The organism is Pseudomonas sp. D8002, from assembly GCF_013385695.1.
Classification (GTDB): Bacteria; Pseudomonadota; Gammaproteobacteria; order Pseudomonadales; family Pseudomonadaceae; genus Aquipseudomonas.
The window spans coordinates 1-57,671 of record NZ_JACAPM010000047.1; the positions used below are offsets into that span (position 1 = coordinate 1).

49 protein-coding genes, 1 tRNA gene and 1 pseudogene (1 of these 51 running past the window's edge) are annotated in these 57,671 nt (G+C 58.1%); 19 read left to right on the plus strand and 32 right to left on the minus strand.

Translation table 11 applies throughout. The annotated features are described in order from the left end of the window. Window positions 1-102 precede the first annotated feature (102 nt). From HX807_RS25595 to HX807_RS25610, 4 genes are all read right to left on the minus strand, one after another. The gene (locus HX807_RS25595) at window positions 103-504 is read right to left on the minus strand and encodes a biopolymer transporter ExbD (RefSeq protein WP_017478080.1); all 402 of its coding nucleotides are present in this window, start codon (window positions 502-504) and stop codon (window positions 103-105) included. 1 nt (window position 505) lies between these two features. Continuing rightward, window positions 506-1,231: a MotA/TolQ/ExbB proton channel family protein gene (locus HX807_RS25600; RefSeq protein ID WP_085984637.1), complete on the minus strand. Its 726-nt coding sequence runs from the start codon at window positions 1,229-1,231 to the stop codon at window positions 506-508. 50 nt (window positions 1,232-1,281) lie between these two features. Beyond that, entirely contained in the window at window positions 1,282-2,091 is an 810-nt protein-coding gene (locus HX807_RS25605) for an energy transducer TonB (protein WP_177009311.1), read from the minus strand. A gap of 240 nt (window positions 2,092-2,331) precedes the next feature. Further along, a complete protein-coding gene (locus HX807_RS25610) occupies window positions 2,332-3,183 on the minus strand; it encodes a LysR family transcriptional regulator (protein WP_008433713.1) in 852 nt (283 codons plus the stop codon). Between the two features lie 105 nt (window positions 3,184-3,288). Between HX807_RS25610 and HX807_RS25615 the strand changes: the two genes are divergently transcribed. From HX807_RS25615 to HX807_RS25640, 6 genes are all read left to right on the plus strand, one after another. Beyond that, window positions 3,289-3,750: a nucleoside deaminase gene (locus HX807_RS25615; RefSeq protein ID WP_177051488.1), complete on the plus strand. Its 462-nt coding sequence runs from the start codon at window positions 3,289-3,291 to the stop codon at window positions 3,748-3,750. Continuing rightward, window positions 3,737-4,936, plus strand: a complete 1,200-nt coding sequence (locus HX807_RS25620) for a CynX/NimT family MFS transporter (RefSeq protein ID WP_177051490.1) — start codon at window positions 3,737-3,739, stop codon at window positions 4,934-4,936. The genes HX807_RS25615 and HX807_RS25620 overlap by 14 nt, the downstream gene beginning before the upstream one ends. Before the next feature lie 74 nt (window positions 4,937-5,010). Then, window positions 5,011-5,943: a LysR family transcriptional regulator gene (locus tag HX807_RS25625; protein WP_177051492.1), complete on the plus strand. Its 933-nt coding sequence runs from the start codon at window positions 5,011-5,013 to the stop codon at window positions 5,941-5,943. Between the two features lie 130 nt (window positions 5,944-6,073). Continuing rightward, on the plus strand, window positions 6,074-7,246 hold the full coding sequence (locus HX807_RS25630) for an L-dopachrome tautomerase-related protein (RefSeq protein WP_177051494.1): 1,173 nt from the start codon (window positions 6,074-6,076) through the stop codon (window positions 7,244-7,246). 12 nt (window positions 7,247-7,258) lie between these two features. Continuing rightward, a complete protein-coding gene (locus HX807_RS25635) occupies window positions 7,259-8,140 on the plus strand; it encodes a LysR family transcriptional regulator (protein ID WP_008433706.1) in 882 nt (293 codons plus the stop codon). 292 nt (window positions 8,141-8,432) lie between these two features. Continuing rightward, on the plus strand, window positions 8,433-8,744 hold the full coding sequence (locus HX807_RS25640) for a putative quinol monooxygenase (protein ID WP_003218128.1): 312 nt from the start codon (window positions 8,433-8,435) through the stop codon (window positions 8,742-8,744). Window positions 8,745-8,782: 38 nt separating this feature from the next. Here HX807_RS25640 and HX807_RS25645 read toward each other — a convergent pair whose 3' ends face one another. Beyond that, entirely contained in the window at window positions 8,783-9,862 is a 1,080-nt protein-coding gene (locus HX807_RS25645) for a fatty acid desaturase (protein WP_023659329.1), read from the minus strand. Window positions 9,863-9,963: 101 nt separating this feature from the next. On the opposite strand from HX807_RS25645, the gene HX807_RS25650 reads away from it, so the two are divergent. Next, the gene (locus HX807_RS25650; protein ID WP_087693638.1) at window positions 9,964-10,968 is read left to right on the plus strand and encodes an AraC family transcriptional regulator; all 1,005 of its coding nucleotides are present in this window, start codon (window positions 9,964-9,966) and stop codon (window positions 10,966-10,968) included. 145 nt (window positions 10,969-11,113) lie between these two features. Here HX807_RS25650 and HX807_RS25655 read toward each other — a convergent pair whose 3' ends face one another. Both HX807_RS25655 and HX807_RS25660 read right to left on the minus strand, forming a co-directional pair. Further along, entirely contained in the window at window positions 11,114-11,479 is a 366-nt protein-coding gene (locus HX807_RS25655; protein WP_003218132.1) for a response regulator, read from the minus strand. 38 nt (window positions 11,480-11,517) lie between these two features. Further along, entirely contained in the window at window positions 11,518-12,204 is a 687-nt protein-coding gene (locus HX807_RS25660; RefSeq protein ID WP_177051496.1) for a Crp/Fnr family transcriptional regulator, read from the minus strand. An 83-nt stretch (window positions 12,205-12,287) separates the two neighbouring features. On the opposite strand from HX807_RS25660, the gene HX807_RS25665 reads away from it, so the two are divergent. Further along, window positions 12,288-12,812 (plus strand): DUF962 domain-containing protein, encoded by a 525-nt coding sequence (locus HX807_RS25665; RefSeq protein ID WP_003218136.1) that lies wholly within the window; start codon window positions 12,288-12,290, stop codon window positions 12,810-12,812. A gap of 126 nt (window positions 12,813-12,938) precedes the next feature. Here HX807_RS25665 and HX807_RS25670 read toward each other — a convergent pair whose 3' ends face one another. The 6 genes from HX807_RS25670 to dibA all read right to left on the minus strand — a co-directional run bounded on the left by HX807_RS25670 (window position 12,939) and on the right by dibA (window position 19,293). Then, a complete protein-coding gene (locus tag HX807_RS25670) occupies window positions 12,939-13,919 on the minus strand; it encodes a sulfate/molybdate ABC transporter ATP-binding protein (protein WP_003218138.1) in 981 nt (326 codons plus the stop codon). A 3-nt stretch (window positions 13,920-13,922) separates the two neighbouring features. Further along, window positions 13,923-14,795 carry a sulfate ABC transporter permease subunit CysW gene (cysW, locus tag HX807_RS25675; RefSeq protein WP_003218139.1) on the minus strand — a complete coding sequence of 291 codons (873 nt, stop codon included), beginning with the start codon at window positions 14,793-14,795 and terminating at the stop codon, window positions 13,923-13,925. 13 nt (window positions 14,796-14,808) lie between these two features. Further along, the gene (gene cysT / locus HX807_RS25680) at window positions 14,809-15,627 is read right to left on the minus strand and encodes a sulfate ABC transporter permease subunit CysT (protein WP_003218141.1); all 819 of its coding nucleotides are present in this window, start codon (window positions 15,625-15,627) and stop codon (window positions 14,809-14,811) included. Window positions 15,628-15,790: 163 nt separating this feature from the next. Continuing rightward, window positions 15,791-16,801 carry a sulfate ABC transporter substrate-binding protein gene (locus HX807_RS25685; protein WP_003218143.1) on the minus strand — a complete coding sequence of 337 codons (1,011 nt, stop codon included), beginning with the start codon at window positions 16,799-16,801 and terminating at the stop codon, window positions 15,791-15,793. 76 nt (window positions 16,802-16,877) lie between these two features. Beyond that, window positions 16,878-17,060, minus strand: a complete 183-nt coding sequence (gene oscA / locus HX807_RS25690) for a sulfur starvation response protein OscA (protein WP_003170956.1) — start codon at window positions 17,058-17,060, stop codon at window positions 16,878-16,880. A 322-nt stretch (window positions 17,061-17,382) separates the two neighbouring features. Beyond that, window positions 17,383-19,293: a phosphodiesterase DibA gene (gene dibA, locus HX807_RS25695; RefSeq protein WP_008433689.1), complete on the minus strand. Its 1,911-nt coding sequence runs from the start codon at window positions 19,291-19,293 to the stop codon at window positions 17,383-17,385. 166 nt (window positions 19,294-19,459) lie between these two features. Between dibA and desA the strand changes: the two genes are divergently transcribed. Both desA and HX807_RS25705 read left to right on the plus strand, forming a co-directional pair. After that, window positions 19,460-20,644 (plus strand): delta-9 fatty acid desaturase DesA, encoded by a 1,185-nt coding sequence (gene desA / locus HX807_RS25700; RefSeq protein WP_087693634.1) that lies wholly within the window; start codon window positions 19,460-19,462, stop codon window positions 20,642-20,644. 427 nt (window positions 20,645-21,071) lie between these two features. Then, entirely contained in the window at window positions 21,072-22,070 is a 999-nt protein-coding gene (locus tag HX807_RS25705; RefSeq protein ID WP_003218149.1) for a sensor domain-containing diguanylate cyclase, read from the plus strand. A gap of 120 nt (window positions 22,071-22,190) precedes the next feature. On the opposite strand, the gene HX807_RS25710 is transcribed toward HX807_RS25705, so the two are convergent. The 3 genes from HX807_RS25710 to gabD all read right to left on the minus strand — a co-directional run bounded on the left by HX807_RS25710 (window position 22,191) and on the right by gabD (window position 26,438). Further along, window positions 22,191-23,399, minus strand: a complete 1,209-nt coding sequence (locus HX807_RS25710; RefSeq protein WP_003218151.1) for an HDOD domain-containing protein — start codon at window positions 23,397-23,399, stop codon at window positions 22,191-22,193. A gap of 137 nt (window positions 23,400-23,536) precedes the next feature. Continuing rightward, a complete protein-coding gene (gabT, locus tag HX807_RS25715; RefSeq protein ID WP_087693631.1) occupies window positions 23,537-24,814 on the minus strand; it encodes a 4-aminobutyrate--2-oxoglutarate transaminase in 1,278 nt (425 codons plus the stop codon). 181 nt (window positions 24,815-24,995) lie between these two features. After that, the gene (gabD, locus tag HX807_RS25720) at window positions 24,996-26,438 is read right to left on the minus strand and encodes an NADP-dependent succinate-semialdehyde dehydrogenase (protein WP_003218155.1); all 1,443 of its coding nucleotides are present in this window, start codon (window positions 26,436-26,438) and stop codon (window positions 24,996-24,998) included. Between the two features lie 395 nt (window positions 26,439-26,833). Here gabD and HX807_RS25725 point away from each other — a divergent pair. The 8 genes and pseudogenes from HX807_RS25725 (at window position 26,834) to HX807_RS25755 (ending at window position 33,676) form a co-directional block, all read left to right on the plus strand. Further along, window positions 26,834-26,910: transfer RNA gene (locus tag HX807_RS25725), tRNA-Arg, on the plus strand. A gap of 137 nt (window positions 26,911-27,047) precedes the next feature. Beyond that, window positions 27,048-27,290, plus strand: a pseudogene (locus HX807_RS31795) (DUF927 domain-containing protein); the annotation flags it as partial. A gap of 122 nt (window positions 27,291-27,412) precedes the next feature. Beyond that, window positions 27,413-27,970 (plus strand): DUF927 domain-containing protein, encoded by a 558-nt coding sequence (locus HX807_RS31800; RefSeq protein WP_256349587.1) that lies wholly within the window; start codon window positions 27,413-27,415, stop codon window positions 27,968-27,970. Window positions 27,971-28,084: 114 nt separating this feature from the next. Further along, window positions 28,085-28,705 (plus strand): hypothetical protein, encoded by a 621-nt coding sequence (locus HX807_RS31550; protein ID WP_218174111.1) that lies wholly within the window; start codon window positions 28,085-28,087, stop codon window positions 28,703-28,705. 98 nt (window positions 28,706-28,803) lie between these two features. Continuing rightward, the gene (locus HX807_RS25740) at window positions 28,804-29,646 is read left to right on the plus strand and encodes a chromosome segregation protein SMC (RefSeq protein WP_177051498.1); all 843 of its coding nucleotides are present in this window, start codon (window positions 28,804-28,806) and stop codon (window positions 29,644-29,646) included. A gap of 63 nt (window positions 29,647-29,709) precedes the next feature. Beyond that, window positions 29,710-29,919 carry a hypothetical protein gene (locus HX807_RS25745; protein WP_256349588.1) on the plus strand — a complete coding sequence of 70 codons (210 nt, stop codon included), beginning with the start codon at window positions 29,710-29,712 and terminating at the stop codon, window positions 29,917-29,919. A gap of 300 nt (window positions 29,920-30,219) precedes the next feature. After that, window positions 30,220-32,418: a hypothetical protein gene (locus HX807_RS25750; RefSeq protein WP_218174112.1), complete on the plus strand. Its 2,199-nt coding sequence runs from the start codon at window positions 30,220-30,222 to the stop codon at window positions 32,416-32,418. Window positions 32,419-32,746: 328 nt separating this feature from the next. Next, complete coding sequence (locus tag HX807_RS25755; protein WP_177051500.1) at window positions 32,747-33,676, plus strand: RES family NAD+ phosphorylase; 930 nt, start codon at window positions 32,747-32,749, stop codon at window positions 33,674-33,676. Between the two features lie 138 nt (window positions 33,677-33,814). Here the strand turns inward: HX807_RS25755 and HX807_RS25760 are convergent, their stop codons facing one another. From HX807_RS25760 to HX807_RS25800, 9 genes are all read right to left on the minus strand, one after another. Beyond that, entirely contained in the window at window positions 33,815-34,282 is a 468-nt protein-coding gene (locus HX807_RS25760) for a hypothetical protein (RefSeq protein WP_217628726.1), read from the minus strand. A 258-nt stretch (window positions 34,283-34,540) separates the two neighbouring features. Then, window positions 34,541-35,803: a hypothetical protein gene (locus HX807_RS25765; RefSeq protein WP_177051501.1), complete on the minus strand. Its 1,263-nt coding sequence runs from the start codon at window positions 35,801-35,803 to the stop codon at window positions 34,541-34,543. 3 nt (window positions 35,804-35,806) lie between these two features. Further along, window positions 35,807-36,940 carry a nucleoid-associated protein gene (locus HX807_RS25770; protein ID WP_069672869.1) on the minus strand — a complete coding sequence of 378 codons (1,134 nt, stop codon included), beginning with the start codon at window positions 36,938-36,940 and terminating at the stop codon, window positions 35,807-35,809. Between the two features lie 1,609 nt (window positions 36,941-38,549). Next, complete coding sequence (locus tag HX807_RS25775; RefSeq protein WP_102367868.1) at window positions 38,550-39,149, minus strand: hypothetical protein; 600 nt, start codon at window positions 39,147-39,149, stop codon at window positions 38,550-38,552. Next, on the minus strand, window positions 39,146-39,706 hold the full coding sequence (locus tag HX807_RS25780) for an RNA polymerase sigma factor (protein WP_003218160.1): 561 nt from the start codon (window positions 39,704-39,706) through the stop codon (window positions 39,146-39,148). Before HX807_RS25780 ends, HX807_RS25775 begins: the two co-directional genes overlap by 4 nt. 26 nt (window positions 39,707-39,732) lie before the next feature. Then, the gene (locus tag HX807_RS25785) at window positions 39,733-41,394 is read right to left on the minus strand and encodes a VWA domain-containing protein (RefSeq protein ID WP_177051502.1); all 1,662 of its coding nucleotides are present in this window, start codon (window positions 41,392-41,394) and stop codon (window positions 39,733-39,735) included. Between the two features lie 74 nt (window positions 41,395-41,468). Beyond that, window positions 41,469-42,062, minus strand: coding sequence for a hypothetical protein (locus HX807_RS25790; RefSeq protein WP_008433680.1), 594 nt, complete (start codon window positions 42,060-42,062; stop codon window positions 41,469-41,471). Between the two features lie 88 nt (window positions 42,063-42,150). Next, entirely contained in the window at window positions 42,151-44,739 is a 2,589-nt protein-coding gene (locus tag HX807_RS25795) for an autotransporter domain-containing protein (protein WP_177051511.1), read from the minus strand. 349 nt (window positions 44,740-45,088) lie between these two features. Further along, on the minus strand, window positions 45,089-45,781 hold the full coding sequence (locus tag HX807_RS25800; protein WP_102367864.1) for a hypothetical protein: 693 nt from the start codon (window positions 45,779-45,781) through the stop codon (window positions 45,089-45,091). A 390-nt stretch (window positions 45,782-46,171) separates the two neighbouring features. Between HX807_RS25800 and HX807_RS25805 the strand changes: the two genes are divergently transcribed. Next, window positions 46,172-46,429, plus strand: a complete 258-nt coding sequence (locus tag HX807_RS25805; RefSeq protein WP_008433674.1) for a hypothetical protein — start codon at window positions 46,172-46,174, stop codon at window positions 46,427-46,429. Window positions 46,430-46,479: 50 nt separating this feature from the next. On the opposite strand, the gene HX807_RS25810 is transcribed toward HX807_RS25805, so the two are convergent. The 7 genes from HX807_RS25810 to HX807_RS25840 all read right to left on the minus strand — a co-directional run. Beyond that, on the minus strand, window positions 46,480-46,869 hold the full coding sequence (locus HX807_RS25810) for a hypothetical protein (RefSeq protein WP_008433672.1): 390 nt from the start codon (window positions 46,867-46,869) through the stop codon (window positions 46,480-46,482). Window positions 46,870-47,013: 144 nt separating this feature from the next. Next, complete coding sequence (locus tag HX807_RS25815) at window positions 47,014-47,502, minus strand: Imm6 family immunity protein (protein WP_008433671.1); 489 nt, start codon at window positions 47,500-47,502, stop codon at window positions 47,014-47,016. Window positions 47,503-47,860: 358 nt separating this feature from the next. Next, window positions 47,861-48,586, minus strand: a complete 726-nt coding sequence (locus tag HX807_RS25820) for a hypothetical protein (RefSeq protein WP_008433670.1) — start codon at window positions 48,584-48,586, stop codon at window positions 47,861-47,863. Between the two features lie 4 nt (window positions 48,587-48,590). After that, window positions 48,591-48,752, minus strand: coding sequence for a hypothetical protein (locus HX807_RS25825; RefSeq protein WP_008433669.1), 162 nt, complete (start codon window positions 48,750-48,752; stop codon window positions 48,591-48,593). A 136-nt stretch (window positions 48,753-48,888) separates the two neighbouring features. Beyond that, complete coding sequence (locus HX807_RS25830; protein WP_256579544.1) at window positions 48,889-49,125, minus strand: methyltransferase domain-containing protein; 237 nt, start codon at window positions 49,123-49,125, stop codon at window positions 48,889-48,891. 135 nt (window positions 49,126-49,260) lie between these two features. Then, complete coding sequence (locus HX807_RS25835; protein ID WP_177051513.1) at window positions 49,261-49,719, minus strand: SMI1/KNR4 family protein; 459 nt, start codon at window positions 49,717-49,719, stop codon at window positions 49,261-49,263. 6 nt (window positions 49,720-49,725) lie between these two features. After that, a protein-coding gene (locus HX807_RS25840; protein ID WP_102367863.1) for a DUF637 domain-containing protein crosses the window boundary here: on the minus strand, window positions 49,726-57,671 show its 3' portion. It continues 439 nt past the right edge of the window; only the last 7,946 of its 8,385 coding nucleotides appear in the window; its start codon lies beyond the right edge, outside the window — the gene reads right to left on this strand; the stop codon is at window positions 49,726-49,728.

Here is a 57,671-nt window from a genome sequence, read left to right on the forward strand (position 1 = left end):
ACCTAAATAACGGATATGTACCCAGCCCCCCAAAATCACAGCCCAAAAAAAAGGCCGCACCCTGCCAAGGAGACGGCCAAAAAATTGTCGAGGCATTTGAAACTAACGTGCAGTAATCACCGACAGCTTGGTAATCCCCGCGCGCTCGATAGACGCCATGGCTCGCGCCACTTCGCCGTAGTTCACTCCATCATCAGCCTGCAGTTGCACCCGCACCTCCGGGTCCTTGGCCTTGGCCGACTGCAAGTTGAATTCCAGCAAATCCGGCTGGATTTCATCCTTGTTGATAAACAGTTTGCCGGCCGCATCAATGCTCACCACCAGCGGGTCCTTCTGCTCCACCGGGGCCACGGCCTCGGTCTTGGGCAAGTTGATCGGAATCGCATTGGTCAACAACGGCGCCGTGACGATAAACACCACCAGCAGCACCAGCATCACGTCCACCAGCGGCGTAACGTTGATCTCGCTCAGCACCTCATCACTGTCTTGCGTGGAGAAGGCCATCTCAGGACGCCTCCTTCACTTTTTGCGCGCCACCCTGGGCACCGGCCTTGCTCAGCGTCGGGTGCAGCAGCACGCGGAAGGAGTTCTTCTGCGCCAGGCTGTAGAAGTCGTGGGCGAAGTCGTCCAGGTCAGCAGCCGTGAGCTTCAGGCGACGCAGGAAGTAGTTGTAGACCAGCACCGCCGGCACCGCGACGGCAATACCCACACCCGTGGCAACCAGTGCCGCACCGATCGGCCCGGCCACGGTTTCAAGGCTGGCGGAACCGGCGGCGCTGATGCCTTTCAGGGCTTCCATGATCCCCCACACAGTGCCGAACAGACCGATAAACGGCGAGGTGCTGCCGATACTCGCAACCACGGCCAGGCCGGTCTCCAGGGAGCGACGCTCACGCACGATCTGTTGGCGCAAAGCGCGTTCAAGACGGTCCTGATGGTTGATCGCCTGGCTCAGGTCAGCAGCGTGTGGCGCTTCACCGACCTGGATCGCGGCGTAACCAGCCTGGGCCACACGAGCGGCGGCGCCGGGTTTGGTTTCAGCGAGTTCAGCGGCCGAGTCCAGGCTGGATGCCGCCCAGAACTGTTTGTGGAACTTGCGATCCTGGGACTTGAGGCGGCCGAACTGGACGCCCTTGAGCAGGGCCAGGCCCCAGGTAGCGACCGAAAAGACCACCAGCAGCCAGATCACCGCGCTTTCGATGGATTCAGTTGGAGATGCTAATGCCATGATGTTTTCCCTCTGTGCAGGTCGCGATGTGTCCAACACACCGCATCCAATAATTAATGAATCTTGAAATCGATCGGTACGCTGACCCAGCCGTCCTGGGCCACATCACCCTGCTTGGCCGGTACAAAACTCCAGCGCTTCACGGCAGCCAGTGCGGCTTCGTCGAGTTGCTGGCGACCACTGCTTTTCTGAATCTGGATCTCACCCGGCTTGCCGGTGGCCAATACATGCACCCGCAACAGCACCGTGCCTTCCCAACCCCGGCGCTGGGCCAGTGACGGGTATTCCGGCGCCGGGTTCTTCAGGTACGCGGCGTTGGCCGAGGCCGGTGTGACCGGCGCGGGCGCAGGCGGTGCCGGCGGTGCTGGAGCCGGTGGCGCGGGTACAGGCGGCGCGGGCGGCTGCTCGGCTACCGGTTTCGGTGCGGGCTTGGGCACAGGCTTCGGCACCGGCTTGGGTTTCGGAATCTTTTTCGGCGCCGGCTTGGCGGCCAATTCATCAACCACCGGCGGCGGTGGCTCGACAACCGGTGGCGGCGGCGGTGGCGGTACAGGCGGCGGCTCCACAACCGGCGGAGCCGGCTGGGAAAATTCGATCGTCATCGGCGGGATTTCCGGCGGCACAATCGGCAGCACCGGGGTTGGCTTCTGGCTGACCCAATAGATCACCGCGCCATGCAAGGCCAGCGCGAGAATCCCCAACAGGATCGCTTCACGCCGACTCAACACACCCTTCGGGGTTTTCTGCGTACGCAACTGCCCCAACGGCGCGCGATGCGGCCGGCCAAGGTCGACCAACTCACCACCCGGTGCGTGGCGCCACTGCGCCTCTTGTGCACTGGCGGCGGTCTGGACATTGCCCATTGATTAACTCCCCTGCGGTCTTAAGCAAAAAAACCGACGGGCCTGCCTTGGCGGCCGTCGAGGGCTGAATCATCGGGGGCAGACGCTTATCTCTTAAAGTAATCTTTAAAGTTATAGATAGATCTAAATTGAATAACCGAAACATCCGGATACGCCGAAGCCACGTCCTGCGCGGCCTGGCGCCGAGGGGAAAAATCTCAATGCTTTTGAGGCATACAAAATATTCACTGAAGGCATGGCTCAGCGTGGATTACCGGCACACAAATCCTGCAATTGGCGTAGCAACGCCTGCCCGGCCGCACCAAGGCCGTTACGGCCATACAGCGCCAGCCGCACGCCCTGCACCGCAGGCAAACCGCTGTCCGCGCCCAACACCACGTGCCCGGGCTGCACCACCCGCACCGGCAACAGGCTGATCCCCAGCCCCGCCGCCACCGCCGAACACACGCTGGCCAAGCTGGCGCTGGAATAACCGATGCGCCAGCGCCAGCCGCCCACCTCCAGGTGATGCAGCATTTCATTGCGGTACAGGCCGCCAGCGGGAAACGCCACCAACGGCAGCGGATCACGTCCCAGGGACGGCGAACTGCGGCTGTCGACCCAACACAACGGCTCCGGCCAGGACACCAGGCAGTCATCGCTGTCACCCATTTGCTTGACCAGCAGCACGTCGAATTCACCGCCGCGATAATCCCGCAACAATTCCGGCCCCAAGCCGCTGGTGACCTCCAGGCGCACCCGCGGATAAGCCTGCACAAACGCCGACAGCAGCGGCATCAGGCGCTCGGCCGCAAAATCCTCGGGCACCGCCAGGCGCAACACGCCATCGCTCTGCTGATTGATCAGCACGTCGGCCGCCTCTTCGTGCAGCGCCAGGATGCGCCGCGCATACGCCAGCAAGCGTTCACCCTCCACCGTGGCCACCACGCGGCGCTGATCCCGGTCGAGCACCTGGCTGCCCAGTGCATCTTCCAGGCGGCGGATCTGTTGGCTGACCGTGGACTGGGTCAAGTGCAGCCGCTCGGCCGCGCGGGTGAAATTGCCGCAATCGACGACGGCAACAAAGCTGCGCAACAACACAGGATCGAACATGGGCTCACCATTCCATTTGCCACTGATTGGCATGTTTATATTTAATTTCAGAATACCCCTGCGGCTGCCCATACTTCACGCCTCATTGCGCACGAGGGGTTTTCCATGACTGACGATCAACAGCATCTGCATCACGCCGTGCAACTGGCCAAGGCCAACGTAGCCGCTGGTGGCCGCCCGTTTGGTGCCGTGCTGGTGCGCGACGGCGAGGTGCTGGTGGAGGCCGTCAACGAAATCCACCTGAGCCAGGACCCCACCGCCCACGCCGAGATGCTCGCCATCCGTGCCGCCAGCCAACAATTCGGCCCGCGCCTCGACGGTTGTGTGATCTACGCCAGCGGCCAGCCCTGCCCGATGTGCCTGAGTGCGATGCACCTGTGCGGCATATCCCGCGTGGTGTTCGCTGCCAGCAACGACGTGGCGGCGCCCTTTGGTTTGTCCACAGCAGCGATCTACCAGCAACTGGCGCTGCCGCTGGCGGAGCAAAAATTGCCCGTACAGCACCTGCCGCAGGCAGCGATGCAAGCCCTCTACCGCGAGTGGCAGGCCCTGCATGACGCTGAATAATTCATTCGCAGGCAAGCTCGCCGGTTGGGGTTTGTTGGTAGTACTGGGCCTGAACCTGCGACCGATCCTCAGTTCCATCAGCCCGTTGCTGGGGGAAATCCGTCTGGCCACCGGCCTGAGTTTCCAGAGCAGCGCCCTGCTCACCAGCCTGCCGGTGATTTGCATGGGCCTGGTGGCGTTGGTAGGTGTGCGCCTGGAGGCAAGGCTGGGGGAGCGTCGCGGAATCGCCCTGGGCTTGATGATGATTCTGCTGGCGTGCCTCGCGCGCTGGCTGTTTGGCCAGGCGCCGGCGCTGCTGGCCACGGCATTGTTCGGCGGTGCGGGTGTGGCGCTGATCCAGGCGCTGGTGCCGGCGATGATCAAGCGCCAGTTTCACCAGCGCGTGCCGTTGGCGATGGGGGTTTACTCGGCTTCGCTGATGGGCGGCGGTGGCTTGGCCGCCCTGCTCAGCCCGTTGGTGGCGGGGCATTTCCAGCAGTGGCAGGCGGGGCTCGGGATCTGGCTGCTACCGGCCCTGGGCGCACTATTGTTGTGGGCGTGGCTGCCATTGGGTGCGGCGAAAAACCCGCAGGTGACGGCGCCGTTCCAGGGCCTGCGCAACCGTCGGGCGTGGTTGCTGGCGCTGTATTTCGGCCTGGTGAATTGCGGCTACATGAGCATGGTCGCGTGGCTGCCGGCCTACTATCAGCAGTTGGGTTGGGGCGTACTGCCCAGTGGTTCGCTGCTGGCGTTCATGACGATCTTCCAGGTAATCGCCGCGCTGCTGATGCCGGCACTGGCGCAACGTGGCATTGATCGTCGACCGTTACTGAGCATCAGCCTGCTGGCCCAGACCGTGGGCTATATCGGCCTGCTGACGGCGCCGCTGGAGTTCCCCCACGTGTGGGTGGCGTTGATCGGTTTCGGCCTGGGAGCGTGTTTCGCCCTGAGCCTGTTGTTGACCCTGGATCACCGCCGCGACCCTCGGGAGGCCGGCCAACTGGCGGCGTTCGTCCAGGGCGTGGGCTTTTTGATCAACGCCGTATCACCGTGGCTGACCGGCTGGCTGCGGGAATTGACTGGCAGTTTCGTAAGCGCGTGGATGGTGCTGACGCTGACGGTGGTGGCGATGCTGATACTCACCCGGGTGTTCAGCCCGGCCACCTACCGCACAGGCTCTATGGATATGCAATTTGAATCTAGATAAAACAATGAACATTCTTTTGCGGAATAAGCGAGGCGATTAGAATCGCGGTTTCCTTCAGGACGCCGGAAAACTCCATGGACCTTCGCCAACTGCGCTACTTCATTGCTCTGAACGAGTACCGCAGTTTTGTGCGCGCCGCCGACGCCATGGGCATTACCCAGCCGGCGTTCAGCCGCAGCATCCAAAGCCTGGAACAGGAGTTTGGCTGTGTGCTGGTGGACCGCGCCCACAAAGACCTGCGCCCCACTCCCGAGGGCCAGGTGGTGTTGCAACATGCCTTGTCGCTCGTTCAGGGGGCGGCGCGGCTGAGCCACGAAGTCACCCGCATGACCAAGCTCGACGCCGGCGAATTGCGCTTTGGCTGCGATGCCGTGGCGGCGGTGAACCTGGTGCCTGGAGCGATCGCACGGTTTGTCGGCGCTCATCCACGAGTACGCAGCAGTTTGCATGTGGATAACTGGGAAAAACTCGGACGCAGTTTGAGTCGCGAAGAGATCGAATTCTTCATCGCCGATGTGCGCCACTTCGAGGCCGATCCGAATTTCCAGACCCAGGCCCTGACACCCCGGCGCAATGTATTTTTCTGCCGCGCCGGGCACCCGTTACTGGCCAAGGACAGCCTCTCGACCAACGACCTGTTTGACTACCCGCTGGCCACACCGCTGATCGCTCCCGGGGTACGCAAGCTACTGGCCAACCTGAGCGGGCGTGTCGACTTTTCTCCCGCTATCGAACTGGAGCAGTTTGCGGCGCTGGCGGCCATCGTGCACCAGTCCAATGCGATTGGCCTGGGTGCCGAGGATGCGTTTGCCGAAGACTTTGCCCGTGGCGCACTGACGGTGTTGCACTGGCGCAACGTGCCTCACAGCCTCGACAGTTTGAACAACCGCTGCGGGATCATCAGCCGTACCGGGTTTCGCTTGTCGCCGGCGGCGAAGGCGATGATCGAAACCCTGATCACCGTGGATACCCCCTCTGCTGAAGCAAGCTTGCTCGCCCGCAATTAAAAAACCAGGCTTGCGCGCGACAGCCCATTCTCTTGATTTCAATGAAACTGTTATCGGCAATCAGCGGGTTTTTTCGCCTGCCGGGAACCGACACCATTGGCTCCAGAACAGAAAAACCTGGAGCCCTGCCATGTACTTGAAATACCCAATCAGTTGGACTGCCCTTGCCTTGGCAGCGGCCCTCACCGGCACCGCCGCCCAGGCTTCCATGCCGGCGAACCTGCCCGCCGATCAGAGCGTTGGCGCCATCGAGCAGGTGCACGCCTTCCAGGATGCCATGCCCACCGGCGTGAGCGTTACCGAGACCGGACGCATCTTTGTCAACTTTCCTCGCTGGGGCGACGAGGTGCCGTTTACCGTCGCAGAATTGCGCGACGGCAAAGTCGTACCCTACCCTGACCAGGCGATAAACCAGGCCAACCCCAAAGACCCGGCCAAAGGGTTTATCAGCGTACAAAGCGTGGTGGCAGACGGGCGCGGACGCCTCTGGATACTGGACACCGCGGCGCCTGGCTTCTCGCCTCCACAGCCAGGTGGTGCCAAGCTCGTCGCAGTTGAGCTCGCCACCAACAAGGTGGTCAAGACCCTCGTATTCCCGAAAAACGTCATGCTGCCCGGCACCTACGTCAACGACATGCGCTTTGATTTTCGCGTGGGTGACCAAGGCGTGATCTATATCACCGACTCTTCACTTACCGGCCCGGGCGCGATCATCGTCATGGACATCGCCAGTGGCACGGCCATACGCCGGCTCAGTGGTGCACCCTCGACCTCGGTCGACCCGACCTTCGTACCCACGGTCGAAGGCCAGGTCCTGAAAGTGCGGGATGCCAAAGGCGGCACCCAGCCTTTTGCCGTGGCTTCGGACGGCATCGCCCTGTCGGCTGATGGGCAGACCTTGTATTTCTGCCCGCTGTCGAGTCGGCACCTGTACGCCATCCCCACGGCACTGCTGCGTGACGAGACAGTCAGCGAAGCACGGCTCGAAATGGCGGTCAAAGACCTCGGGGAAAAAGGCGCCTCGGACGGGCTTGAAGCCGACGCCTCGGGGGCCGTGTATGCCGGCGACTACGAAAACAACAGCGTGCGCAAACGGCTGGCGAACGGGCAATGGCAGACCATCGTCCATGATCCGCGTGTGCTTTGGCCCGACACACTGTCAATCGGTCCTGATGGCTACCTGTACTTCATCGCCAATCAGCTGCACCGCCAAAGCATCTTTCACGCAGGCAAAGACTTGCGCCAGAAACCCTACAGCCTGCTGCGCGTGAAGATCGATGGCGCGCCGGCGCCCACACACTAGCGGCGCCGAAGCATGAATATTGATGCGTTGAACCTGTTCATGCGATCAACAGAGCTGGGCAATATCACCGCAGCCGGCAGGGAGCTGGGACTCGCGCCCTCGGTGGCCAGCCACAAACTGGCGAAGCTTGAAGAATACCTGGGCATGCGCCTGCTGCATCGCACCACCCGCCAGGTCAGCCTGACCGAAGACGGTGCGCTGTTTCTGCCCCATGCAATCCGGGTGCTGGCAGCCGTGGACGAGGCCTATCTGGTCGCGGTGAAAGGCAAGGACGTGGCCAAGCGGGTGTTAAGAGTATCCGCCCCCGGGTCCTTCGCGCGGATGTGCCTGATGCCGGCCATTACCCGGTTCCTGCACGCCAACCCGAAGCTGAAGATCGACCTGATACTGTCCGATCAAATGCAGGACCTGACCGAGATCGGGATTGATGTGGCAATCCGCATCGCCGCCCTGAAGGACTCATCCCTGGTGGCGCGCAAGCTCGGCTGCGACAGACGCATCCTGTGTGCGGCACCCGCCTACCTCCAGGCGCATGGCGAACCGACTTCACCTGCGGAGCTGGTCAATCATTCCTGCATCCTGCTGGGCGACGAGGACCATTGGCGTTTCGTGGGTGCCCAGTCACACAAAGTCACGGCAATCAGTGGTTCGCTCAGAGTCAATTGCGGCGAAAGCGCACGGCTTGCCGCGGAGGGTGGGCTCGGCATCGTCTCTGTTTCACAGTGGAACGTCAGGCCCTCACTGGAAAGCGGCGCATTGGTGGAAATCATGCCGTCCTGTGTCCTGGAGCAAACCCGGGATATCTGGGCGATCTACCCCAGCGCGCGGTTGATCTCATCCAAGGCTCGGGCTTTCGTCGAGTTCATGATCGCCGAGTTCCAGGGCGATTTTTAGCATAGGGAAAAAATCATGACGGTGACTCACCAAGCTGCAGGCAGAACAAATCTCGCGAGCGGTCCACGCGTCGTTCGACTAGGGGTGACAGACTTGTCGTTCCATCGGGTTACCGCTGCGGTGGTAGTGCTGGTGTTGCAACGCATGGGCCTGACCGGGCAAAGACGGCCGTTCGATTCCGAGGCCTTTTACGAATTCTGAATTCGCGGCAGGCTGGCTACAAGCGCCTGCTCACTGAGGCTAGTTTGGCGATGCAGATGTTCTGCAATCTCCCCAAACCGAGGATTCCAACATGCTCTACCTGGTTTTCAGCGGCACCATCAAAGAAGGCAAACAGGCCGAGTTCTATCGTGATGTAGCGGCCGTTTCACAAAAGCTCACCCACCAGCACGACAAGGCCGTGGTCTATCAATGGCATAAGGATGAAGAGAACCCCAACCGGTTCTTTCTCAACGAACAGTGGGAAAGCGTCGCGGACCTGCACGCGCATTTCGAAACGCTCTACAAAGCCTTCGGCCCGGCGAAACCCACCGAGCGCCTGCCGGCGAAAATCCTCGCGTACCTGGATGAAGCACAGGTGAACTTCTACCAGGCCATTCAGTAAATCGCACCCGGTCACCCCAGGGTGACCGGGACGCTTGCTCAGATCGCTGTCCTTTCCACCGGGTTGAGTTCGCTCAGCCGTCCCTCCTGGCGCGCAAACCGATTGGCCCGGGCAAACGTGCCGAAATCGTTGAAGCGCACACCCATCTCCGCCATCACCTTGTGCGCCGTTTTCACCGTCATCTGGCGGATGTAGAACGGCTCCTTGACCACAAAGTGATGAATCCCGTGGGTGCTGCCGAAGTTGAAGCAGAACGCTTGCAACGGCCACAGCCACCACGGGTTGAGCACCTGGGTTTGCTGGATCACGTTGCCCGGCTCGATGTCACCGTAGTAGTGCATGTTGGAGCTGACAAAATGCAGGCAGAAGGTGCGCAGCACGTTGGGCCCGATGATCACCACGGCGGCGATGTCGATGATGTGCATCACTGCCAGGGTGTTGGCTGACCAGTCGATTGGCGCGCCCAGCAGGCTGGCGATGCCATTCGCGGCATGGAAGCCGAGGAACACATACCACGCGCCCCAATGCAGCAGCGCCAGCGGTGCGTAGACCAGCGCCGTGCGCTTGAGAATGCCCAGCTTGTGCTTCCAGGACGGTGCGCGCAGCACCCGGATCAGTGCCGACATGATGTTGTCGCCGACCATCAGCAAACGTGCCAGGCCCCACGGTTCACCGTTGGTGATCGCGCGCTCTTCGATGTCGGTTTCGCTGCCGGAAACCTTGTGGTGATTGAGGTGGATATGGCGCCGTACCCAAGGGTTGATGGTGCTGGGCCGCGCCAGCCACACCAGGCCCATCATCAGGTTGTGGGGCAGGCGCTGCTTGCGAAAGTACATGCTGTGGATCAGGTCGTGTTCCAGTTCGTGGGTCAATGACGCGAGGAATGCGTTGAGCAGCAGGCACACCCACCACGCCATGTGCCCGGTGATATACAGCGCCGCCGAACCCAGCATGCCCACCAGGGCAAAGGCCAGGATGCCCGCGCCCAACGCATCCTGATGCAGCAGCCAGGGGTGGCGCTGGCGCAATAACAGCCCCTCGGCCAGCACCACTTCACGAATATGCGCTGAACGCTGTTGTGCGTTCATCTGCCGGGGGCTTGCAGAAGTACCGTCCATGCTTCCATCCTCTGTCTTATTGATGCGTACATCCTGCCCTATGCGATCTGGCGGGACGCTAGCCCCACACGCCAACCTGTTGACCGCAAGCGCCAATCAACATGACCGAACCCACCTCTCTCGCCAGCTGGACCCGCGCCCTGCGCAAGCAGCTCGACGCCCTGGGCCTCGACAGCGCCGCGCTGTGCGCCCAGGCCGGGCTCGACCCGCAGTTGATGGAAGATCCGAACGCGCGCTACCCGCTATCGGCCACCACGCGCCTGTGGGAACTGGCGGTACAGGCCAGCGGCGACCCGGCGATTGGCTTGCGGGTGTCGCGGTTTGTCAGCCCCACCACCTTTCACGCGCTGGGTTATGCGCTGGTGGCCAGCGGCAGCCTGCGGGAAGTGTTCGAGCGGATCGTGCGCTATCACCAGGTGGTCAGCGACGCACTGAGCCTGGAGCTTAGCCGGGAGGGCGAACGTTACCGCTTTCGCCTGCAACAGCCCGCCGGTACACCCGCACCCGCGTTTGAGGCGATTGATGCGTTCGCCGCGATTTACGTGCGCACCTGCCGCAATCGCCTGGGCCGGGAGTACGCGCCGCTGGCGGTGTACCTGCGGCGGCCCGAGCCGGCTGATCCCAAGCCGTGGCACACGGTATTTCGCGCACCGGTGTTTTTTGCCGCCGAGGAAGACCGTCTGGAATTTGCGGCACGGGACTTTGACAGCCACCTGGACGATGCCAACCCCGAGTTGGCCGAGCACAATGAAACCGTGCTCAAGCGCACCCTGGCGCAACTGCGGCCGCTGACCTGGGAACGCAAGGTGCGTTCGGCCATCGAAGCGCAGTTGCCTGACGGTGAGCCGAGCGCCGAGCGCATCGCCCAGGCGTTGCATCTGAGTTTGCGCAGCTTGCAGCGGCATCTGGCGGATGAGGGCTGCCGGTTTGATGCGCTGCTGAACGAATGCCGGGAGAACCTCGCGCTGCTGCATCTGCGGGATCCCGAGTGTTCGCTGGCGGAGATCAGTCATTTGCTGGGGTTTGCCGATACCAGCAGCTTCAACCGGGCGTTCAAGCGCTGGACCGGGATCACGCCGGGGCAGTTTCGGGATGGGTTGAGGTAGCTGGAGTTGCGGCGGCTGCGAGGGCCTCTTCGCGAGCAAGCCCGCTCCCACATTTGACCACATTCCAAAGGATGTACTCGGTCAAATGTGGGAGCGGGCTTGCTCGCGAAAGCGGTCAATCAAACACCCCAAAAGCCAGTGGCAGTCAGCGCCCCCGATCCCGCCGCAACACCTTCTTCACCCGCGCCACCAACGCCCGGGCCTCAAACGGCTTGAGCAAATAATCATCCTCATGCAATTCCAGCCCACGCAGCCGATCTTCAATCCCGTCCGGCGTGGTCAAAAACAACATCGGCGTCTCACCCTTCAACCGGATCGCCTGCTGCAGCTTCCAGGCATTCAGCCCCGGCAGCATCACATCCAGGATCACCAGGTCGTATTCGGTGCTTTCCACAAAGCGCAGGGCCGCCATGCCATTGGCCGCCACCTCCACCGTGTAGCTGGCCTCTTCAAGACTGCGGCCCATCGCCTCGGCCGCCTCTGACTCGTGTTCCACTAGCAGGACGCGCATAACACACCTCGAATAATCGTGAACGCAGGCTACCACCCTCAGGCATGCGCCGCCTCGCGCAAACGTTGCGGGTCGAGGATTTCGATCTCGCCATAGCCCAGGCGCACGATGCCCTGGCCTTGCAGGTCCTTGAGCAACGCATTGGTGGTCTGGCGCGACAGGCTCAGCATCGCGGCCAGGTCTTCCTGGGGCAGTTGCAGCACCTGCCGGGCCTGCTCGATGTCGCCATAGCCCTCGGCGATCATCAGCAGGCGGTGCGCCACCCGCACCGACGCCGGCATCAGGCTCAATTGCTCGATATTGATAAAGGTCAGGCGCAGTTTCTGGCTCATCAACAGGGCCATGTCGCGCCAGTAACGCGGAGTCTCTTCGAGGATCTGCAGCAACGCCGGTTGTGGCACCTGCAACAACGTACAAGGCCCGACCGCGCAGGCGTCGTGGGTGCGGGGCAACCCATCGAACAGGGAGATCTCGCCGAACCAGTACGGCAACTCCGCCAGGCTCAACACTGCCTCCTTGCCCTGCTCGTTCACCGCGCTGATGCGCAAGGAGCCTTCCAGCACCGCGTACAACCCACACGGCGGATCGCCGCGCTTGAACAGGTATTGCCCCGCCGTCAGCTGCCGCAACCGGGCGCTGGCCAGCAAGCTATTCTGTAGATCAGCAGGCAGATGGCTGTACCAGTGACCGGTGGCCAGCCGTGGGTGCCATTTCTCTACATCCATGCGAACTCCGAAGATTGTCGGCCAGTTGACAGTGTGTCGTGGGCCTACAGGGCATGATCAAACATCCTACAGGAGGAACAACAATGAAAAGCCTCGTCGACCATCTCAGTCAATACGCCGCCTACCACCGCGACCCGCGCAATATCGCCAGCCACTTTATCGGCATCCCGCTGATCGTCGTGGCCGTGGCCGTGCTGCTGTCACGCCCCGAATGGACGGTGGCCGGGCTGTGGCTGTCGCCCGCGGTGGTAGTGGCGCTGCTTTCGGCATGGTTCTACCTGCGCCTGGAACTGGCGCTCGGCGTGTTGATGACGGTGCTGATGGGCCTGTCGGTGTGGGCCGGGCATGTGCTGGCGGCACAAAGCACGCTGGTGTGGCTGAGCAGCGGCATCGGCATGTTCGTGGTGGGCTGGGTGATCCAGTTTGTGGGGCATTACTACGAGGGGCGCAAGCCGGCGTTTGTCGATGACGTGTCCGGGTTGATCGTGGGGCCGTTGTTCGTGGTGGCGGAGTTGGCGTTCCTGGTGGGGCTGCGGCATGACCTGAAGCGGCAGATTGAAGAGCGCTCGGGGCCCGTGGCCGTGCGGCACAAGAACGCCACGGCCTGAGCAACACTGGAGATCCAAATGTGGGAGCGGGCTTGCTCGCGAAAGCGGAGTGTCAGTCACCGGATGTACCGACTGAACCACCGCATTCGCGAGCAAGCCCGCTCCCACATGGGTTTTGCGGCGCTTTTAGGCTTTTTGCCAGACCTTGGGCTTGAAGAACAACGTCTCGCCCCGCGCCAAACCAGTCAGGCTGTCGTGGTCTTTCACCACTTCAGCCTCGATCAACTCGCTCTGGCCTTCGACCTTCAGGGTCACCCGGGTGGTCGCGCCAAGCGGGCGAATATCACGCACTTCAGCCGCGTGGTGGTCTTCCAGTTCATGGCGCGACAGCGACACTTCATGCGGGCGGAACAGCACGTGCTTGTCTTCACCCAAATGCAGGCGGTTGGAGTCCCCGAGGAAGTGATAAACAAAATCACTGGCCGGGTTTTCGTAGACTTCGCCCGGTGAGCCAATCTGCTCGATCACGCCCTTGTTCATCACCACGATGCGGTCCGCCACTTCCATGGCTTCTTCCTGGTCGTGGGTCACGAACACCGAGGTCAGGTTGATGTCTTCGTGCAGGCGCGCCAGCCAGCGGCGCAGTTCTTTACGGACCTTGGCATCGAGGGCGCCGAAAGGTTCATCCAGCAGCAGCACTTTCGGCTCTACCGCCAGGGCGCGCGCCAGGGCGATACGCTGGCGCTGGCCGCCGGAGAGTTGTTCCGGGTAGCGATCCGACAACCAGTCGAGCTGCACCATGTTCAGCAGCTCGTGGACTTTTACCGCGATCTGGCTTTCGGTGGGGCGCTGGTTTTTCGGTTTCATCCGCAGGCCGAACGCGACGTTGTCGAACACGGTCATGTGGCGGAACAGCGCGTAGTGCTGGAACACAAAGCCGACGTTGCGATCACGCACGTCGTGGCCGGAGACGTCTTCACCATGGAACACGATGTTGCCGGCATCCGGGGTTTCGAGACCGGCGATGATCCGCAGCAGGGTGGTCTTGCCGCAGCCGGACGGGCCCAGCAACGCCACCAGCTCGCCACTCTGGATGTCCAGATTGATGCTGTTCAGGGCCTTGAAGGCGTTGAAATTCTTGCTGACATTACGGACTTCGATCGACATGACTTATTCCTCACCAGCACTTTTGCGCAGGCGGTTGATACGGTTCTCGCTCCACTGCTTGAGCAGCAGGATGAAGAGCGCCAGGATCAGCAACAGGCTCGCGACGGCAAACGCGGCGACGTGGTTGTATTCGTTGTAGAGGATCTCGACGTGCAGCGGCAAGGTGTTGGTCACGCCGCGAATGTGGCCGGACACCACCGACACCGCACCGAACTCACCCATGGCCCGCGCGGTACACAGCACCACGCCGTAGATCAGGCCCCACTTGATGTTCGGCACGGTGACATGCCAGAACATCTGCCAACCATTGGCGCCCAGCAGGCGCGCGGCCTCTTCTTCCTGGGTGCCCTGCTCCTGCATCAGCGGGATCAGCTCACGCGCCACGAACGGCACGGTGACGAAGATGGTCGCCAGCACGATGCCCGGCAAGGCGAACACGATCTGGATGTCATGGTCTTGCAGCCACGGGCCAAAGAAGCCCTGGGCGCCGAACATCAACACGTAGACCAGGCCGGCGATCACCGGCGATACCGAGAACGGCAGGTCGATCAGGGTCACCAGGATACTTTTGCCACGGAACGAGTACTTGCTCACGCACCAGGCGGCGCTGACGCCGAACACGACGTTGAGCGGTACCGAAATCACCACGGCGATCACCGTGAGTTTCAGCGCCGACAGCGCGTCCGGCTCAAGGATCGCGGTGAAGAACGCACCCAGGCCATTCTTCAGGCCCTGGGACACCACGATAAACAGCGGCAGCAACAAAAACAGGAAGAACACCAGCCAGCCAAGGCTGATCAGGATGCGTCGGGACACCGCACTGCCACGACGGGCAGCGTTGGCCGAGGACGCGGCGGAAATAGACGATTGGGACATGTTCCGCGCCTCCTTATGGGTGTTCGATGCGCCGCTGCAGCAAGTTGATCAGCAGCAGCAGGACAAAGGAAACCACCAGCATCAGCACACCGATGGACGTGGCGCCGTGGTAGTCGTATTGGTCGAGCTTGACCATGATCAGCAACGGCAGGATCTCGGTTTTCATCGGCATGTTGCCAGCGATGAAGATCACCGAACCGTACTCACCGACACCTCGTGCAAACGCCAAGGCGAAGCCGGTCAACCAGGCAGGCAGCAGCGCCGGTACCAGGATGTAGCGGAACACTTGCAGGGGCTTGGCGCCGAGACAGGCGGCGGCTTCTTCGATTTCCCGGGGGATATCGGCCAACACCGGCTGCACGGTACGCACCACGAATGGCAGCGTGACGAAGGTCAGCGCGAGGGTGATGCCCAGGGGGGTGTAGGCGATCTTGAAGCCCAGGTCGGCGGCGAACTGGCCTACCAGGCCAGTGGGCGTGTACAGCGCGGTGAGTGCAATACCGGCGACGGCGGTGGGCAGGGCGAACGGCAAGTCGATCATCGCATCGATGATCTTGCGCCCGGGGAAGGTGTAGCGCACCAGTACCCATGCCAGCAGGGTACCGATCACGCCGTTGATGATCGCGGCATACAACGCAGTGCCGAAGCTCAGTTTCAACGCCGCCAGCACACGCGGTGCGGAGATGATGTTCCAGAACTGATCCCAGGTGAGTTGAGCGGCATGTACAAACATCGCCGCAAGGGGGATGAGTACGATCAGGCTGAGGTACACCACGGTGTAGCCCAGCGTCAGCCCGAAGCCGGGTATGACGGGGGAGATACGACGCGACATAAGAGTCCTTGGTTAGCGGGTAGATACCACTGTAGGAGCGAGCTTCTGTGGGAGCTGGCTTGCCTGCGATGCCGGCACCTCGGTGTATCAGTTACACCGAGGTGATGCTATCGCGGGCAAGCCCGGCTCCCACAGAAAGCTGGCTCCTACAGTTTGATTTTGCTTACTGCGCCGAGTAGATCTGGTCGAACACGCCACCGTCATTGAAGAATTTCGGTTGGGCAGTTTTCCAGCCGCCGAAGTCTTTGTCGATAGTCACCAGGTCCAGTTTCGGGAACTGCTGGGCGTATTTGGCGGCGACTTTCTCATCGCGTGGGCGGTAGAAGTTCTTCGCCGCAATCTCCTGGCCAGCCGGGCTGTACAGGTGCTTGAGGTACTCGGTGGCGATCTCGGTATTGCCCTTTTTCTCGGCGTTCTTGTCGACCACGGCCACTGGCGGCTCGGCGAGGATCGACAGCGAAGGTACAACGATGTCGAACTTGTCGGCGCCGCCGTCTTCCTTCAGGGCCAGGAAGGCTTCGTTTTCCCAGGCCAGCAACACGTCACCCTGACCGTTGTTGACGAAAGTGATGGTCGAACCGCGCGCGCCGGTGTCGAGGATCGGCACGTGCTTGAACAGCTCTTTCACGTATTCCTGGGCCTTGGCTTCGCTGCCACCGGCTTTCAGGCCGTAGGCCCAGGCGGCTAGGAAGTTCCAGCGGGCGCCGCCGGAGGTTTTCGGGTTCGGGGTGATCACCGACACGTCTTTCTTGATCAGGTCGCCCCAATCCTTGATGCCTTTAGGGTTGCCCTTGCGCACCAGGAACACGATGGTCGAGGTGTACGGGGTGCTGGCGTCCGGCAGGCGGGTTTGCCAGTTTTCCGGCAGGGTCTTGCCCAGTTTTGCGATTTCGTCGATGTCGCCGGCCAGGGCCAGGGTCACGACGTCGGCGCGCAGGCCGTCGATTACCGCGCGGCCCTGCTTGCCCGAACCACCGTGGGATTGCTGGATCTTGACGTTGTCACCCGGGTGCGACTGCTTCCAGAAGCTGGTGAATTCAGCGTTGTAGTCCTGGTAGAGCTCGCGGGTGGGGTCGTAAGACACGTTGAGCAGTTCGTAATCCTTGGCAACAGCGGAACCGGCAAACACGGCACTGGCCAGTGCTGCCAGGGCATAACGGCGAATCGACGACATAGAAGGCTCCTGAAATTCTTGGGTGTTGGCTTTTTTCTTATAGTTGCGGGTCTTGCAATCGAATCGCCGGTGTTGCTCAGCTCGGTTTGTTGCCCGGGTTCTGCAAACGGAATTTCTCTTTGCGTTCGATTTGTACTACCTGGGCGTTGTGCACAGTGATTTCCACCGCGCCAAACCGCAGATCGCGCAGGGCGCTCTGGATCTCGCGCAAAATGGCTGCTTCGTCCTGGCCGTCAACGCTACGTAGAGATGCGCTCATGGTCGTGCTCCTGAAATGAGAAGTGCCTCGCAGTGGCGGCACTGCTTGCGGCGTGAGGGCGATAGTAGATAAGCGCGGATATTCTTAAAAATACTATTTAAGAATGTTTATATAACCAGAAAGAATTTTCTGATGGGACGTGGGGTTGCGAGGGGTTTGGCGGGACGACCCATGAAATAAAGCCGTGTGGAGATCCAAATGTGGGAGCGGGCTTGCTCGCGAAGGCGGTGGGTCAGTGACAGATTTGCTGACTGCCACACCGCCTTCGCGAGCAAGCCCGCTCCCACATTTTGGCCCTGTTTGAAATCAGGACAGGCGGTGGTTAACGAATTGTCGGCGCCCTCGCCCAATCCAGCTCACTGGCCGGCATCGGCCGACCAAACCAGTACCCCTGGCCCAGGTCACAGCGCTGTTCCAATAGAAACCGCGCCTGCTCAACCTGCTCGATACCTTCGGCATGCACCTGCATGCCCATGCTCTGCGCCAACGCGATCACTACCCGCACGATCGCCGCATCGTCCTCATCCCACGGCAACCCGGCGACAAAACCCTGGTCGATCTTGAGCTTCTGCACCGGCAAGCGCTTGAGCCGCAGCAGCGATGAATAACCGGTGCCAAAGTCGTCGATGGCCAGGCGCAAGCCGAGCTCACGCAGGCGATGCATTTGCTCAAGGGCGACTTCCGGGTCTTCCATCACCGCGCTTTCGGTGACTTCCAGCTCTAAAAGCGCCGGATCCAGCCCCGTGTCGTGCAGCACCTTGGCCACTTGCTCATACAGCTCACGCCGGGCAAACAGGCGGCTGGACACATTCACCGCGAGAAACGTCAGCGGTGCGCCGTCTGCCAGCCATTGGCACATCTGGCGGCAGGCCTGGTCCATGACCCAGGCGTCGATGTCGGCAATCAGCCCGGTGCGCTCGGCAATCGGGATGAATTCCCCCGGCGGCACCAGCCCGCGCTCCGGGTGCTGCCAGCGCACCAGGGCTTCGACGCCGATCATTCGGCTGTCTTGCAGGTCGTGCACTGGCTGGTAGTAAACCCGCAGCTCCTGCTGATCCAGGGCGCGGCGCAGTTCACCGGCCATTTCCACGCGGTGCTGGGCGTGGGCGGTAAGCTCTTCGGTGTACAAGGCGTAGCCTTCGCGGCCGGCGCTCTTGGCCTTGAACAACGCGGAGTCGGCGTTGCGCAGCAGTTGCTCGGCGCTCAGCGCGTCGCTGGGGAACAGGCTGATCCCGATGCTCACGCTGATAAACAGTTGATGGCCGTCGAAGATGACCGGTTCTTTCATCGCGTCGAGAATACGTTGCGCCAGGGCGGCGGCCTGGCCCACCTGTGGACAACTTTCCGCCAGCACCGCGAACTCGTCGCCGCCCAGGCGCGCCAGGGTCACGCCGGGGCCGAACAGGCCTTGCAGGCGCTCGCCGACGGCCTTGAGCAACTGGTCGCCGACGTTATGGCCGAGGCTGTCGTTGATGATCTTGAAATGGTCGAGGTCGAGCAGCAGCAAGGCGCAGCCACGTTTATGGATCTGCGCGGAGGCCAGGGCCTGTTCGGCACGATCGGTGAACAGCAGGCGGTTGGGCAGGTCGGTCAGCGGGTCGTGATGGGCCAGGTGCGCCAACTCGCTCTCGGAGTGCTTGATGGCGCTGATATCGGAGAACACCGCGACGTAGTGGCTGATATGGCCCTGCTCATCACGGATCACCCGGATGGTCTGCCACTGTGGGTAGATTTCGCCGCTTTTACGGCGGTTCCAGATTTCACCGCTCCATTCACCGTCACGTTCCAGCGTCTCGAACATCGCCTGGTAGAAACTGGCCGAGTGGCGCCCGGACTTGAACAGGCTCGGCTGGTGCCCCAGCACGTCTTCGCACTGGTAGCCGGTGATTTCGATAAAGGCCCGGTTGACGTGAACAATCAGCCCCAGAGCATCGGTGACCAGCACCCCTTCGCGGGTGCAATCGAACACGGCGGCGGCCTGGCGCAGGCGCTCGCGGTTTTCCTTCAGTGGCTGCTGGATCAGGTTGGCCCGGGCAAAGTGTGCGCAGAGCAGGTAGATCGCCAGGGCACTGAGGCTGACCCACAGGTAACCGCGTATCTGAAGCCAGCGGCCCAGCTCCACGGGTTCATCGATAAAGTTGATCAATACCTGATGGCTGAGCTGAATCCACACAATCGAAACCAGCAGGTACATCAGCCCGGCACGCAGGGCACCTCGGTATGAAAACAGCATATGTTCAGTAATCCTTACTAAAAAACCAGATTCGCCCTACAAAGGTTACGGATTATAGAATAAGAAACATCCAGTCACTCCTATCTGAAAGGGCGGCTGGTTTTATCTGTAGGCTTAGTGATAATGCGCAAGCTGGTTTTTTCTTTATCTGAGGGCCATACAGCCTATGTGGTACAACGGTTTTCTTGACTTGTCGGCCTGGCAACTGGTGGCAGTCACTCTGTTGATGACCCACGTGACCATTGTCGGGGTCACGGTCTATCTGCACCGCTATTCAGCCCACCGCTCCCTGGAGCTCAATGCTGGCCTGAAACACTTCTTCCGCTTCTGGCTGTGGCTCACCACGGCGCAGAACACCCGCGAGTGGACCGCTATCCACCGCAAACACCACGCCAAGTGCGAAACCGTCGACGATCCCCACAGCCCGGTGATCAAGGGCCTGTCCACCGTGCTGCGCAAAGGCGCCGAGCTGTATCGCGCCGAAGCCGAGAACCCCGAGACCCTGCGCATCTACGGCAAGAACTGCCCGGAAGACTGGATCGAGCGCAAGCTCTACACCCCGTACCCGCTGCTGGGCGTGGCGATCATGGGCGTGATCGACCTGCTGCTGTTCGGCACCATCGGCATCACCATCTGGGCCATCCAGATGATGTGGATCCCGTTCTGGGCTGCCGGCGTAATCAACGGCCTGGGTCATGCCATCGGCTACCGCAACTTCGAATGCCGCGATGCGGCCACCAACCTGATTCCCTGGGGCATCATCGTGGGTGGCGAAGAGCTGCATAACAACCACCATACCTACCCCAACTCCGCCAAGCTGTCGGTGAAGAAGTGGGAGTTCGACCTGGGCTGGGCCTGGATCAAAGTGTTCAGCTTCCTGCGCCTGGCCAAGGTGCAACGGGTCGCGCCGATCGCCCACCGGGTCGAAGGCAAGGGCAGCCTGGACATGGACACCGCGATGGCGATCCTCAACAACCGCTTCCAGATCATGGCCCAGTACCGCAAGTTGGTGATTGGCCCGCTGGTCAAGCAGGAACTGGAAAAGGTCGATCACTCGGTGCGCCACCAATTCCATCGCGCCAAGCGCCTGCTGTCGCGGGAGACCAGCCTGCTGGATGACCGCCACCATGTGCGCATCCAGAGCATGCTGGAACACAGCCAGGCCTTGAAAGTGATCTACGAGAAGCGCCTGGCGCTGCAACAGATCTGGCTGAAAACCAGCACCAACGGCCACGACATGCTGGCGGCGATCAAGGAATGGGTGCACGAGGCCGAGGCCAGCGGGATTCAATCCCTGCGGGACTTTGCCCATCAGCTGAAGACCTATTCGCTGCGGCCTGCCGCGGCCTGATACGGCTGTAGCGAGCCGATTTTTTGTGGCAAGGGAGCTTGCTGTGGGGAGTGGGCTCGCTGCGGCAAGGAAGCTCGCTGTAGCAAGGGAGCTCCTGTGGCGAGGGAGCTTGCTCCCGCTGGAGTGCGCAGCGCTCCCAAGATTTTGGGGCCGCTACGCAGCCCAGCGGGAGCAAGCTCCCTCGCCACAACAAGCTCCCTCCCCATAGCAGCTCCTTCCCCATAGCAGCTCCTTCCCCACAGCAAGCCCCTCCCCCCAACAAACTCGCTCCTACATGTTTCTGGCGCCATTTCTTGGTCGCCTCTAATCGGCGCTGATAACGGAACTTCGCAGCAAATTCCCCCTCTCAATCAACACTTCGCCATCCCGGCGGCCCTTGTTGTGACCGCTGCCCAACCCCGCGGCCTGCCCAGAGAGAGTTGTGCCGATGGTCCACGAAAAGACCTTCACCGACACCCCCGTCCTCGAACACCCACGACCGGCAGCCGCCGCTACGTTGCTGGCCCTGATGCATGCCCAGGGCGAAGTGGAACGGCTGAGTGAACGCGAGCAACTGCTGAGTTCGCTGTTGGTCAGTGTGAATGCCGTGCTCTGGGCAATCGAGTGGGACACTCGCCGCGTGCTGTACGTCAGCCCGGCCTATGAGCGGGTTTTCGGACGTACGGCGGGCATGTTGTTGACCGACTATCGGGAATGGCGCAACAGCATCCACCCCGAAGACCTCGACTACGCCGAGCACAGCCTGGCCCAGGTGCTGCACAGCGGCGCCGTGGAAGACCGCGAGTACCGCATCATCACCGCCGACGGGCAGATCCGCTGGCTCAGCGACAAGTGTTACATCAACCAGCAGGCCGAGCCCGGCCAGCCGGTGATCGTGGTAGGCATAGCCGAAGACATCACCGAAAAGAAGCAGCTGGAACTCGAGCTGCACCGCCTGGCCACCACCGATGTGCTGACCCGCAGCAGCAACCGCCGGCATTTCTTCGAGTGCGCCCACCACGAGTTTGAACGCGCCTGCCTGCAAGGCACGCCCCTGGCGTTCCTGTTGCTGGACATCGATGACTTCAAGGTGGTGAACGACACCTACGGCCACCTGGAAGGCGATCAGGTGTTGCAGCGTATCGCCGAGAGCGGTCGGGGAGTTCTGCGCCGTGGCGACCTGTTCGGGCGCATTGGCGGCGAAGAATTCGCCGCCATACTGCCCGGTTGTGCCCCGGAGATGGCAATGCAGGTGGCCGAACGCCTGGGGCACGAGATTGCGCAGCTGAGTTTCAGCCACGACGGTGAGAGCTTCGCGGTCACCGTCAGCCAGGGCCTGGCCAGCCTGACCGCCGAGGACGCCAATGTGGACAGCCTGTTTGCCCGCGCTGACGCGGCCATGTACGAGGCCAAGCGCCAGGGCAAAAACCGCGTGCTCCCCGGCTGACGCCACACGATGACCTGTGGGAGCCGGGCTTGCCCGCGATGCAGGCACCTCGGCGTGTTGGTTGTACCGGGATGATGCTATCGCAGGCAAGCCAGCTCCCACACTGGCACGCATCGCCTGCTAGGTTTTGCGCATACGCGTCAATTCCGGCAAACCCACCTTGAGCAAGCGTGCCGTCTTGCCTTTCGCCAATGCCTCGACGCCTTCATGCTCGGTCAGCCGCGCCAGTTGCGCCGCCAGGTTCATCACCAGCGCTTCGCGGGAATACACCCCGCCCTCCAGCGAATAAATCGCCGCGATCAACTGGCGCAACTCCAGCGGCAGGCGCCAGCGTGTGCGCAGTGCCGAACCATAGGCCGCGCCGAAGGTGTAGAGGGACTCGCCAATCGCTTCATCATCCAGTTCGCCACCGCCCAGCAGCCAGTCTTGCAGGCACCGCAGCAAGGCCAGGTCGCCAAGGCGATGGAGGATCCCGGCGCTGTAGCAGCGCTCGTGATCCAGGTCGAGCATGCGCGCCAGGCTGCGGGCGTAGTCGGCGGTACGCTGGGACAGCTGCCAATGACGCTCGGCGTAATCCACAAGGCTCGGGTCGCTCAGTACCACGTTGTGCTTGAGGGCGAGCCCCAGGATCAGGTTCATGCTCTGCCCCGCCGCCAGCTTGTGCAGGGCCATGCCCAGGGTCTGTACCGGCGAACCGTGATGGCCGGCGCTGTTGGCGGCGGCGATCAACACGGCAGTAATCTGCGGGTCCATGCGCACCTGCTCTTCCAGGCGCTTGAGGTCCAGGCCCTCCGGCTCCAGGCTATGTTGCACCGCAGCCTGCACGTCGACCCGCAGCGGCGCGCCGTCGGAGGCTTCCCGGCGGCGCTCCAGAAACACCGGCAAGGTCATGCCCGGCGCCAGGGCCGGGACTTCGCAATACACCGTCTCACCTTCGTTCAGCAGCAAGTCCTGCAGGCGCTGGGTCAGGCTTTCCATGTTCAGGGGTTTGGTCAGGTACGCGGTCGGTGCCAGGGGCAAGGCTTCGCGCACACTGGCGCTGTCGTTGCGGGTACTCAGCAGGATAAACGGCAACAGCGGCGTACGCCGTTGCAGGCGCACGCTGCGCAGCAGGCTCAGGCCATCGACGCCGGGCAGCTCCCAATCGGCAATGATCAGGTCATAGGGTTTGTCACGCAGCAACTCGGTGGCCCGCTGGCCATCGGCACACACATCCAGCCGTGCGTCACAGCGCACATTCAGCAACACCTGCTTGAGCAGATCTCGGGACCAAGGGTCGGCCTCGGCAATCAACACACGGGGTACAGCCGGTAAATCAACAGCAGTCATCCAGCACGCTCCATCGGCAATACCAGCACCTTAGACAAAGGAGCCGCCTGCGTACAATGAACAACGGCTGAATACCGTTCATCGGGCACAAAAAAACCCGCCTAAGCGGGTTTTTTGTCGATCAGGTCAACTTTTGATCACAGCTCGGAGAAGCACTCTTCGATGATCGCCAGGCCTTTGTCCAACTGCTCGTCCGGCGAAGTCAGCGGAACCAGCACGCGCAACACGTTGCCGTAGGTGCCGCAGGACAGCAGGATCAAGCCCTTGTCACGCGCCTTGGCCACCACGGAAGCGACAGCAGCGGCGTTCGGCTTGTGGCTGTCGCCATTTTCGAACAGCTCGACCGCAATCATCGCGCCCAGGGCACGCACTTCGCCGATCACCGGGTACTTGGCCTGGATAGCTTTCAGACCGGTCACCAGGCGCTCGCCCACAGCCTTGCAGCGGTCCAGCAGGTGCTCTTCTTCGAACACTTCCATCACGGCCAGGGCCGCGGCGCAAGCGATCGGGCTGCCAGCGTAAGTGCCGCCCAGGCCACCTGGCGCAATGGCGTCCATGTATTCAGCCTTGCCGCATACACCGGCCAGCGGGAAGCCGCCTGCGATGGATTTGGCGAAGGTGGTCAGGTCGGCGGCAACGCCCATCTGTTCCATGGCGAAGAAAGTACCGGTACGGCCGGCACCGGTTTGCACTTCGTCGGCGATCAGCAGGATGCCGTGCTTGTCGCACAGTTCGCGCAGGCGCTTCATGAAGGATTTAGGCGCGACGTAGAAACCGCCTTCGCCCTGCACCGGCTCGATGATGATGGCAGCGATATCACGCGGCTCGGCATCGTTCTTGAAGATGCGTTCGATGCTGGCGATGGAGTCGTCATCGCTCACACCGTGCAGTTCGTTCGGGAACAGCGCGCGGAACACGCCGCCTGGCATCAGGCCCATGCCGGCCGAGTACGGCACGACTTTGCCGGTGAGGCCCAGGGTCATCATGGTGCGACCGTGGTAGGCGCCGGTGAACGCGATCACGCCGGCACGGCCAGTGGCGGCGCGGGCGATCTTCACGGCGTTCTCTACCGCTTCGGAACCGGTGGTGACCAGCAGGGTTTTCTTGGCGAAATCACCCGGCACCTTGGCGTTAACTTTTTCGCACAGCTCAACGTACGGCTCGTAAGCCAGTACCTGGAAGCAGGTGTGAGTCAGCTTGTTCAGCTGTTCGGTCACGGCGGCGATGATTTTTGGGTGCACGTGGCCGGTGTTCAGCACGGCGATACCGCCGGCGAAGTCGATGAACTCGCGACCTTCAACGTCGGTCACGGTGGCGTTCTTCGCCGACTCGGCGAAGATCGGGTGAATCTGGCCAACACCGCGTGGTACAGCGGCTTCGCGGCGTTTCATCAGGGATGCGTTGGTCTTGCTCATAAAGTCCTCATTCGCCACTCATCGGGTGGCGTGGTCCAAGGAATACGTGGCGGGGAGGCAACTACGGCAGCATGCGATGATCGACTGCCACAGCTTTCCCGGCCACTACGAATAACGGGTGAAACACGCAAAGGGACAGCGCTCTCGTGCCCTTTGCGTTTGCAACAATGCCTTGCCGGGCTTAGATGCCCAGGCAGAGGTATTTGATTTCCAGGTAATCCTCGATCCCGTACTTGGAGCCTTCACGGCCCAGGCCCGAAGCCTTGATGCCGCCGAACGGCGCCACTTCGTTGGAGATCAACCCGGTGTTGACGCCGACCATGCCGTATTCCAGGGCTTCAGCCACACGGAACACACGCCCCAGGTCGCGGGCATAAAAGTAGGAAGCCAGGCCGAACTCGGTGTCGTTGGACATCGCGATCACTTCGGCTTCGTCTTTGAAGCGGAACAGCGGCGCCAGTGGGCCGAAGGTTTCTTCCTTGGCCACGGCAGCATCTTTCGGCACGTTGACCAGGATGGTCGGCTCGAAGAAGTTGCCTTCCATCACCTTGCCGCCAGCCAACAGGGTCGCGCCTTTGCTCAGGGCATCAGCGATGTGCTCCTGAACCTTGGCCACGGCCTTCTCGTCGATCAGCGGGCCGGTGGTGGTACCTTCTTCCAGACCGTTGCCGATCTTCAGCTTGGCCACTGCCACTTTCAGTTTCTCGGCGAACGCGTCGTACACCGAATCCTGGATGTACAGGCGGTTGGCGCAGACGCAGGTCTGGCCGTTGTTGCGGTACTTGGAAATGATCGCGCCTTCGACGGCCTTATCCAGGTCTGCATCGTCGAACACGATAAACGGCGCGTTGCCGCCCAGTTCCAGGGAAACCTTCTTGATGTCCTTGGCGCATTCGGCCATCAGCTGGCGACCGATTTCGGTGGAGCCGGTGAAGGACAACTTACGCACGATCGGGTTGCTGGTCAGCTCGCTGCCGATATCGCCGGCGCTGCCGGAGACCACGCTGAACACGCCTTTCGGAATGCCGGCACGCTGGGCCAGTTCAGCCAGGGCGAACGCGGAGAATGGGGTTTGCGACGCAGGCTTGAGCACCATGGTGCAACCGGCAGCCAGGGCCGGGCCGGCTTTACGGGTGATCATCGCGGCCGGGAAGTTCCACGGCGTGATGGCAGCGGTAACGCCGATTGGTTGCTTGATCACGATCAGGCGCTTGTCCGGCTGGTGGCCGGGAATCACATCACCGTAGACGCGCTTGGCTTCTTCGGCGAACCACTCGATGAACGAAGCGGCGTAAACGATTTCGCCCTTGGCTTCGGCCAGCGGCTTGCCTTGTTCCAGGGTCATCAGGCGAGCCAGGTCATCCTGGTTCTCGATGATCAGCTCGAACCAGCGGCGCAGCTTGTTGGCGCGGTCCTTGGCGGTGAGTGCACGCCAGGCCGGCAGGGCCTTGTCAGCTGCTTCAATGGCGCGACGGGTTTCGGCGGCGCCCATTTTTGGCACGGTACCGAGGATTTCGCCGGTAGCGGGGTTGTTGACCTTGATCGTTTGACCGTTGTCCGCATCGACCCAAGCGCCATCAATGAAGGCTTGCTGGCGGAACAACTGGGTGTCTTTGAGCTGCATGTCGGCTTTCCTTAACAGCACCGCGCACGCGCGGAGCGAATTAGAGTTGTTGAAAGGCGCCTTGAGGGCTGCCGTCAGGGAAATCATTCACTGGGCGCAAGCACGTAAATGGCGCACGAAAGGACAAATGTGCGGTTCAGCACCCAGGCAGGAGCGTTTGAAATCTCAAACGAATCCTAGGATCAATGGGGGTGCAGGGCAATAGTCTGTTCGAAAAAAAGAACGAAAACGGCGCATTTGCTCCATTTTTCTGATCAGCGTGTTGCAGGCGAGTTCAACCGTATTGCACCGAGACGCCCGGCACAGGGCGTCAGCAGCGCGTATTCCTACCAGCGGCCGGGCGAAAAGCGGCATGGACGCCCAAGGTCGACATGGGTATGATGTCGCCCGCACAAGCATCCGTAGCTCAGCTGGATAGAGTACTGCCCTCCGAAGGCAGGGGTCGTGGGTTCGAATCCCGCCGGGTGCACCATATAGCAGTCTCGGACTGTCTCAGACAGTCTACGGAACACCCCAAGAAGCCCGCCCTGTGCGGGCTTTCTTGTTTATGGCTATCCGTCCCTGTCTACCCCTGCAACTTCCCGCCGTGTATGCCTAAGTGTATGCGCCGTGTATTCGCCTCTCGAAATCATCGCCCGCACCCGCGACGACAAGGGCCATAACTGGGGTTTGTTGGTCGAATTCGACGACCCGGACGGCGCCAAAAAACGCTGGAACATTCCGGCCCGAACGATGACTGGTGACTTCGGCAAGGACGTAATTGGGCCACTGATCGACATGGGCTTACGCCTTGCCGGAAGTCGATCGGGGCGCAATGCCCGCAACGACCTGCAGAGTTATCTCGGCGGCTTCGATAGCGTCCAGCGCGCACGTTTGATAACGCGCTTGGGTTGGCACGATAGCGCCTTCCTTTTGCCCGAACAGCAATCGGTTCACATGCCGAACACCTGCATTTTTATGAAGCCGGTGCGCAGTTGCCACCGATCAGCGAGGCGGGCTCTCTGGAGCAATCAACAGCAAATCGGCGCACTGTGCGCTGGCAACCACCGCTTGGCATTTGTCGTCTCTGTGGCGTTTGCAGGACTCTGCTCAACCTATTCGGGCATGAGTCGGGCGGCTTCCATCTCTACGGTGACAGTTCCGGAGGCAAGACTACCCACTTGCAGGTCCCTGCCTCGGTTTATGTCGGGCCGCGTCTGGTGCGTTCGTGGCGCTCGACAGATAACGTCCTGGAGTCCATCGCCGCTGCACACTCAGACGGCCTCCTAGTGCTGGATGAAATCGGCATGTGCGACCCGCGCATTATCGGCGAGACGGTCTACATGCTCGGCAATGGCACCGGCAAGGCCCGGGCGAATGATCGGCCGACAGGTGCAGGAGTGGCGCTTGCTGTTTCTCTCGACCGGCGAGAAGACGTTGGCGCAGCACATGGTGGATGCAAACAAGGAGCTGAAAGCCGGCATGGAGGTGCGCATGCTCGCCGTGCCCGCGGATGCGAGCAAAGGCCTCGGCATGTTCGATGTACTGAATAGTTTTGAGGACGGCGCCGCCCTCTCCGATGCGCTCAAGGCCCGAGTAGCCAAATATTACGGCACGCCCCTCACCGCTTTCCTACACACACTGTGTGCGCCTGGGGAAATGCTCAGGTGGACAGTGATGTGCGCCGCACGGTGGAACAGTTCATCACCCAAAACCTACCAGCCTCGGCCAGTGGTCAGGCGCAGCGTGCCGCCCTTCGCTTCGGCCACGCCGCCGCCGGAGAGTTGGCTACCGCATTTGGTGTTACCGGCTGGCCGGATGGCACAGCCACGACCGCCGCTCGGGTGTGTCTGCATGCCTGGCTGGCCGAGCGCGGCGGCGCCGGAAACTTCGAGGGCGATGCGATCTTGGCGCGGCTGCGCCAGGTCATCGAGCGGTTTGGAGAAAGCCGCTTTACCCGCTGGGAATCCGCCGCCGCCAAGCTCGATGAACACGGGCCGCGCACGATTGATTGGTTGGGCTTTCGCAAGACGCTGGAACACGGCATGGGCGACGCCCTGCACACCACCAACACCTATTACGTACTGCCTGAAGCCTGGAGGACCGAGATCTTCAAAGGCATGAACATCAGTGCGGTGAACAAGGAGTTGCTGCAACGCGGCGTGCTTGAGCCGGGTAGTGACGGCAAGGCCTACAGCTTGATCCGTCTGCCCGGGTTAGGGCCCCAGCGCTGCTACGTGGTGAAGACCGTTCCAGGAACGGACGAAGGCGAGGCCAAGGCCGCCTGACGGCGAGCCTGCTGATCGAGATAGCGCCGGCTCATTACCGGCCTTGCCAGCCATTCGACAACCATCCCTATTAACCGCAGTACCCAGAGACAATACAGATGAACACTATCCAAGAATTGAAAGACCGCCGCGACCAAATGACCCTCGAAGTGGAGAGCATTAAGGGTGACCTGGCTCCCTTCGAAGAGGCGCTGGAAAGCCCGGAGGTTATCCAGCAGGGCCGTCAACGAGCCGTGCAGGATGAAATCAACGATCACAAAAGACGCATCGACTCGCGAAATCTGGAGATCAGCAACCTGAATCAAAAAATTCATCGCCTTGAGAGATTGGCAAACCGTGAGAGCTTGGCTGCGGGATATCTCAGCGATATGGCGAACTGGAAAGCCGACGAGATGGAACTCAACGAAAAGCGCAGCAGCATCGAGACCCGGTTGCAGCAGGTCCGCCAGAGCGATCAGGAAGACATGGCAAAAGCTCGACAAGCTGAAACGGACGCGGCCACCGCTTATGCACAGGCTGTCGCCTGGGGCGATGTAGAGGGCGAAAAAGCGGCTAACGCAGAAGCTCAAAAGGCAGCAAAAAACCTCACGGCTGCGGCTGAGCATCACCGCCGCCAACAACTGCTCATCTCCGCACTGGAGCAGGAGCTGGTGACGATTGATCTGCATATCACAGAGGCACAAAAGGAACGCACCGAGATCGAGAATAAAGCGGCTCACCTGGCGAACACTGTGCTGGAAGAACAGTGGAATGAGGCCGCCAAAACACTGCTGGAGACCGGCGGCAAGCTGTGGGCCGCACGCAACCTGATTAGTCGTGACCCGGTTGCACTGATGAAGCTGGATATCCCTGAACTGGGCGAGCACTTTGGAAGCTGGACCTGGCGAGAACTCGCGGCTCGCTCACACCAACACAGCCTGCTTGACCTGTTGGCGGCCTAACTCAAACCTTCCCCGAAGCAACCGGCGAGGGTCGGCTGCTTCGGGCCAACCATCGGTCTAAATATGAATGAACCACCACAGAACAGCGCTCAGATGCCGGATTACCTAAAGACCCGAAAGCTGCATTTGAACGGAATAATTGCCGGCATGGCGGGCGTGAAAAAGCTCAACGCAAGGGCAAACACTGACACTAGAGTTGAGACGCTCACGATTGGTGCAATCAAGGCAGAGCTTGCCTTCATTGACCTTCAACTCAAAAGAAAGGGCGACTGATAAAGAGGCGGAAGCTTAAGCTGCTTCCGCTTCGCTAGATCCTCCCACTAAAAACAAGGCTTCCGATTTTTCTGACTTCGGATCTGTAGCGGCTGCGGGCTTATGACCGCTTTCGGCCAGAGGCGAACGTTGGCAAGCGACCGCTACCGGCTTGCGGACTACGAAAGTACGTGTCGATTTAGACCGCCCTTGCGCTTCTCGATCGGGTGGGTCTTGGGACTTACCTGCTTAGCTTTTTCGACTAACTTTAGGCATCATTCCCGATAAATATAAATCTGCCTCACAAAAAGGAGCTTGATGATGCACCGTAATCGACTCAACTTCGCTTTAAAAGAAACCAAATCTTCGGACTGGGCGAGATTTGAGCAATTTGCCTCAGCATTTTTAAGCTCCGAGTATCCAGCAATAAGGACAATGGCTCACCCCTCAGGCGACGAAGGAAGGGACGCGGAACTTTTTTCTCCCGAGGGAGAAACCACAGTAATGCTTCAGTATTCAGTTGCAATGGCTTGGGACCAAAAGATTAAAGGTACAGCAAAAAAGATCAAAAAAAATTTTCCGCACGTTACTGATCTTATTTATGTAACAAATCAGGAGATAGGCGCCAAGGGAGACGAAGTAAAAAAAATACTTAGAAAAGATTATAAATTAAGACTAGATATTTTCGATAAAAACTATTTTCTAGATCGTTACGAAGGAGACGATCACAGAGAGACGGTGGCTGCGTCTTTCGCAAGAGATATAGCTGATCCAATACTTGAGAAGGACCAGGTTCTTGAGAGAAAGCCACAAAAGCTAAACCCCAACGAAAGTCGTGCGGCACTGGTTTTTCTTGAAATGCAATGGGAGGATGACAGTAGAGAAAAGGGGCTGACTAAGCTGGCATTTGATGGTTTGGTTAAAATGGCTTTGCGTAATACATCATCAAACGAGCTCATGCCAAGAGAAGAGATTCACAAATCCATCATTGAAACACTTGCCAACCAGGAGCAAAAAACAGTAATTGATGAAACCAATAAGTCTCTAAATAGACTGACTAAAAAAGTAATAAATCATCACACTATAAATGGGGCAGATTCTTTTTGTTTGAAATACGAGGAATATGAGCGACTACGTGAAAAGCTAGCAGAAAACGCTATTCAGGATCGAAAGCTTAAAGAAGAAATTAAAAAAATATTGCGCGCAATTATCCCGGCATCCGTGATCTCATCTGAAGACGTCGAGTTAGCACTTTGCGATATATGCATGTTAAGTATAGAAAAGTTTCTATTAAATCGGGGGGAATCTTTTGTCCACGCCATTAATAACGGACAGATGGATAAAATTGGTTTCGAAGGACTCGTCGAATTCACTAAAATTGTGCTCAACGATTACGATAAAACCCTGAGAACTGAAGCGCTGCTAAATTTGCTCGCTGCTGCCGTTGAGAGGGTCTTGTCAAGCCCATCAGACTCCATTAACCATCACATTAAAGGGCTCGCGGACTCCTATACCATGCTGGCGTTTCTCCGTGAAACTCCAGATGTGCAAGCTGCTGTGAAAAAAATATTTAGCGAGGGTGAGATTTGGCTAGACACCTCTGCAATACTTCCATTATTCGCCGAAGAGTTGTTGGATGAGGAAGATTGGCAATTCAAAAAATTGATAAAGGCGGCTCATTCTGCCGGCTTAAAATTAAAAGTTACTTCTGGGGTCATTGAAGAAGTAGAGCGCCACATGAATCGTAGCATCGCTTGCTCTCTTAACATTGGCACAAACAATTGGAACGGCTCCTACCCATATCTTTTTTCATTCTATATTGCTAGTGGCGCGGCGCCGTCAGCATTCAACTCTTGGGTTTCAAAATTTAGAGGGGCGGCGCGCCCTGAAGATGACGTGGCTGACTATATAAATGAATTCTTCCAGATTGCAATGGATGATATATCTGAAGAAGTTGAAAGCGTGGACGCAGCGTATCGAATCGCCGTCAAGGAAGAATGGATAAGAATTCATGAGGGACGGCGTACTAATTCAAACTCTGACAACATGTTAGCTCTGCGACTTGCGGAGCATGACACCGAAAACTTTGTTGGCGTGATCTCCAGGAGACGCCAGAAAAGCGATATTGCGTTTGGCTACACCAGTTGGTGGCTAACCTTGGATCAAATGGCATTCAGCATCAGTAGTAAGGTCAACTCAAATTATGGAGGAAGGCCTCAGCCTTCTCCGGTGATGAGTGCAGATTTCTTATCAAATTATCTGTCTTTCGGTCCTACCAGAAATCGCGTATCTAAAGACTCGAATGCAGGCCTTCCAATAGCCTTAGATCCGGCGCTTGTCAGTTATATATCACCCGAGCTAGTGCAAATAGCCGATTCTGTCAGAGCGAGCTCTGCTGGCTTAGATGAGCATATAATTAGAAGGAGAGTACGTGATGCTTTGGATTCAGCTCGTCGACGTATTGGTAAAATCACTCAAAACGGGTTGAGCCTTGGCCTTGCTGTGGGAGACGCAAGCTAACTTTACGCAGCATTCGGCGGCTCGCGTAGCTCTTCGAAGCCATTTTAGGCAGAAACAGGAGCCGCACCTTGTAAAGTAGAGATCTCCAAGCCGACCGTCCTACGCGTTAGCGGTCGCTTGCGAATGTCCGCTTCTGGCCGATTTCTGCCGTTCGTGACGGGCAGCAATCGGCCAACAGCCGCCATTGGCAGCAGATTGGGTGGGGAGGTGCTATCCTGCAAACGATATTTTCGGGGCCTCTTTTAGTGTATTGAAGTGCGCCCATTAAAATCAGGCATCTAGGCTCTAACGAGCTACAACCTGACCTCAAATGTTAGGCTTAAAAATTATGAACCTCGACGATTGCGAGTACATTTTTGATAAAGCGCTTAAAAGCAGTTCCGAGGCAGACTTTATCCATATAATCGCTCCTCTCTTCGAGCATTATAAAATTCTCTCACTTATGTATGGCAGGGGAAGTATTTTTTGGCGTGCCCGAGCGATTGAAAGCGAACCATTTTCGAATCTTTCTGAGATGGGCTACCCGCCGGCTGAATTCGCAAGACTTGGTAGGTTTAACGATCGAGGAGTACCTTGCCTTTACATTGCAGCAAGAAAAGAAACAGCGTTAGCTGAAATAGAAGCGAAAGAAGGCCAACTCATTCAGCTGGCCGGTTTCAGGATTTTAAATGAATCACCTATTCGTTTGGCGGTAATTGGGGAGTACTCAAACGTTCAGAAAAATGGCTACATGCACTTTTCTGGTCAAGACCCTGAGATGACGATTTCAAAGTTTATTAATTCGATGCCTCCCGAACAGGCGTTGATGAAAATCTACATCGACAAATTTTTCGCTCACGTGCTTGCAGATCCTAATGCTTCTAGCTCTGGTTATCGCTTCAGTCGTGCTCTCAGCCAAGCAATTTATTCAAAAGTCAACGTAGGGGCGATAGTGTTTCCAAGCGTGAAGGATCGGGGAGGATTCAATTTAGCGGTGAAGGCCATTGAGTCGGATCAGTGCTTTCACAATGTTTCATGCTTGATAGTAAAGATAGGAAAGCTTAGAAGATTTGGCATGATGGAGTTTGAAGTAGTCAAATCAGCTGAGCGTCTAGACGATGACGATAACTTTGTTTGGATGCCTACAGGAAAGTCTTATGAGGTCGGCATATATGGAATGACTCAAGACGAGTATGAGAATGCCACAGCAGGGAAAAATAGTAGAAATGGCCTGCTAAACATGATCCACAAAGTCAGAAACTCTGAAACCCCAGAATAATAGGGCGAGCGCGCAATGATACTTTTACCTTCTTCAGTAAGACGACGACGCTAACCCGCCCCATCACATACGGATGCAGTGGCCAATAAATAACTAAGATGAACACACTCGGCTTGACCTGCAAGATTAGACTTAAGCTCAGCGCCAATATTTTGGGTCACTCTTGAAATTTTCTCGCTCCAGGCGACGAAGCTCTTCGAATCCTTTGGACCTAGCCTTAATCTCTGTCCACGCCTGCGAAAATGCCGGTAGATTTAAATTCGCCTCAATTCCCTCTGACCAACTTCCCCAAACACTCGAAGTAATGCGTCCACGTGATCGAAGCGAGATTTGCTCGTTGGTCAGGTCTACATATCGGTACAGTTCGTCGAAGGCTTCTTCGTATTCATCGTCGTTTAAGCGATCGCCCATTAAAGCCTTTTTCGACAGCTCTCCAGCCAATTCGCGATATTCCTTCCCCAATGCGTCCTCAAATTGAAGTTGCGCGATCTCACGACTGGTCTTTAGCTGGTGTCGAGCGTACCAAACCCCGACCGCAGCTACGCAGGCCGCAAATGCCGAGATTGCACTACCAGCTGCACTAACGATATCTGTAGTTTCAGACACAGGTTTACCTCTGCAATACTCTGATTATGAATCTATCCTGCAAAGGAAGCTTGCAGTGGAGATTTGGAATTAGTTTTTAACTAAAGCATAATAACAATTTTCGCGAGTTAGACATGCCTCGTTTGCGATCCGAATAAATCTTCATTTCGCAGACGCATTTTATTGACTTTTTGTCCGACTGCTGAATCTAACGAAGGGCTAAAATCGGTCAGAAGCAAACATCGCATTTCTTTAGCATTTGTATGCGATATCCTCTGTCTAAGGGCTTAGAAAAATCGGGTCAATAGTAGGACCAGCGGCAATTACCGATATGGCAGTAACAACAACCCATAGGAATGAGTTCCAATATTTTACGAGAGCCACCAGCATGGCCCCGGCTGCAGGTAATAACGCCAGTACCTGCAATAGCTGAAATGTACGCCGCAATGAAAGCCCCTGTTTTTCGACTTGCTCAATTGTAATTCTGAGCAGGACCTGAAGCTTCGGGGGATAGGTTTTTATTTTGCCTCTAAAATCGTCGAAAACAACATTGAAGCTATGTAACAAGCGGTCTGTCTGAAGTATTTGATTGTGCAAGATGGCGAGTAAGACCAGCGAAACAACAATCAAGCCTAGTACTAGAACGAACCCTTCAAAAGCGGAAGTACTGTTGTTCAGGACAACCCATCCAGCAAAAGACACCGGGAGTGCAAGCATTTTGCCAGCAATGTCACCCAATACGCCGCTGAGCTTGGTCCCATAGTCGATTTCCGCCTGTGCCAATTCGCGCCGAGCCTTCTCGAAAGAAAAGCTGTAGACGTAAGTTTGTAAATTAGCGCGGTAGGTAGTGAGGACCTCATTCCATTCGCGAACCACTACGAGGAAGTGATTTGGCTCGTTTTCAAACTTCTCAATTACATTTGCAATCGCCATACGGATCATCAGTTTGCGTTCTGAGAGATGAGCCTTGTTCTCATTTTTTCGGTTGAGAATCTCCTCAAGCAAACTGACATGCCTGAGTTCATGGCCAAGAACATGTTCATCAACCTGCGTCGGCAGAAGAAACGTCCTGGGTGGTTTTGCGCCGTCGGGAGGCAAAGCGAAGAACAAATTATATGTATCTGGGCTACTGTCCTTGTCCACACCGATTGCCAACAACGCCAGAAGCTCGATTAACCTACAAACTCGTCTGAGCTTTTTAATTTGTGTTGGTTCGCTAGCGTCGAAATCTGCCCAACCCAAGTCAACGACGTACACGTTCTGCGGAAACTGCCCTTTGCCCAGTGACCCGTTCCGGGCCAAGTCGCTAACGTTTGCGTAAAATCGGCCCGATTCATTCGTAGGTAGGCGTAACTCGATCTCTACGGCACCACCTTCAACTATTTCATGATGCTGGATTTTCCCGAATTCGGGCTGCAGATCCTTGCACGCCTGCAGCGCGGCAGCGATGTCAGTAGTGAGCAATCCTTCATAGGAGACCACACCGCCTTCGATGGCTGGCGCTCCCATTGCCCTATACAGGGCCACGACATTGAAAAACATGGCTTACCCAACCCTGGCCTGCAGCTCTTTTTCAATCAAATCGACCAGTTCCTGGTTCATGTTTGAAAGGGTCAGCTTCTTGCGACTCTCATCGTAATAAACATCGGACGTTGCCTCCTTCCCCAAGGCACCACGTTCGAATTGAAGCGACCAGCTTGCAGCTTCGCCTTTGATCCTGGTCTTCTCCTTCAGCGATTTGGCATTGACAGTAAAGTCCTCAGGGACGCGATGTTTTTCATCGTTGAGATAGTCCTTCAGTCCTGCAATTTCATCGACCAGATCAGGCGGAACGTGCTGAATTGCCGCATGGCAGATCGCATCTAACCGAGCGGGCTTTCCATCCACCAGTCGATCTTGCAAATATCGTACAACCGCCTCTTTCGCCTTGTAAGCAAAGGGCTTGAGCTCTTTATTATTACGGAAGAAACGGCCAACGTAATCAATGGCATTTTTGGTTGCCCGGCCGGATGCCACTCCTTTGGCGCATCCCAAAGCGGAGATGAAATAGTCAGAAGCCTGGCTGTCCCGACCGCGGCTGATAAAGCACAGATAGGTAGAATCAACCTCTTCTACGTCCTCAGCATCTACAACCGTATTGTCTGCAGTAACACCTACGGCTGCGGCAGTAACCGACGCGAATTTCACAAAGTTGATCCTGGCTGCCTGCTGAACAGTTTTCAGGTCCACTTCCTGAATGGCTTTGGGCACGTAGTTTTCATCGAGCTGGATGCCGCCACGCTGTTTGATGCTAGCGACCAGAAAGAAGTCAGACGCACCGGAGGTGTATTGCGCGCAGAGAATGTGGCCCCCAGTGGCCAAGGTTTGGTCCCTCGCCTGCTGGACAAGCTGATCCATTGCTAAGTGGGTTAACGCGATAAATGCAGCCTCATCACCACAGACATTCGCGTAAGCACTAAACCGATCGGGAAACGGACCTTGGCGACCGTCGTCAGCGAATTGTCCGTAGACCACACTGTTTCCTTCTTTACCAATCAGACCGTTGATGCCTTCGACCAGGGACTCTAAAGCTGGGTTTTGTGTGTCGAGGACAACGTCCTTTTTCACCACGTCAGAAACGAGACCTGTATGAGCAATCTTTTTGAAACTGTGGATGATGGCGGTTTTCAGCGTGATCACAAGTCGACTTCCATTTCAGTAATGTCAATGTGAGATTACGAGAGTCAGGGTTGACCTGCAAATGATCATTGGTCTGCCGCCTGCATCCTATAGCGGTCGACCGAACCAACTGAGAGAAACTGACAGCCTAACTGTATATAAAAACAGTATCACTGTCGAGCTCGCTATACTCGCTTGATATTTGTCTGTTAATGGTCGGTAGCTGCCCTTATAGGCAAAAGCCCCTAGGTCGATGACCTCCTGCCTCAATCATCACAAGCCGCTGCTCCAGAGCATCATGGTGTAACACCTATTTGCGATGTAACACGTATATCGGCAAACGAGTCGAAGCTGTATAACACAATATAAGTCCTTTAAAATCATACACTTAAATAAAAGCGTAACACCCGTAACACTCGTAACACGGTTTATTAGGGTATCCCCCTAGCCCCATTAGTATTGCCCCTCCAGCGAAGCGAGGTCGATCAAGCTCTTGGCTTTGGTTCGATAGTGAGGACCCTGGCGCATTCTTGAAGATACGGGGTAGGAAACCCGCGTGATCGTGGCAGCGGAAAGGTGCCCAGCTTAGTGAACAGGTGAACCGGGTGAACTGCTGTTCACCAGTGCATTTGCCCTATGAATCGGAAAGCCGCTGGGGACCCTGGGCATTTCGGATAGACACGGGGCATAGAACCCGCCGGATCTCGTTAGTGGCTGGGCTCCAAAGTTAGTTGACTGGTTGACCGAGTTGACCGGGCCAATCGTTCACTATCCTGAACGAAACCCATGACCGTTACAGATCCAGTAAGGATGCCCTTTTCTCTTCAAGATCCTTTCAATTTCAACGTTGAAATTTCAGTAAGCTGGTGCGGCTGCCGCTATCACGATCCCGCGGGTTTCATGCCCCGTGTGAGCACGTTAGGCCCAGGGGCCCCGGCGCTTTTTCTCGATGAGTTTGAAGTCATAGGTTCGACTGGGCCAGTGCTATTGGTTGGCGAGCTGGTATAGAGTCGTGTCTCTGACGTTCCAGGGCGTGACCTTCTAACAGGGATTACAGGAGTATTTATGATCGGAACATACAGAACAGGCAAAGACGGGAAGAAGATAAAAATCCCGACCGGTTACACATCCAGGGAAGGCAAAGATGGACATGTGGTCGCCGTCCCACCAGGAGGGACCTCGAGAGAAGGAAAAGACGGGAGGGTAGTCGCCATCCCTAAAGGTGGAACGTCTCGTGAAGGTAAAGACGGACGAGTCTGTGCCATCCCTGTGGGCGGCACCTCTCGTGAAGGTAAAGATGGACGCGTGGTAGCCATTCCTCGAGGCTATACCTCGCGAGAGGGCAGTGATGGTCGCGTCATAGCCATCCCACCAGGAAGAACAGCCACCGAAGGGACCTCAGGTCGACTTAAATTGGTTCCCATTAGATAACTAGACGCCTGCTGGTCAGTACTAGCACTGGCCAGCGGACCGCTTCCTGTATGCCTACATGTATGCCTAACTAACGCACCACCACCCACCCCCTTATAAACCGGCACTCTTAAAGCCCAGTTCAAACGACGCCGGGGCACCATATACAGAAGAAAAAGCCCCAGGTCGAAAGACCTGGGGCTTTTTTGTGGGCGTCGATTCAGGGTTTCTGCAACGCCTCCAACCGCGCCGGCAAGTCTTCCTTGGGAAAGCGCTTATGCAACTCCAGCAGCTTCTCATCCGCCGCCTTCGCCTCTCCCGCCTGCCGCAACCGCAGGATCTCCTGCAGCCCTTGCTCCAATGGCGGCAGCACAACAGCCGAGCGCTTGCTCATCTTCGCCACCGGCTCATCCGCCAGCGAACCCGCGACTTCTGCCTGCACCTGCGGCGCACTGTCAGCCTGCGGAGCCACGGAGAATCGAGCCATCGGCGCGGCAGCCGGGGCCGGGCGGGCCAGTTCCTGCGGGGCGGCCGCGTAAGTGCCTGTGGATAACTCCGGCTGCGGCACCGGCGAGCGCGTGACCAAACCAATCATCAGGGCCACACCCGCGACGGTGGCAAACGCCATCTGCCAGCGCGGCCGTTGGCAGGCCTGTAACCAACGCTGCCACAGGCCGGGTTGCCGCACCGGTGCTTCACGGTGGGCGGTGGCCAGGATGAAGGCGTCCAGGGAAGCCGGCGGCTCGCCGCTGGTGTGTTGACGGAAATGCTCGATCAGCAGCTCGTCGTTCGAGTCCTGGGTATGTCGGGGGTCAGTCATGCGGGTACCTCCTCGGCCAGCAGTCGGCGCAGTTTCTGCTGGGCGTAACGCAAGCGGCTTTTTACCGTTTCCAGTGGGGCGCCGGTGAGCGCGGCGATTTGTGGCACTTCCAGCTCGCCATGCAGGCGCAGCAGGAACACTTCGCGCTGATCTTCGGGCAAGTCTTGCAACGCGCTGTCCAGGCGCGCCTGGTCGCGACTCAGGCTCAGCAGTTGCTCAGGCCCGGCGCTGTCGTCGGGCTGGCCGTGAAGCTGCTCATCGTAGCTGTCGTGCAGCGGGTTGTGGATGCCGTGTTTGCGCCAGTGGTCGATCAGGCGGTTGCGGGCAATCTGGAATAACCAGGTGCGAAAACTCGCCCGGCCCTGTGGCTCGCTGGTGCTGCGGATCAGGCTGAGCCAGGTGTCCTGGAACACTTCCTCGGCCAGTTCGGCCTTGTTGCTCAAGGACACCAGAAAACGGTACAGGCCCTGTCGATGCCGCGCATACAGGGCCTCGAACGCTGCACCGTCGCCGCTGCGGTAGCGGGACAGCAGGGCTTCGTCGCTGGGTGAATCCATCAGGTGGCGCACTCCTTTGAGGTGGATCAGTGTTTGGCCGGGGCCTGGAGGCTCTGGGCCAATTCGACCAGTTGCACAAACTCGCCGCGCAAACCAAAAGGGTCGTCGCCCCGAGCGGAGCGGGCCAGTGCGGCCGTGTCCTTGAAACTCATGCTGCCAGTGTAGCGGCCATCACCCTTGAGTTGCTGGGCGAAGGCGGCCACGGCAGCAGAGAAGCGCAGGTCGTCGCTGGGTTTGCCGCTGTGCTGGTTGCTGATCGGGTGTTCGATCAGTCGGCTATCGCCGCCTTCCGCTGGTTTGTAGCGTACCCGCAACATCGCCAACTCATCAGTTTTACCGTCAGCCTTGGTTGCCGATGCGTAGCGCAGTGGCTCCAGCCAGCCCTGTTCACCCTTCGGGACAATTTCATACAACGCGGTCACCGTGTGCCCGGCACCGATTTCTCCGGCGTCGACCTTGTCGTTGTTGAAATCCTCACGCTTCAGGGCGCGGTTTTCATAGCCGAGCAATCGGTATTCGCTGACCTGCGCCGGATTGAATTCCACTTGCAGCTTCACATCCCGGGCCACCACAGCGAGGGTCGAGCTGAGCTGGTCCACCAGCACTTTGCGGGCTTCGCGCAGGTTGTCGATATAGGCGTAGTTGCCATCACCGGCATCGGCCAGTTGTTCCATCAGGTGTTCGTTGTAGTTATCCACACCGAAGCCGAGGGTGGTCAGGGACACGCCGCTTTTGCGCTGGTCGACCGCCAATTGCTTGAGGCTGTCGAAGTCGCTCACGCCTACGTTGAAGTCACCGTCGGTGGCCAGCAGGATGCGGTTGATGCCTTTGTCGATAAACCCTTCGCGGGCCATTTGGTAGGCCATTTCGATCCCCGACGCGCCTGCGGTGGAGCCACCGGCGGTGAGTTGGTCGATGGCGTTGCGGATTTTGGTTTTGTCCCGGCCCGAGGTGGGCTTGAGCACCACTCGCGATTCGCCGGCGTAGACCACCAGCGAGACGCGGTCCTGGTCGCGCAATTGATCCACCAACAGTTTCAGGGTGCTCTTGACCAGCGGCAGGCCTTCGCGGCGATTCATCGAGCCGGATACGTCCACCAGGAACACCAGGTTAGCCGGAGCCAGGTCCGCCACGGCGTGGTCCGAGGCCTTGATGCCGATGCGCAACAGCCGGCTGTGAGGGTTCCACGGCGACGGTGCCACTTCAGTGGTCACGCCAAAGGGCGAGCCGTCGGTGGGCAAGGCGTAGTCATAAGGGAAGTAATTGACCATCTCCTCAAGTCGCACAGCACCTTCGGGCGGCAGGCTGCCTTGATTAAGGAAACGTCGTACGTTGGCATAGCTGCCGGTGTCGACATCGACGCTGAAGGTGGAGACCGGTGTTTCGGCAACGCTGCGGATCGGGTTGTCCGGGAGGTTCTGATATTGCTCCCGAGGCTCGGTCTGGTATTGCATGGCGATCGAGTCGTTCATGACCAATCGCGACGCCATCGGTGCAGGCGCAACCCTCCGCTTGACCATGGCCCCCTGGACGCTGGCGGGCTCACTTTGCACCTCCACGACAGGCGCCGACTCAGCGGGCTTGGCCACGTCACGGGATGAAGAAAGCCCACACCCGGCAAGCGCCACCAGCAGGGTCACGGTGAAGCCTTGGGCGGCAGGGCGCAACAGCAGAAGAGGACGGGACATGGGCTGAACCTCGTGAATGAATGATCCGTTCACAAGGTCAGACGCAAGGGGCTGGCGATTCGGGTTAAAGCAACTTAGAGCGACGGAATATTTCCCGTCGCTGCCACAGTCGCCACCGGGACACGCTCGTTAGGCGCAGTTACGTCATACACATGCTGCTCACAGCCCTTCCCGATAATCACGAATTCCACCAGGTAAACCTTTTGCTTCTCAGGCTTGAAGGTCGAACTCATGGGGCCGCACTCATACACATAGGTTTTGACGAGGCCGACATAGTTGGCGTTGTAGACCCGTGACTCGCCGATCACTTCAAAGGGCTGCCCCGGGTCAGCCTGCACTTCCAACTGCGGGAAGCGTTTGGCGACGGCGCTGTTGCCCACTTCGTTCATCTTGGCGATCCAGCCGAATACCTTGCCACGGCCGGAATCCACCACCGTCCCGAGGATTTCCGGACGCTGATCTGCATCGGAACTACGGCGTACGGAGAACTGCACCGGATAGGTAAAACCGGTTGCCTTCATGATGACCTTGGCGTGTTCGGCGTCCACCTCGACCTTTTTCTGCTGCAACTGGACGCCGTCCGTCAGCAGGCTTGGCGAGGAGTTCCTGGCAGTGGAGTGGCAGCCGGCCAAGACCAGGGCGAGGATTAAGAGTGAGGTCTTTTTCATGGGTTACTTCCTTGAGCACATTTAAAAGTCTGGCTCGGGCTACGTGGGAGAACCGCAGCCCGATGCCGTTTTCTATCGGCCGTAATACTTAAAACGCGTACCGCGCCTTGAGCATGACCCCATCGGCATCAAAACCACTGCGGGCCTGGCGGGTGTAGCTGGCACCCACGGTAAAGTCCGACACCTGGTAGTTCACGCCGACACTGGCTTCATAGCTGTCACGCGCCACCGAAGCGCCGGTGACGGTGAACGCAGAACCGCCGAGCACATAGCTGGAGGTTTGTGCGACGCGATCACCCATCAGGTCGTGATACGCCATCAAGGTTGCTTCCGGCTGCAAGCTACCGGCACCCATGGGCAAGTTGCCCGCCAAGCGCACACCAGCGCCCAGCTCGCCCACTTCATAGCGTTGCGACTGGGTGCTCAGCGCGGCCGAGGAGCCCTTCTCGTTGAAACCGTCCATGCGCACGTTGGCGTAACGCGCTGCCACGCGCGGCTCGATCACCACGGCCTGCGACGGCTTGAAGCTGTAGCCGCCGATCACACTGGCAGACAGCACATTGCTGTCGTAACTGCCCTTGGCTGTGGTGCCGGCGATATGGCGTTTGCTGTCGTTGTCGTTATGGCCATAGCTGAGGCTGCCGTCGACAAACCAGTTTTGCAGCGACCAGTTGCCGTACAGCGACAGCGCATGGCCCTCCACATCGGTCTTGTTGCCGAGGTCGGAATGGATGTTGGAGTTAAGGTAGCTGTACGCCACGCCCAACGTGGTGGTGTCGTTCAAGCGCCCGTCCACACCCACGGCCATGCCGCTGCTGTTGGCCGAGTAGCCGTTGTTGCCGCCACGCCCGTCCTGGTCCATGTTGCTGCTCAGGCCCTGCACCCACACGCCGCCGGTTTGATGGCTTTCGCGCTGGTCGGTGAGGCGGTTGAAGATCGCGCCGTTGACCACGGTCTGGCCCGACAACGCCACGTCCAGGGCGCCGCGATTGACGTCCGGCTTGAGTTGTTCGCTGACCTGAGCAAGCTGCTGTGCTGTGCCGGCGTCAGCCAGGGTTTGGAACACTGGGTCGTTCTGATTGAGTCCGCTCAGTACGTCGTTTTTAAAGGTGTTCACCGCCGTCGCTGACGCAGCGCCGGCGCCCACCGCGGCGAGCTCCTGCTGCACTTGCTGGTTGTCTTTAACCGCCACCACGGCCTTGACCGTTTGCGCGTCGGCCGAGTAGCTCAGCACGTTCAGCAGAGAGGACGAGCTGGCCACAGACAGGCCATTGTCTTGCACGCTGGTGGCTTGCAACAGGGTGTACTGAGTGCCGTTGTTGGTGCTGGCGAAGTCGCCCGGTTTGGCGCTCACGGTCAGCTTCGAAGCCTGGGCGAAATTCGCTGCACCGTTGACGGTCAGGTACGGCGTGGTCGGCACTACGCTGTCGGCCAGGTGGATATCAATACCTGCGCCGCTAGCAATGTTGAGGTTGCCAGTGATCGCAGTACCGGGCGCCGACAGGTTCAGCGAGCCCGAGTTGACCGATACCGGCGCGATGATGCGGCTGCCGGTGAAATCGGCCTGGCCTGCGACATTCACCGCGCTCAAGTTGAGCAGGTCGCCGGCGATTTTGCCGCCGGTCCAATTCAGCGTGGCAAGGTTGGCGGCGTCGATGGCGATGCCGGCGTTACTGCGGATTTCGCCGGCTTGCTGGTTGATCTCGAACGCCGAGGTCTGGTCCGCGGCATCTACATGAATGGCTGTACCATCGGCGCTGATCGTGCCGCGGTTAACGATGCCGCGCGCGCCGGTCGCGCTGTTCTGGGCAAAGGTTGCCCCGGCAAACTCGAAGGCATTGGCGTTGGTGCCCGTGGCCTCGACGGTGCCGGTGTTGAGGATGTAGTCGACCTTACCGTTTAGAAACATCACCGTCTTGGCGTCATTGCCGTTGGCAGAAAGCAGGCCGCTGTTTTCGATGCGCAGAGGGTTGGTGTCGGTTTCCACCTCGATGCCCCAGGCGCCCTCGCCCGTCGCCTTGAGCGTGCCGGCGTTGAGGATTTTGCCGCCGACGGTGGTCCCCAGATTGTTCTGACGGTCGAGGATCAGGCCGATGGCGTAATCACCGTTCATGTCGATCACACCGGTGTTCGAGACGTCGCCGGCGATGGTGGTGCCATGCAGGTAAATGCCTTCGCCGCCATCCACGTAGGAAGGTGAAGCCGGCGGCGTCAGGGGCAGCGTGGAACGGATGGTGCCGGAGTTGATGACACTTCCACCGATGGTCGTCGCGCCGATCTCAAGCCCCTCGTAACCCCCATTTTTCATAAGAATGTTGCCCGCCTGGACCACGTCCCCGGTGACAGTTCCCGGGCTCAGGTTCTGCGGGCCCGACCAGAAAAGCGGGTCCAGGGCAATCGCACGGATGGCGGCGCCCTGGGAATCCAGAGTGATGTCGGCACGGTTGATCAACGAACCCTGGATAGTGGTGTTGGCCACACCCAGTCCGGCAGGGTTGGTGGTGGTCGGCACCACTACTTCGGAGAACGTCCCGTTGATAATCAATGACTCATTAAAGGTCTCGCCGACCCAAATGTTCTTGCCCTGCCCCAGGTCGAACTCCACGGCCAGCGCTTGCGAACTGATTGCGCCGACCATGAGTGCCAACAGGTTTTTCTGGAACTGCTTACGCTTCATTTCAAACTCCATGAACTACATTAAAAGCCGCCAATAGGCCCGGCGGCAGTAGGTGTACTAAGCGAGGGATCAATTGATCCGAATGCATTCCCCCAGGGTGCCTTCCTGAAACGCAGGCGCGCGCCTGTGCACCACAGCGGGCGGTGACAGAAAAGAGGCTTGGGGGGCGAGGTTCACATTAATCCTTAATGTCATTTGAAAACGCTGCAGTCCATGCAGCCCGACCGGTTGCGGGTGGGCGGGGTAAAGACACTGGGATATACAAAATGTTCAAGGTGCTCGGCGGGTTCTATCAAACTGCTCGCGTCAGGATCAGCCACCGCAAGCCACGCGGCGACCTCTCGCTGGTCTACTTGAGCTCCTTCACCAGATAACTCCCGGAGATCTGCGTGATACCCGTCAACGCGCGGCGCAACGCCTCAGGATCAGTGCGATAAGTGAGCGGCGTGTAACCGTAGACATTCTGGCCATTGAACGGCGTGATCGACTCCACCGTGCGCCAGAGCATCTCGTCGCCACGGTCCATGCGCGCCACCACGGTTAGCGTCGGGTAGACCACGCTGCTGAAACCCTGGGTCAGGCGAAAGCCCCACTCGCCTACCGTCAGTTGAATCTGCGCATCGGCCGGCTCGTCGTCACCCACCACTTTGAGCGATGACGTCTTACCCAAGGCATCGATAAAGGCCTGCTTGAGCAACACGCCCAAGTCGATATTTTCGGCGTCCATCACCGTGAGGATCGCGGCCGGCGTCGACATCTCGGCCAGTTGCCCTGCCTTCATGCCGGCGGCAAACCCCGCGCCGCTCAAGGCCGCCGTGCCCAGCTTGGACGCGCCGCTGGCCATGCCGACGCCCGCACCAAGCCCGGCGCCCAGGGCCGCACCCCAGGCTTGTTCACGGCCCATGTAGACCATGTTCTTTTCCCACTTTACGGGCAGCACTTTGACCGTCTTGACCTGTGCGCGATGCTCGGGCGTGAGGGGCTGGCTGACGCAGCCGCCGAGGATGAGGGTGGAGAGGAGAATCAGGAGAAGGTTTTTCACATCAGTCCTTTAATGTTGGTGGTGGGTGGATGCGTTTAATCATCGCCAGGGTGTCGGCAATGGGGGTGAAGACATGAGGCATTGGGAGTGGGCCAGTACTTTGCTGCCTTGCGTGGGTTTGGGTGCGGGCTTATAGTCCGGGCCGTCGCCCACATGGCGATTCAGGTTTGGCGACCTGACAACAGAGCGCAAAAGCATCCCGCTTCTATGCAGGTGTTTTTGCACCCGCAAAGCTGTGCATGATATGGCGGCTGTGCGCGGGAGACCTTCGGGTCTGCCGGTTTTCTCTGTTGCCGGTTCGCCAACCTGCGTACGGCCGCCACCCATTCGTTTGGCGACGAATGAGTGGTGGCTTAATCCACCAACAGAGTACTGACAATGAATCGATACATGCCCCTCACGGGCCACGACTGCACCGTCCCCGCCCTGCTTATCGACACCCATGCGCCCCTCGATGTCCTCCACGACGCCGCCGTGTACCGGATTCGCGCCGTCACCCAACTGCTGGAAAACCTGGCCTTCCGCGACCAACTCAGCAGCGATGCTGTGGTGCTTCAAGACTTCGCCCAATTGCTGGCGATTCCGCTGCGCGATGGGTGTGATTTGCTGGATGTCATCAGTCGCAGACTCAATACCGATCCATCCTGAGTAAAAGCCGGGCGGCCTGGGTGCCGCCCCTTTAACTCGGTTAAACAACCTCACTTACCATGAAGCAAAACTTTTAAAGCATCTTTAGAAACGCACACTATGCGTGCCCACTCTTCTTTTTCCAAATACTCTTTATCAGAAAGATCAGGACCATACTTATCAAAAAGCGCGTCAATAGCTTGAACCACGTCCTCGATGGCTCTAGCTTCCTGATCATTTTTCAAAACTAGCCCTATCCAAGTGTATGCATTTTCAGCGAGCCCTGTATCGTCATATAAAAAATGTATTGTGTAATCAAGTTCATCATAAGCTAAATTCGGCGATGAACGTTCTACCCAGGCACGGAACTGGTAATCTGAGTCCGACAAACCTGCCAGATAGGAAACCAGCTCCTCTCTCATACTCGGAAATTTTAACTCGGAGAGTTCCAAGTTTTCCATTTTTTATACTCACTCTGGGCAAAGGGGACGGATTTATTTAATTGACCTAGCTGGAGTTTTTAAATCTAATATTTAAACAAATCCGTCACTTTTACGTCCTAAATAAATCCTTGCCCTTTACGTTAAAGAGCAACTCTGCCAGCATTAAAACGTGGATTGCCCCCTATTTTCCAAAACGTGTGCAGATAGATAAACACTCAACTTATCAGACAAGCCTATCCGTTCAATATAAGCAACAATATATACAGCAGAGCTCTCGTCCGCCTCACATACCGGCTCAGACATTTGCTCTTGTAGCCCTACAATCTTATAGGCCTTATTGGCAAAAAAACCGATCACCAACAATATTAAAATTAAACTATTTTGTTCTACGCTTTCAGATGCAAAATTTCCTTCTGCCAGCGGTCCGCTCTGCATATCATCGGAGTCTAGATAATATGCTAATTCATCAGCACTGAGCCCTCGATCAGACAACCATCGCCAACACTTATCAACTGCCTCCTGACATTTTTTTTGCGTATCACTCGCCGAGTCAAGGTTACGTAGAGCATAATCAAGCAACAGAAGGAAAATTGAGGCTTTCTTTACCCACATCATACTGTCAATGACTTTAAGCGCTTCTTCATTGTCCATTAACTATTCTCCCATCTTTAACTAGGACTGTTAGACGATTTGGCATTGCTGCCCCTCCCTCAGCGGTAACTCTTAGCAGAAGAGTAGGATAGCGCTGACTGAATTGTTTAACCACCCCATTCAGGTCACTATTACCCGTCAAACCTGCACTACACTTATTACAGATACCACTTGCATTTGGTTAAAGGGGACGGATTTATTTAATTAACTCATAAGAAATTTTTAATATTTAAATAAATCCGCCCCCTTTACGCTGTTATATCATCGACCGAGAAATAGGGGGTCAGACCACTATTAATACTTTAATTAGAAAACCGTGGCCTGAACCCTATTTCCCGCGCCCGATTCTCGCTCTAATTCACGCGTTAAACAAAACTTCTCTCAGCAAGTCCTGCCTCTCTGCCTGAGCCCCTACGGCTGCAGTGAAGCACTGATTATAGGCAGCAATCTTCAAAACGCCGCCCAAATCTTCTACTGCAAAGCAGTCGATATCCATTAACTTCTTTTCGTCGACACCCACTAACTGAAGCAAGGATTTGCTTACCCACATGAAAGCGCCAACCGCCTCAATGTAGCCGTTTCTTAAAACCCAACGCCCAGGATTTTTTGATATATCTACGACCTCTTGGGTCAGCGGAAAAGGCAGCCCATTACTTTTCTTGGGCAGATGAGCGTGTTCGACGCGCTCAACTTCAAAGAGCGTAAGACTCTCGGCATTTTGCCATCGATCATACTCGGCGTCGTAAATTCGAGCCTGAACAAAGCCGGGCTCATCGATTAAAGCTTCAATCAAGGTCTGTGCAACTTCAATCGAATTCGCCAGGTGTTTCATATCAAGCCGATAAAACGCTTTATCTGCCACATACGAAAACTCGACAGAACCGTTTGCCAGCTCAATAAAAAAACTCTGACACTTGTTTTTCTCCAAGTAATTCGAAACGTCCGCCAACCCTATTTTCTTGCCGGTAAAGCCATCAATGACGGTATCCTCATTAAAGTTTTTGAGCTGTTGTATTAGCCGCCCCCATACAACTGAAGCGCCATCATGTAGCCTCTCGCTAAAGACAATTTCAATTTCAGCCATATGATTAGCCACCGAACTCTTTAATAATCACAGTAATATTACGTTGCTTTCCATACTCTATAAGCTTGCTCGCGTCAGCCATTCCGCCCGGTTGAACTCGGATGTCCAAAATTTTCGTTGCCGGTACGCCATCCACGGTAATTTTTGAACTTTGCAAGGTGTCCATATGGGTTCTCATGTCATAAGACCACCCTTTACCTCGGGTATCAATCGTTTTCAAACTCACCACATTGGGTCAAAGGGGACGGATTTATTTAATCAACTCATCTGGATTTTTAAATATTTAAATAAATCCGTCCCCTTTACGCACTTGGTATTTTTCCGTAAGGGTTCGCAGCATTTGCGTTGACAAATATCTTTCCACCAGGCTCAACCACGCGAGTAGCTTCCGGAAGAAAATCCATCATTGAGTTAGTACCACCTGCACTCTTGGGAATGAATGGGTTACTAGCAACAATCTCTCCCACCGAACTATCCTTGAAAGGAAGTTTCGTTGCGTCCGCTCGAATACCAGACTGAATATCTGCTCGGACATCCACGTTTATAGCACCAGGAGTTTGAGCATTCTTCCCACCAAATAACTCAACAGTGGGTTTCCCACCAGAACTAGCTAATTCTCCTGTCGCTTTTGCACCGAGCCTTTCTCAACCATTTTTTAAACGCAGAATCGTTATTCAACTGAAAGACATTATTCTTTTTTCTAAGAAATCGATAAAGTTTTTCGCATACAAACTAGAAGTTTGATCAGAAAGTTCAAGCCTATAAACAGGATACTCTCCATCATTAAGACCATCGTCCGTGGCAAAATAAAATGATTCCCCTGCACCCGGCGGTTCGCAGATAAATAGCCTCTCCTTCCCACACAACCCATTTCGACCGTTAACGATTGACATATAAACGATATCCCCCCCCCTTACACTATCAAAATCCATTTCGTAGATACTATAAATCTCCTCCCCAGATATTTCCCCGCCAGAATAACACTTCAGCCACCATTTATAGCTATCAGACAACTTCAACCCAAGACGAGCTTCAGCTTTATAAATCCACTCATCAGCAATCCCGTCACCATAATCAGCAAACTCAACGTAATCCGACTCTTTAATAAGATTAATTATTCTCGAATAATCCACGCCTAATTACTCCCCGCTCCGAGCCCGCAACTTCCAATAATCCGACTGATAAGAGTTAAACTCTTTAGCCTGCTTTGTCAATGTTTTTGCATTCAAATCCGTAGGAACTGAAACATAGTCAGTCGTAGGGTTTCTGTATTCTGCAGAGTCTTTGTAACGAGTATACCTAAAGCTTTGAGCGGCATTGGATGGGACATGAAGAACACTGCTATTCTGGCTATGGAAAACAGAACCAACTTCTGCAAGTGAACCACGAGTACCAGCGAATCCATTAACTTCAGTTTGCGAGAGATGATGTAACTCAACTGATTTCCCATCATACCCAATTGGTGCTCGACCCGAGGCCATCCTCTCAAGGTTTGAGCCTTCAACAGTTTTACCTCGTACTCTCCAGGTCGATAGGGCCTCTGGGTCAAAGAGGTCGTTACGTTGATAAACAGTCCTATCTAGAACTGTTGTTTTATTCCAAAAAACATCAACTTTAGGCGTCGTACTTGCAACATTACTACCCGCCGTCGTGCCCGTACCAGCAGAACCTAGCCCTTTTGCACCACTGGCAAGCTCTCCAGCTAACTTACCATTAAAGTATTTACTCGCGCCGCCAAACAGAGCCGCCTGAGCTGCGGATTTCGCCGTGCTCCATGCCAGGTCAGACGTTACGCTCGACTCTCCTGGAAAGGTTTCCGGAAAGAAAGAAGCTAGCACTCGGTCGGGCTCATTGGATTTAAAATCCGCCGTAATCCGGCTAGCAGAATCCCATGCCCCCACCATCGAGGTGGTGCCAAGCGCTCCTAAGCCGATGGGTAAGGCACAGGTAACAACGCCAACACATGCGGGTGACGACATCACCATCCCGGTATATGCAGTAGCCCCTCCGACTAGGCCAAGGGCAGTGTCTTTGCTTGCTCCAACGACCTGCACCGCCTTGCCGTGAGCATTGAGCGTATCGTCGCTCCAATCCTGCCAACTACGGCCACCAAACTGGCCGGTCGCCTCAAGTAACGCGATCTCCTCACTAAAAGTGGCGCCGCGATCCTGAAGTGCCTTGAAGTCCTTATAGGTTTCATCGTTGGTCGGGATCGACTCTGCGCAACTAACCAAAGCGCAGGCCGCCGCATTCAAACGATCAGCCTTTTCCGGATGGAACCGTCGCTGTTCATCCAACGCATCGGCTTGAGACTTGTGAAGCTGGTGGTTGTACTGCGTGGCATTTTTCGCCACCCAGCCACCCTTCTCCAATTTGCTAGCATCTGCATCTTTTTGTGTGGCCGCAGCTAAAACACCGACCAGTTGAGAACTCATGGACAACAATGTCTTGTCGCCCTTCACGATGTCGTTAAGCTGTACGACCAGTGCCTCATTGGCGCCGGCTGCCAATGCGCCTGTACGGAAATCTCCACCCGTTGCTTCGGCCAAGAGGCCACCGACCATCGCATGAATCGCGATCTTGGGAATTGAACCGTTTTCGATGTTCCACTTTTTCGTGTAGTCGCCGACGGCATTGAAGCTGGCCGCTGCCAGGGTATTGAATAGCGCAGTTTTCAGCGCCTCACTCCCACTGCCGCCCTGCCCCAATGCTTTACTCAACAGCGTTGAAGTACCGCCTTGCAATGTCTGGTTCGCGGCAAACTGCCCTACACCAGTCCATGTGTTGAGCTGTGGCCCCGTTATTTGCTTAGTCGCCTGATCAGTATGAGTTCCGGTCCAGCCATCAAAATAAGCTGCGGTCAATCCAGCGGTCACACCGGAAATCGTATACCCCTTCAAAGCATCCGAAGAGGTGACATCCTTGAACACCGCCCCTAAGTTGCCACGATTATTAACGACACTAACCGTCGCATTGGTCGCAGCGCCTGCCGCTACGGCTCCCGCACCTGCCGCGACAGCGACGCCTGCTCCAGCACCTGCAGCCGCAGTCATTGCCAACGGCCCGACAAATGCGGCCATCAGAATTGCTATTACAATCTGCGAGCCCGCACCTAAACCGGAGTTACTGTATTTGAAGCTATCGTGGATCTCTTTGACTTGGCGCCAGTCCACGTCACCGCGCTTTTCAGCATCCTTGAGCCAAGCCAGATTCGGATCGGCTTTGACCATGGTATCGATGGTCTGACTAACGGTTTGCTGATCGATCTGCCTGACATCAATCTTCAATCCGTCGACAGCTTTGATAACGACCTGCCCTTGAGCGATCATTTCACTCTGGCGCAGCGTTTCGTCAGTGTTGCCTTTACCTTTGGCGCTGAACCAAGCGAGGTCACCCTTGCTCTTGGTATGGCTCTCGTCATGAAGGTCTTTGACGCCTTCAAAGACGATGGCCCCGCCACTGTTAAGAATGATGTCATTACCACTATCAAGCTTCGCGACCTGGTAACGCTGGTCACCTTCGCTGATCAACGTGAGGTTGCCGCCAGTCTTGATCTCGGTCCCAACGTTCGTGGTGCGGGTTACTTCGTCTCGCTGCTCTTTCTTCGCGCCCCAGCCACCGTTCTCCTTCATGTCATACAACGTATGAGTACTGTTCTGCGCCGCCAGCAAATTCAACTTATCCCCGCTATACAGATAAGCCTCATTCCCCGCACTGATCTTGCTCGCCACCAGCGTGGTGTCGCGCCCGGCCTGGCTCGTAAAGTCCCTGCCCGCCGTCAGCACACTGGCTAACTGCGTGGTCTGCTCATCCGCGGTCTTAATGCGTTTCTTGCCGTCTTTTTCCTTGCCTTCGACGTTGTGCACATCGCTGACAGACGCCACGTTGAAATCGCGCCCGGCCTGAATGTTCAGGTCCTTACCCGCGGTGGCGTTGCTGCCGATGATGTTGACGTCTTGCCCCGCCACCATGCTCAGGTTGCCACCGGCCGTGACCGTGGCCGCTTGGTTTTTCACGTCGGTGGTGATGCTGGATTTGTGCCCGCCGTCGCTGAAGGCGTGGATCTCGCTGGTGTCGCTGACGGCGATCAGGTTGAGGTCGCGCCCGGCTTTCAGGTCGGCATCGCCGCCGGCGGTGAGTGCACCGTGGTTGGTGAGGTCGCGGCCAGCGTCGATGGCCAGGTTTTCGCGGGCGGTGATGGTGCCGGCGCTGCTGTCGGTGAGGGTGCGCATGCCGGCACCCTGGCGCACCTGGATGGCGGTGTTGTCGTTGGTGATGTCGCCCTTCAGGGTGGTGAGGCTGACCTGGGTGCCGCGTATCTCGCCAGCCATGGAATTGCGGATGCTGTCCTGGGCCAGCAGGCTGAGGTTGTTGCCGGCCTCGATCAGGCCGCCGGTGTAGAGGCTGCCGCTGCTGGCCACTGAGAGGTTGTTGCTGGCGCGCAGGGTGCCGACGTTGATCAGGTCGCCGCCGGTCATCAGGTTGAGGTCGCGGCCCTGGATCAGGCTGTTGCCGCGCACGTTGCGGGAGTCGGCCTGGGCCAGGTAGAGCACCGGCACGAGCACGGTCTGGCCGTCGACCACGCGGTTTTCCATCCACACGATGTCGTGGGTCAGGGCGCCGACTTGCTGGTCAGTGAGGGATACGCCGACGCTCAGGCGCAAGGCGTCCTTGCTGGCCAGGGCGTTGTCCATCAGGTAGCGGAACTGGTCGTAGTCGCTGGTCAGGCCACCGGCGAGGAAGCGTTGCCCGGTTTGCGCCAGCACCGCATCGCGGATCAGCCGTGACTCGTATTGCCCGTCACCCAGGCGACGCCAGGCGTTGTCGGGGCTGTAGCCGAGCTTGCCGAGCATGTAGTCGGAGCTGAAGAAGCCCGCCACAGTGGTGAGGTTCGGGTTGGTCTCGATCAGGTAGTGACTGGTGGGGTCGGCGTTTTTGATGAACAGGCCGTAGTCGCCCTTGGGCAACTGGAAGCCGGGCGCGGTGGTGGGGTCGACCGGGGTGAAGGACTCGCCGGTGTAGTCCACGGGTACGTAGCGGCCGTCGGGCGCGATGCTGGTCACCGGCAATACGCTGCTCGGCGCCTGGGCGGTGGCGTCGTTGACGTGCTTGCTCAGGTTGATGTTGATGCCGCCGACGGGGATGCCGGTCTGGTCGTCACCGAGGGTGCCGGTCAGTTGCTCCAGGGTGTTGGTGTGCAACGTGCCATTTTGCAGGGTGCGCGCAACGTTGAGGTTGACCGCGCCACCGGCCTGTATCGTCGCGGTGTAGCCTGGGCCGCCGTTGTCGGTCCAGGTGGTGACGTTGCTTTGCTCGGAGAAACGCCAGTCGCTCGACCGGGCCTTGAGCACCTCAAAGCGTGCTTCATCGAAATTACCCGCTGCCACTGCTGCGTTGAAGGCGGGTACGTCGATGTATTCCATCCGGTCCCACTCATCGGTGTCGATGCGCTGCGGGGTGCCGATGACGATGGTGTTCTGCCCGGTGCGAGTCGCGGCGCCCTGGTTGAGCAGGTCGTTGGCGGTGATGCTCAGGTTGCCATTCGCCGCCAGCAGGCTATAGCGGTTCTGGACGTTGTCGCCCTGGATCAGCAGGTCTTTGCCCGCCACCAGGCGCGCAGAGGCCGAGTCCTTGATCGCGGATTCAAGGTAGGTCTGGTTGATGGTGATTTGACCGCGCTTGAACGAGTCGTGCCCGCCGCAGTGCTGGCCGCACTGCCAATTGAGGCTGCCGGTGGTGATGGTCTGGCCCAACTCGAATTCAGCCTTGGCGTTTTCCACATTCCGCGCACTGATGCCGATATTGCCTTCGCTTTCAACCGTACCGGAAAGGTTGCTGAAGCCCGCCGCCATGCCGCCATCGAGCGCCGCGAAACTCAGGTTGCCCTTGCTGTAGACGTCGCCGTACAGGTTGCTGAAGCTGTTCCCGCGCAGGGTCAGATCGCCGCCGCTGAACAGCAGCGTGTCGGCGCTATTGCTGATGCCATTGCTGGCGCTGAGGTTGACGTTGCCTTGTGAACCGAGGGTGCCGCGGTTGTTGATGTGTGCGGCGGCAATGTCGAGTTGCTGGCGTGCGGTGAGGTAGCCGAGGTTATCCAGCGTACCGCCCAGGGTGATGCGGGTGGTGGTGCCGCCGGCCAAACGCCCGCCGTTCTGGCTGAGGTTGTTGGCGACCACGCTCAGTTTTTGCTGGGCCGAAAGGCGGCCACTGTTGGTCATGTCGCCGGTCAGGTTGACACTCAGGTCACCGTCGCTGAGCAACTCGCCCGCGTTATCCAGGCTGGCGATATCCAGGGTCAGACCCTTGGCGCTGGCCAGGCGGTCGCCGGCCTTGAGGCTCAGGCCCTGGGTGCTGGTGTAGTGCAAGGCTTCATTGAGTTGCACACGGCCGAGGCCATCGACCCGGCCGAACGACCAGTCGGCGGTGCCCAGGCCATTGATGCTGCCCTGGCTGCCGCTGAGGCTGCTGGTATTGAGGCTGAACACGCCGGTGCCAGCGTGCTGCAGTTGCCCGGCCTGGTTATTCAGATGCCCGGCGCTGAGGCTGAAGGCCTGGCTGCCGAATTCAAGAATGCCGTTCTGGTTATTCAGTTGGTCGGTGACCGTCAGCGTGCTGCTGGCGCCTTCCATCGCCCGCAGTTGGCCGCCCGCGCTGTTGTCGAGGTTGCCGCCATTGAAGGTCAGGCCCTGGTTGGACTCAATCAGGCCGCCTTGGTTGGTCAGTTGGGTACGCGAGGTCAGGCTGAGCTGATTGCCGCTGATCTGGCCGTTGGCGCTGTTGTCCAGGGTGGCGCCGGAGACGGTGACGTGCTCCTTGCCGAACAGTTTGCCGCCCCGGTTGGTCAAGGCCTCGACCGTCAGTTGCAGGTCGCTCTTCAAGGCGGTCAACGCGCCGGCCTTGGTACCGTCTTGGCTGTTGTCGACGCTGTCGGCTGTCACCGTCAAGCTGTCGCCTTGCACGGTGCCGCCCTGGTTGTTCAAGGTGCCCAGCGTCAGGTCGACCGCCGCACCACCGCTGAGGATCATGCCCTGGCGATTGCTCAGGTCCTGGCCGCGGTAGCTCACGCCCTGATTGCCGGCCAGGAGTTGGCCCTGGTCGTTGTCGAGGGTTTGCGCCGCGATATCCAGGCGCTTGCCCCGCAAGGTGCCGCCCTGGTTGTCGAGGGTGGTCAAGGCCTTGACCAGCACACTGCGTTCGGCGGCGTCGATCACGCCGTTGGTGTTGGTCAGCAGGTTGCTGATGTTGAGGGTGATGTCGCCGTCATTGCTGACCAGCGCGCCCTTGCTGCTGTTGTCGAGGTCTTGCGCGGTGACAGTGAGGGCCTTGCCGAGCAGGATCCCGGCGCTGTTGCCCAGGCGCTTGCCGGTCAGCAGCAGGTCACCCTCACTTTGAATACGGCCCTGGGTGTTGAGCAATTGGTCGTTCAGCACCACGCTCACACCCGGCACACCACCGGCCAGCAACCCGGCACTGCGGTTGTCGAGGCTGCCGGCGCGGACGTCCAGTTGGTCACCGACGATACGCCCGGCGCGGTTGTCGATCTGCCCGCTTCGCGCATCCAGCAGCAACTGCTTGCCGATGATGGCGCCGCCCTGGTTATCCAGGCTCGCGGCGTGCAGTTCGATGTCGCCCTGGGCGGCCTGCAAGTGACCTTTGGCGTTGTTCAACTGTTGGGCGACGGTCAAGGTCAACTTGCCGGCATCCGCGCTGAGTACACCTGCGTCGTTGTTGCTGAGGCTGCCGAGGGTAGCGGTGAGTTGACCACCCACCAGCTTGCCGTCCTGGTTGGCGACGTCACCGGCGCGCAGGTTCAAGTCAGTGCCAGCCTGGGCATGACCCTGGCTGTTGTTGAAGGTGTTGGTGACGGTGAGGTTGAGCGCGCCTTTCTCGGCACTGATCAAGCCCTTGGCACTGTTGTCGAGGCGGGCGGCGTTGACCGTCACGGCGTCGGCAACCAGGAAACCGTTCTGGTTGTTGATTGTGTCCGCTGTTACACCGAGGTTGCCCGCGACAATCTGCCCGCCGGTGTTATTCAGCGTGCCGCTGTTGAGCGTCAAGCTGCCGCCCGCGACCTGGATATGGCCCTGGCGGTTATCCAGCGAATCGGTTTGCAGCGTTGCCGCCTGATCGGCACCGAAGCGAATCAGCCCGCCGAGGTTGACGATGGCCGGCGCGTTGATCGCCAGCGCTTGCTCGCCATACACCCGCGCGGTGGCGCCCTGGTTGGTCAGTCTGGCACTGTTCAGCGTGACGGTTTTACCCTGGATCACTGCGCCCTGGTTGTTCAGTTCCCGGGTGGCCGTGGCGCTCAGCGAGCGGCTGGCCAGGACGTTGCCGCTGGTGTTCAGGGTTTGCGTATTCACCACCACATCGCCGGTAGCATTGCGGCTGTTATCGGCCTGCACGCCTGCTTCGATGATGCCCGGGTTGGTGACGGTGGTGGCGTTGAGTTCGATGCGTTGGCCAGCGGCCAGGCTCTTCTGGTTGACCAGTTCTTCAGCACTGCTCACCTGCACATTGCCGGCGGCGTAGACCTTGTCGGTCAGGTTCACGTTCTGCGCGGTGACCTTGAGGTTACCGGTGGTCGCCGTCTGCGCCATGCTCAGGCGCCCGTTGGCATCCAGCTGGATATCGCCGCCACTGGCGGCCAGCGTACCGTCGAGTTTCACCCCTACGCCGGCCTCGGTGCCCACCAGTTTGATCGCACCGGCGTACATGCCGCCCAATGCCGAGGAATCGATGGCCAGCTCGGGCTTTGCGCTGCCGTCATCGGCGCGCGCGGTGGCTTTCAGGCTTTTGGCATCGACGTCGTTACGCCCGGCAATGACGGTCAATTCTCGTGCGTTGATCTGCGCATTGATCTTGGCCGAGCGGGTGATGATTTCGAAGCGGTCGACGTTGCTGGCATTCAAGCCTTCGCCGTCAATGGTCACGGCGCCGCCGTCAACCTGGTAGCGCTGCAACTGGCCGCTGGCGTCGAGCACCGGTTTGCCGGTGGTGAGGGTCACGTTGGGGGTGTTGATAAAGCCGCAACCGCTGCACGTGACGCCGTACGGGTTGGCGACGATGACCTTGGCCGACTGGC

Coding starts and splice junctions, on each gene's coding strand:
- HX807_RS25595 (WP_017478080.1), bottom strand. CDS start 504: ATGGCCTTCTCCACGCAAGACAGTGATGAGGTGCTGAGCGAGATCAAC.
- cysW (WP_003218139.1), bottom strand. CDS start 14,795: ATGTCCCAATCGTCTATTTCCGCCGCGTCCTCGGCCAACGCTGCCCGT.
- HX807_RS25640 (WP_003218128.1), top strand. CDS start 8,433: ATGCTCTACCTGGTTTTCAGCGGCACCATCAAAGAAGGCAAACAGGCC.
- HX807_RS25745 (WP_256349588.1), top strand. CDS start 29,710: ATGAATGAACCACCACAGAACAGCGCTCAGATGCCGGATTACCTAAAG.
- desA (WP_087693634.1), top strand. CDS start 19,460: ATGTGGTACAACGGTTTTCTTGACTTGTCGGCCTGGCAACTGGTGGCA.
- HX807_RS25815 (WP_008433671.1), bottom strand. CDS start 47,502: ATGGACAATGAAGAAGCGCTTAAAGTCATTGACAGTATGATGTGGGTA.
- HX807_RS25610 (WP_008433713.1), bottom strand. CDS start 3,183: ATGTTCGATCCTGTGTTGTTGCGCAGCTTTGTTGCCGTCGTCGATTGC.
- dibA (WP_008433689.1), bottom strand. CDS start 19,293: ATGCTGTTTTCATACCGAGGTGCCCTGCGTGCCGGGCTGATGTACCTG.
- HX807_RS25615 (WP_177051488.1), top strand. CDS start 3,289: ATGACTGACGATCAACAGCATCTGCATCACGCCGTGCAACTGGCCAAG.
- HX807_RS25750 (WP_218174112.1), top strand. CDS start 30,220: ATGCACCGTAATCGACTCAACTTCGCTTTAAAAGAAACCAAATCTTCG.
- cysT (WP_003218141.1), bottom strand. CDS start 15,627: ATGTCGCGTCGTATCTCCCCCGTCATACCCGGCTTCGGGCTGACGCTG.
- HX807_RS25625 (WP_177051492.1), top strand. CDS start 5,011: ATGGACCTTCGCCAACTGCGCTACTTCATTGCTCTGAACGAGTACCGC.
- oscA (WP_003170956.1), bottom strand. CDS start 17,060: ATGAGCGCATCTCTACGTAGCGTTGACGGCCAGGACGAAGCAGCCATT.
- HX807_RS25655 (WP_003218132.1), bottom strand. CDS start 11,479: ATGCGCGTCCTGCTAGTGGAACACGAGTCAGAGGCGGCCGAGGCGATG.
- HX807_RS25605 (WP_177009311.1), bottom strand. CDS start 2,091: ATGGGCAATGTCCAGACCGCCGCCAGTGCACAAGAGGCGCAGTGGCGC.
- HX807_RS25805 (WP_008433674.1), top strand. CDS start 46,172: ATGCCCCTCACGGGCCACGACTGCACCGTCCCCGCCCTGCTTATCGAC.
- HX807_RS25645 (WP_023659329.1), bottom strand. CDS start 9,862: ATGGACGGTACTTCTGCAAGCCCCCGGCAGATGAACGCACAACAGCGT.
- HX807_RS25820 (WP_008433670.1), bottom strand. CDS start 48,586: ATGGCTGAAATTGAAATTGTCTTTAGCGAGAGGCTACATGATGGCGCT.
- HX807_RS25650 (WP_087693638.1), top strand. CDS start 9,964: ATGACCGAACCCACCTCTCTCGCCAGCTGGACCCGCGCCCTGCGCAAG.
- HX807_RS25785 (WP_177051502.1), bottom strand. CDS start 41,394: ATGTCCCGTCCTCTTCTGCTGTTGCGCCCTGCCGCCCAAGGCTTCACC.
- HX807_RS25810 (WP_008433672.1), bottom strand. CDS start 46,869: ATGGAAAACTTGGAACTCTCCGAGTTAAAATTTCCGAGTATGAGAGAG.
- HX807_RS25780 (WP_003218160.1), bottom strand. CDS start 39,706: ATGGATTCACCCAGCGACGAAGCCCTGCTGTCCCGCTACCGCAGCGGC.
- HX807_RS25740 (WP_177051498.1), top strand. CDS start 28,804: ATGAACACTATCCAAGAATTGAAAGACCGCCGCGACCAAATGACCCTC.
- HX807_RS25630 (WP_177051494.1), top strand. CDS start 6,074: ATGTACTTGAAATACCCAATCAGTTGGACTGCCCTTGCCTTGGCAGCG.
- HX807_RS25685 (WP_003218143.1), bottom strand. CDS start 16,801: ATGTCGTCGATTCGCCGTTATGCCCTGGCAGCACTGGCCAGTGCCGTG.
- gabD (WP_003218155.1), bottom strand. CDS start 26,438: ATGCAGCTCAAAGACACCCAGTTGTTCCGCCAGCAAGCCTTCATTGAT.
- HX807_RS25710 (WP_003218151.1), bottom strand. CDS start 23,399: ATGACTGCTGTTGATTTACCGGCTGTACCCCGTGTGTTGATTGCCGAG.
- HX807_RS25790 (WP_008433680.1), bottom strand. CDS start 42,062: ATGAAAAAGACCTCACTCTTAATCCTCGCCCTGGTCTTGGCCGGCTGC.
- HX807_RS25635 (WP_008433706.1), top strand. CDS start 7,259: ATGAATATTGATGCGTTGAACCTGTTCATGCGATCAACAGAGCTGGGC.
- HX807_RS25670 (WP_003218138.1), bottom strand. CDS start 13,919: ATGTCGATCGAAGTCCGTAATGTCAGCAAGAATTTCAACGCCTTCAAG.
- HX807_RS25775 (WP_102367868.1), bottom strand. CDS start 39,149: ATGACTGACCCCCGACATACCCAGGACTCGAACGACGAGCTGCTGATC.
- gabT (WP_087693631.1), bottom strand. CDS start 24,814: ATGAGCAAGACCAACGCATCCCTGATGAAACGCCGCGAAGCCGCTGTA.
- HX807_RS25765 (WP_177051501.1), bottom strand. CDS start 35,803: ATGTTTTTCAATGTCGTGGCCCTGTATAGGGCAATGGGAGCGCCAGCC.
- HX807_RS25755 (WP_177051500.1), top strand. CDS start 32,747: ATGAACCTCGACGATTGCGAGTACATTTTTGATAAAGCGCTTAAAAGC.
- HX807_RS25665 (WP_003218136.1), top strand. CDS start 12,288: ATGAAAAGCCTCGTCGACCATCTCAGTCAATACGCCGCCTACCACCGC.
- HX807_RS25705 (WP_003218149.1), top strand. CDS start 21,072: ATGGTCCACGAAAAGACCTTCACCGACACCCCCGTCCTCGAACACCCA.
- HX807_RS25620 (WP_177051490.1), top strand. CDS start 3,737: ATGACGCTGAATAATTCATTCGCAGGCAAGCTCGCCGGTTGGGGTTTG.
- HX807_RS25660 (WP_177051496.1), bottom strand. CDS start 12,204: ATGGATGTAGAGAAATGGCACCCACGGCTGGCCACCGGTCACTGGTAC.
- HX807_RS25795 (WP_177051511.1), bottom strand. CDS start 44,739: ATGAAGCGTAAGCAGTTCCAGAAAAACCTGTTGGCACTCATGGTCGGC.
- HX807_RS25825 (WP_008433669.1), bottom strand. CDS start 48,752: ATGGACACCTTGCAAAGTTCAAAAATTACCGTGGATGGCGTACCGGCA.